This window comes from Bacillus sp. GW823-FHT06A11 (assembly GCF_058795355.1).
In genome coordinates this window covers 1411517-1467891 of sequence record NZ_JBXAHS010000001.1, presented here as the reverse complement: position 1 = coordinate 1467891, position 56375 = coordinate 1411517, and the positions used below count along the sequence as shown (strand labels likewise).

Annotated in this window: 63 protein-coding genes and 3 pseudogenes (2 of these 66 running past the window's edge); 42 read left to right on the top strand and 24 right to left on the bottom strand. The window is 33.9% G+C overall.

Annotation, left to right across the window (positions count from 1 at the left end; genetic code table 11):
• Together dnaB and AC1Q8L_RS07415 are read left to right on the top strand one after the other, a co-directional pair.
• On the top strand, positions 1–1045 hold the 3' portion of the coding sequence (gene dnaB / locus AC1Q8L_RS07420) for a replicative DNA helicase (protein WP_000027328.1). The gene continues 245 nt to the left of window position 1, outside the view; 1045 of the gene's 1290 nt are visible here — the last part of the coding sequence; its start codon lies off the left edge, out of view; the stop codon is at positions 1043–1045.
• Positions 1046–1158: 113 nt separating this feature from the next.
• Complete coding sequence (locus tag AC1Q8L_RS07415; protein WP_000908111.1) at positions 1159–2007, top strand: RpnC/YadD family protein; 849 nt, start codon at positions 1159–1161, stop codon at positions 2005–2007.
• Between the two features lie 139 nt (positions 2008–2146).
• Here AC1Q8L_RS07415 and AC1Q8L_RS07410 read toward each other — a convergent pair whose 3' ends face one another.
• Positions 2147–2932 carry a TrmB family transcriptional regulator gene (locus AC1Q8L_RS07410; protein WP_000384620.1) on the bottom strand — a complete coding sequence of 262 codons (786 nt, stop codon included), beginning with the start codon at positions 2930–2932 and terminating at the stop codon, positions 2147–2149.
• A gap of 248 nt (positions 2933–3180) precedes the next feature.
• Here AC1Q8L_RS07410 and AC1Q8L_RS07405 point away from each other — a divergent pair, with 248 nt between their 5' ends.
• The gene (locus AC1Q8L_RS07405; protein WP_000348454.1) at positions 3181–3948 is read left to right on the top strand and encodes a TSUP family transporter; all 768 of its coding nucleotides are present in this window, start codon (positions 3181–3183) and stop codon (positions 3946–3948) included.
• Between the two features lie 215 nt (positions 3949–4163).
• Here AC1Q8L_RS07405 and AC1Q8L_RS07400 read toward each other — a convergent pair whose 3' ends face one another.
• Both AC1Q8L_RS07400 and AC1Q8L_RS07395 read right to left on the bottom strand, forming a co-directional pair.
• Entirely contained in the window at positions 4164–5051 is an 888-nt protein-coding gene (locus tag AC1Q8L_RS07400) for a DMT family transporter (protein WP_000776056.1), read from the bottom strand.
• Between the two features lie 168 nt (positions 5052–5219).
• Positions 5220–7253, bottom strand: a complete 2034-nt coding sequence (locus AC1Q8L_RS07395) for a sigma 54-interacting transcriptional regulator (protein ID WP_001031775.1) — start codon at positions 7251–7253, stop codon at positions 5220–5222.
• 327 nt (positions 7254–7580) lie between these two features.
• Between AC1Q8L_RS07395 and AC1Q8L_RS07390 the strand changes: the two genes are divergently transcribed.
• The 3 genes from AC1Q8L_RS07390 (at position 7581) to AC1Q8L_RS07380 (ending at position 10303) form a co-directional block, all read left to right on the top strand.
• Positions 7581–8339 (top strand): gamma-glutamyl-gamma-aminobutyrate hydrolase family protein, encoded by a 759-nt coding sequence (locus AC1Q8L_RS07390; protein WP_000803239.1) that lies wholly within the window; start codon positions 7581–7583, stop codon positions 8337–8339.
• A 152-nt stretch (positions 8340–8491) separates the two neighbouring features.
• Positions 8492–9922 carry a YfcC family protein gene (locus AC1Q8L_RS07385; RefSeq protein ID WP_000084613.1) on the top strand — a complete coding sequence of 477 codons (1431 nt, stop codon included), beginning with the start codon at positions 8492–8494 and terminating at the stop codon, positions 9920–9922.
• Positions 9923–10147: 225 nt separating this feature from the next.
• Entirely contained in the window at positions 10148–10303 is a 156-nt protein-coding gene (locus tag AC1Q8L_RS07380) for a hypothetical protein (protein ID WP_000394753.1), read from the top strand.
• Between the two features lie 293 nt (positions 10304–10596).
• Here AC1Q8L_RS07380 and AC1Q8L_RS07375 read toward each other — a convergent pair whose 3' ends face one another.
• The gene (locus tag AC1Q8L_RS07375) at positions 10597–11172 is read right to left on the bottom strand and encodes a TetR/AcrR family transcriptional regulator (protein WP_098312147.1); all 576 of its coding nucleotides are present in this window, start codon (positions 11170–11172) and stop codon (positions 10597–10599) included.
• A 142-nt stretch (positions 11173–11314) separates the two neighbouring features.
• Between AC1Q8L_RS07375 and AC1Q8L_RS07370 the strand changes: the two genes are divergently transcribed.
• Entirely contained in the window at positions 11315–12790 is a 1476-nt protein-coding gene (locus tag AC1Q8L_RS07370) for an MDR family MFS transporter (RefSeq protein ID WP_098312146.1), read from the top strand.
• A 351-nt stretch (positions 12791–13141) separates the two neighbouring features.
• Complete coding sequence (locus AC1Q8L_RS07365) at positions 13142–13702, top strand: PRK06770 family protein (protein ID WP_000358714.1); 561 nt, start codon at positions 13142–13144, stop codon at positions 13700–13702.
• A 92-nt stretch (positions 13703–13794) separates the two neighbouring features.
• Here the strand turns inward: AC1Q8L_RS07365 and AC1Q8L_RS07360 are convergent, their stop codons facing one another.
• Positions 13795–13929, bottom strand: coding sequence for a hypothetical protein (locus tag AC1Q8L_RS07360; protein WP_001177693.1), 135 nt, complete (start codon positions 13927–13929; stop codon positions 13795–13797).
• Positions 13930–14143: 214 nt separating this feature from the next.
• Between AC1Q8L_RS07360 and AC1Q8L_RS07355 the strand changes: the two genes are divergently transcribed.
• From AC1Q8L_RS07355 to AC1Q8L_RS07330, 6 genes and pseudogenes are all read left to right on the top strand, one after another.
• Positions 14144–14251 carry a YjcZ family sporulation protein gene (locus tag AC1Q8L_RS07355; RefSeq protein WP_000540375.1) on the top strand — a complete coding sequence of 36 codons (108 nt, stop codon included), beginning with the start codon at positions 14144–14146 and terminating at the stop codon, positions 14249–14251.
• A 132-nt stretch (positions 14252–14383) separates the two neighbouring features.
• A complete protein-coding gene (locus AC1Q8L_RS07350; RefSeq protein WP_000779757.1) occupies positions 14384–14929 on the top strand; it encodes a GNAT family N-acetyltransferase in 546 nt (181 codons plus the stop codon).
• 1032 nt (positions 14930–15961) lie between these two features.
• Positions 15962–18763: an S-layer homology domain-containing protein gene (locus tag AC1Q8L_RS07345; RefSeq protein ID WP_098395079.1), complete on the top strand. Its 2802-nt coding sequence runs from the start codon at positions 15962–15964 to the stop codon at positions 18761–18763.
• A 49-nt stretch (positions 18764–18812) separates the two neighbouring features.
• A complete protein-coding gene (locus tag AC1Q8L_RS07340) occupies positions 18813–19136 on the top strand; it encodes a hypothetical protein (RefSeq protein WP_001025898.1) in 324 nt (107 codons plus the stop codon).
• Positions 19137–19484: 348 nt separating this feature from the next.
• A pseudogene (locus tag AC1Q8L_RS07335) lies at positions 19485–19664 on the top strand (GNAT family N-acetyltransferase); the annotation flags it as partial.
• Positions 19648–20034 (top strand): hypothetical protein, encoded by a 387-nt coding sequence (locus tag AC1Q8L_RS07330; RefSeq protein WP_000631589.1) that lies wholly within the window; start codon positions 19648–19650, stop codon positions 20032–20034. The pseudogene AC1Q8L_RS07335 and the gene AC1Q8L_RS07330, both read left to right, overlap by 17 nt.
• Positions 20035–20129: 95 nt before the next feature.
• On the opposite strand, the gene AC1Q8L_RS07325 is transcribed toward AC1Q8L_RS07330, so the two are convergent.
• Together AC1Q8L_RS07325 and AC1Q8L_RS07320 are read right to left on the bottom strand one after the other, a co-directional pair.
• On the bottom strand, positions 20130–21512 hold the full coding sequence (locus tag AC1Q8L_RS07325; protein WP_492339417.1) for an alpha/beta hydrolase: 1383 nt from the start codon (positions 21510–21512) through the stop codon (positions 20130–20132).
• An 810-nt stretch (positions 21513–22322) separates the two neighbouring features.
• Positions 22323–22448 (bottom strand): YjcZ family sporulation protein, encoded by a 126-nt coding sequence (locus tag AC1Q8L_RS07320; RefSeq protein ID WP_000540377.1) that lies wholly within the window; start codon positions 22446–22448, stop codon positions 22323–22325.
• A gap of 197 nt (positions 22449–22645) precedes the next feature.
• Between AC1Q8L_RS07320 and AC1Q8L_RS07315 the strand changes: the two genes are divergently transcribed.
• On the top strand, positions 22646–22903 hold the full coding sequence (locus AC1Q8L_RS07315; protein WP_000013692.1) for a hypothetical protein: 258 nt from the start codon (positions 22646–22648) through the stop codon (positions 22901–22903).
• 103 nt (positions 22904–23006) lie between these two features.
• Here the strand turns inward: AC1Q8L_RS07315 and AC1Q8L_RS07310 are convergent, their stop codons facing one another.
• Complete coding sequence (locus AC1Q8L_RS07310) at positions 23007–23546, bottom strand: DUF4352 domain-containing protein (RefSeq protein WP_001035582.1); 540 nt, start codon at positions 23544–23546, stop codon at positions 23007–23009.
• Positions 23547–23960: 414 nt separating this feature from the next.
• On the opposite strand from AC1Q8L_RS07310, the gene AC1Q8L_RS07305 reads away from it, so the two are divergent.
• Positions 23961–24545 carry a CGNR zinc finger domain-containing protein gene (locus tag AC1Q8L_RS07305; RefSeq protein ID WP_001158447.1) on the top strand — a complete coding sequence of 195 codons (585 nt, stop codon included), beginning with the start codon at positions 23961–23963 and terminating at the stop codon, positions 24543–24545.
• Between the two features lie 116 nt (positions 24546–24661).
• Positions 24662–25216, top strand: coding sequence for an HPP family protein (locus tag AC1Q8L_RS07300; RefSeq protein ID WP_000368844.1), 555 nt, complete (start codon positions 24662–24664; stop codon positions 25214–25216).
• 178 nt (positions 25217–25394) lie between these two features.
• Here AC1Q8L_RS07300 and AC1Q8L_RS07295 read toward each other — a convergent pair whose 3' ends face one another.
• Positions 25395–25661 carry a YmzC family protein gene (locus AC1Q8L_RS07295; protein WP_000400971.1) on the bottom strand — a complete coding sequence of 89 codons (267 nt, stop codon included), beginning with the start codon at positions 25659–25661 and terminating at the stop codon, positions 25395–25397.
• Between the two features lie 435 nt (positions 25662–26096).
• On the opposite strand from AC1Q8L_RS07295, the gene AC1Q8L_RS07290 reads away from it, so the two are divergent.
• Genes AC1Q8L_RS07290 through AC1Q8L_RS07280 form a run of 3 tightly spaced genes read left to right on the top strand, consistent with a single transcriptional unit; the run spans position 26097 to position 27543 of the window.
• Positions 26097–26555 carry a MarR family winged helix-turn-helix transcriptional regulator gene (locus AC1Q8L_RS07290; protein ID WP_000198941.1) on the top strand — a complete coding sequence of 153 codons (459 nt, stop codon included), beginning with the start codon at positions 26097–26099 and terminating at the stop codon, positions 26553–26555.
• The gene (gene pssA / locus AC1Q8L_RS07285) at positions 26548–27132 is read left to right on the top strand and encodes a CDP-diacylglycerol--serine O-phosphatidyltransferase (RefSeq protein WP_000042017.1); all 585 of its coding nucleotides are present in this window, start codon (positions 26548–26550) and stop codon (positions 27130–27132) included. The genes AC1Q8L_RS07290 and pssA overlap by 8 nt, the downstream gene beginning before the upstream one ends.
• Before the next feature lie 39 nt (positions 27133–27171).
• Positions 27172–27543 (top strand): ATP synthase subunit I, encoded by a 372-nt coding sequence (locus AC1Q8L_RS07280; protein WP_000620577.1) that lies wholly within the window; start codon positions 27172–27174, stop codon positions 27541–27543.
• Positions 27544–27602: 59 nt separating this feature from the next.
• Here AC1Q8L_RS07280 and AC1Q8L_RS07275 read toward each other — a convergent pair whose 3' ends face one another.
• The 4 genes and pseudogenes from AC1Q8L_RS07275 to AC1Q8L_RS07260 form a co-directional block, all read right to left on the bottom strand.
• Positions 27603–27713 (bottom strand): YjcZ family sporulation protein, encoded by a 111-nt coding sequence (locus AC1Q8L_RS07275; RefSeq protein WP_000505669.1) that lies wholly within the window; start codon positions 27711–27713, stop codon positions 27603–27605.
• Positions 27714–28344: 631 nt separating this feature from the next.
• Complete coding sequence (locus AC1Q8L_RS07270) at positions 28345–29520, bottom strand: MFS transporter (protein WP_000757909.1); 1176 nt, start codon at positions 29518–29520, stop codon at positions 28345–28347.
• Between the two features lie 280 nt (positions 29521–29800).
• Complete coding sequence (locus AC1Q8L_RS07265) at positions 29801–30112, bottom strand: ArsR/SmtB family transcription factor (RefSeq protein WP_000433732.1); 312 nt, start codon at positions 30110–30112, stop codon at positions 29801–29803.
• A 145-nt stretch (positions 30113–30257) separates the two neighbouring features.
• Positions 30258–30408: pseudogene (locus AC1Q8L_RS07260) on the bottom strand (IS3 family transposase); the annotation flags it as partial.
• Between the two features lie 244 nt (positions 30409–30652).
• Here AC1Q8L_RS07260 and AC1Q8L_RS07255 point away from each other — a divergent pair.
• On the top strand, positions 30653–31288 hold the full coding sequence (locus tag AC1Q8L_RS07255) for a VanZ family protein (RefSeq protein WP_492339416.1): 636 nt from the start codon (positions 30653–30655) through the stop codon (positions 31286–31288).
• A gap of 99 nt (positions 31289–31387) precedes the next feature.
• Here the strand turns inward: AC1Q8L_RS07255 and dhaQ are convergent, their stop codons facing one another.
• Together dhaQ and dhaS are read right to left on the bottom strand one after the other, a co-directional pair.
• Positions 31388–32386: a DhaKLM operon coactivator DhaQ gene (dhaQ, locus tag AC1Q8L_RS07250; RefSeq protein ID WP_000723359.1), complete on the bottom strand. Its 999-nt coding sequence runs from the start codon at positions 32384–32386 to the stop codon at positions 31388–31390.
• Between the two features lie 19 nt (positions 32387–32405).
• Positions 32406–32972, bottom strand: coding sequence for a dihydroxyacetone kinase transcriptional activator DhaS (gene dhaS / locus AC1Q8L_RS07245; RefSeq protein WP_000204213.1), 567 nt, complete (start codon positions 32970–32972; stop codon positions 32406–32408).
• Positions 32973–33150: 178 nt separating this feature from the next.
• Between dhaS and dhaK the strand changes: the two genes are divergently transcribed.
• A complete protein-coding gene (gene dhaK, locus AC1Q8L_RS07240; protein ID WP_000720726.1) occupies positions 33151–34902 on the top strand; it encodes a dihydroxyacetone kinase subunit DhaK in 1752 nt (583 codons plus the stop codon).
• Between the two features lie 74 nt (positions 34903–34976).
• Here dhaK and AC1Q8L_RS07235 read toward each other — a convergent pair whose 3' ends face one another.
• Complete coding sequence (locus AC1Q8L_RS07235) at positions 34977–35618, bottom strand: FMN-dependent NADH-azoreductase (protein WP_001044359.1); 642 nt, start codon at positions 35616–35618, stop codon at positions 34977–34979.
• Between the two features lie 209 nt (positions 35619–35827).
• On the opposite strand from AC1Q8L_RS07235, the gene AC1Q8L_RS07230 reads away from it, so the two are divergent.
• From AC1Q8L_RS07230 to AC1Q8L_RS07220, 3 genes and pseudogenes are all read left to right on the top strand, one after another.
• Positions 35828–36334, top strand: coding sequence for an RrF2 family transcriptional regulator (locus AC1Q8L_RS07230; RefSeq protein WP_001200331.1), 507 nt, complete (start codon positions 35828–35830; stop codon positions 36332–36334).
• Between the two features lie 209 nt (positions 36335–36543).
• Positions 36544–36642 (top strand): annotated as a pseudogene (locus AC1Q8L_RS07225) (DAK2 domain-containing protein); the annotation flags it as partial.
• Between the two features lie 229 nt (positions 36643–36871).
• Positions 36872–37222 (top strand): SH3 domain-containing protein, encoded by a 351-nt coding sequence (locus AC1Q8L_RS07220; RefSeq protein ID WP_000946192.1) that lies wholly within the window; start codon positions 36872–36874, stop codon positions 37220–37222.
• Between the two features lie 192 nt (positions 37223–37414).
• Here AC1Q8L_RS07220 and AC1Q8L_RS07215 read toward each other — a convergent pair whose 3' ends face one another.
• On the bottom strand, positions 37415–37966 hold the full coding sequence (locus AC1Q8L_RS07215; protein ID WP_001228903.1) for a DUF4352 domain-containing protein: 552 nt from the start codon (positions 37964–37966) through the stop codon (positions 37415–37417).
• 292 nt (positions 37967–38258) lie between these two features.
• Between AC1Q8L_RS07215 and AC1Q8L_RS07210 the strand changes: the two genes are divergently transcribed.
• Together AC1Q8L_RS07210 and AC1Q8L_RS07205 are read left to right on the top strand one after the other, a co-directional pair.
• The gene (locus AC1Q8L_RS07210; protein WP_000940659.1) at positions 38259–38648 is read left to right on the top strand and encodes a hypothetical protein; all 390 of its coding nucleotides are present in this window, start codon (positions 38259–38261) and stop codon (positions 38646–38648) included.
• Between the two features lie 75 nt (positions 38649–38723).
• Positions 38724–38843, top strand: a complete 120-nt coding sequence (locus tag AC1Q8L_RS07205) for a DAK2 domain-containing protein (RefSeq protein ID WP_071713771.1) — start codon at positions 38724–38726, stop codon at positions 38841–38843.
• A 427-nt stretch (positions 38844–39270) separates the two neighbouring features.
• On the opposite strand, the gene AC1Q8L_RS07200 is transcribed toward AC1Q8L_RS07205, so the two are convergent.
• Entirely contained in the window at positions 39271–40164 is an 894-nt protein-coding gene (locus AC1Q8L_RS07200) for a helix-turn-helix domain-containing protein (RefSeq protein ID WP_000395459.1), read from the bottom strand.
• A gap of 366 nt (positions 40165–40530) precedes the next feature.
• Between AC1Q8L_RS07200 and AC1Q8L_RS07195 the strand changes: the two genes are divergently transcribed.
• From AC1Q8L_RS07195 to AC1Q8L_RS07170, 6 genes are all read left to right on the top strand, one after another.
• Positions 40531–40812 carry an LCI fold-containing protein gene (locus AC1Q8L_RS07195; RefSeq protein WP_000488870.1) on the top strand — a complete coding sequence of 94 codons (282 nt, stop codon included), beginning with the start codon at positions 40531–40533 and terminating at the stop codon, positions 40810–40812.
• Positions 40813–41807: 995 nt separating this feature from the next.
• Positions 41808–42917 (top strand): response regulator aspartate phosphatase, encoded by a 1110-nt coding sequence (locus tag AC1Q8L_RS07190; RefSeq protein WP_000110731.1) that lies wholly within the window; start codon positions 41808–41810, stop codon positions 42915–42917.
• Positions 42914–43051, top strand: a complete 138-nt coding sequence (locus tag AC1Q8L_RS07185; protein WP_000821342.1) for a Phr family secreted Rap phosphatase inhibitor — start codon at positions 42914–42916, stop codon at positions 43049–43051. Before AC1Q8L_RS07190 ends, AC1Q8L_RS07185 begins: the two co-directional genes overlap by 4 nt.
• A 303-nt stretch (positions 43052–43354) precedes the next feature.
• The gene (locus tag AC1Q8L_RS07180; RefSeq protein ID WP_000288182.1) at positions 43355–45088 is read left to right on the top strand and encodes an S-layer homology domain-containing protein; all 1734 of its coding nucleotides are present in this window, start codon (positions 43355–43357) and stop codon (positions 45086–45088) included.
• A 152-nt stretch (positions 45089–45240) separates the two neighbouring features.
• Positions 45241–45858, top strand: a complete 618-nt coding sequence (locus AC1Q8L_RS07175) for a DUF6241 domain-containing protein (protein ID WP_025118699.1) — start codon at positions 45241–45243, stop codon at positions 45856–45858.
• Positions 45859–46365: 507 nt separating this feature from the next.
• On the top strand, positions 46366–47274 hold the full coding sequence (locus AC1Q8L_RS07170) for an alpha/beta fold hydrolase (RefSeq protein ID WP_000817351.1): 909 nt from the start codon (positions 46366–46368) through the stop codon (positions 47272–47274).
• A gap of 331 nt (positions 47275–47605) precedes the next feature.
• Here AC1Q8L_RS07170 and AC1Q8L_RS07165 read toward each other — a convergent pair whose 3' ends face one another.
• Positions 47606–47845 carry a DUF2798 domain-containing protein gene (locus AC1Q8L_RS07165; protein WP_000700210.1) on the bottom strand — a complete coding sequence of 80 codons (240 nt, stop codon included), beginning with the start codon at positions 47843–47845 and terminating at the stop codon, positions 47606–47608.
• Positions 47846–48144: 299 nt separating this feature from the next.
• Complete coding sequence (locus tag AC1Q8L_RS07160) at positions 48145–48252, bottom strand: YjcZ family sporulation protein (RefSeq protein WP_000505670.1); 108 nt, start codon at positions 48250–48252, stop codon at positions 48145–48147.
• Positions 48253–48577: 325 nt separating this feature from the next.
• Here AC1Q8L_RS07160 and AC1Q8L_RS07155 point away from each other — a divergent pair, with 325 nt between their 5' ends.
• Positions 48578–48991: a hypothetical protein gene (locus AC1Q8L_RS07155; RefSeq protein WP_000120208.1), complete on the top strand. Its 414-nt coding sequence runs from the start codon at positions 48578–48580 to the stop codon at positions 48989–48991.
• A gap of 82 nt (positions 48992–49073) precedes the next feature.
• Here the strand turns inward: AC1Q8L_RS07155 and AC1Q8L_RS07150 are convergent, their stop codons facing one another.
• Complete coding sequence (locus AC1Q8L_RS07150) at positions 49074–49529, bottom strand: hypothetical protein (protein WP_000720861.1); 456 nt, start codon at positions 49527–49529, stop codon at positions 49074–49076.
• Positions 49530–49742: 213 nt separating this feature from the next.
• On the opposite strand from AC1Q8L_RS07150, the gene AC1Q8L_RS07145 reads away from it, so the two are divergent.
• From AC1Q8L_RS07145 to AC1Q8L_RS07135, 3 genes are all read left to right on the top strand, one after another.
• Positions 49743–50132 carry a YflT domain-containing protein gene (locus AC1Q8L_RS07145; RefSeq protein WP_000448802.1) on the top strand — a complete coding sequence of 130 codons (390 nt, stop codon included), beginning with the start codon at positions 49743–49745 and terminating at the stop codon, positions 50130–50132.
• Positions 50133–50182: 50 nt separating this feature from the next.
• Positions 50183–50383, top strand: a complete 201-nt coding sequence (locus AC1Q8L_RS07140; protein ID WP_001293468.1) for a CsbD family protein — start codon at positions 50183–50185, stop codon at positions 50381–50383.
• Between the two features lie 75 nt (positions 50384–50458).
• Entirely contained in the window at positions 50459–50710 is a 252-nt protein-coding gene (locus AC1Q8L_RS07135; protein ID WP_000522903.1) for a GlsB/YeaQ/YmgE family stress response membrane protein, read from the top strand.
• A gap of 181 nt (positions 50711–50891) precedes the next feature.
• Here the strand turns inward: AC1Q8L_RS07135 and AC1Q8L_RS07130 are convergent, their stop codons facing one another.
• Positions 50892–51092 carry a methyltransferase gene (locus AC1Q8L_RS07130; RefSeq protein WP_086387944.1) on the bottom strand — a complete coding sequence of 67 codons (201 nt, stop codon included), beginning with the start codon at positions 51090–51092 and terminating at the stop codon, positions 50892–50894.
• A 196-nt stretch (positions 51093–51288) separates the two neighbouring features.
• Here AC1Q8L_RS07130 and rsbV point away from each other — a divergent pair, with 196 nt between their 5' ends.
• The 5 genes from rsbV (at position 51289) to AC1Q8L_RS07105 (ending at position 54680) form a co-directional block, all read left to right on the top strand.
• Positions 51289–51627 (top strand): anti sigma b factor antagonist RsbV, encoded by a 339-nt coding sequence (rsbV, locus tag AC1Q8L_RS07125; RefSeq protein WP_002106052.1) that lies wholly within the window; start codon positions 51289–51291, stop codon positions 51625–51627.
• A gap of 6 nt (positions 51628–51633) precedes the next feature.
• Positions 51634–52116, top strand: a complete 483-nt coding sequence (gene rsbW, locus AC1Q8L_RS07120; protein ID WP_000970583.1) for an anti-sigma B factor RsbW — start codon at positions 51634–51636, stop codon at positions 52114–52116.
• Positions 52079–52855: an RNA polymerase sigma factor SigB gene (gene sigB / locus AC1Q8L_RS07115; RefSeq protein ID WP_002153364.1), complete on the top strand. Its 777-nt coding sequence runs from the start codon at positions 52079–52081 to the stop codon at positions 52853–52855. The genes rsbW and sigB overlap by 38 nt, the downstream gene beginning before the upstream one ends.
• A 69-nt stretch (positions 52856–52924) precedes the next feature.
• A complete protein-coding gene (locus AC1Q8L_RS07110) occupies positions 52925–53365 on the top strand; it encodes a ferritin-like domain-containing protein (RefSeq protein WP_000017755.1) in 441 nt (146 codons plus the stop codon).
• Between the two features lie 172 nt (positions 53366–53537).
• Entirely contained in the window at positions 53538–54680 is a 1143-nt protein-coding gene (locus tag AC1Q8L_RS07105) for a fused response regulator/phosphatase (RefSeq protein ID WP_029442048.1), read from the top strand.
• Positions 54681–54719: 39 nt separating this feature from the next.
• Here AC1Q8L_RS07105 and AC1Q8L_RS07100 read toward each other — a convergent pair whose 3' ends face one another.
• Entirely contained in the window at positions 54720–55577 is an 858-nt protein-coding gene (locus tag AC1Q8L_RS07100) for a CheR family methyltransferase (protein WP_000429043.1), read from the bottom strand.
• Positions 55578–55593: 16 nt separating this feature from the next.
• Positions 55594–56375, bottom strand: the final stretch of a protein-coding gene (locus AC1Q8L_RS07095) for an ATP-binding protein (RefSeq protein ID WP_086387943.1). It continues 1909 nt past the right edge of the window; the window shows 782 of its 2691 coding nt (coding positions 1910–2691); its start codon lies off the right edge, out of view; its stop codon occupies positions 55594–55596.

Sequence of the window (56375 nt, the reverse complement as noted above, 5' to 3'; positions counted from 1 at the left end):
GGATGGTGTGCCTACAACTGCCAACTTCTCTTATTATGAGGGGCTTGTTCGAGGTGCCTGGAAAATGTATCAGGCTGGTGTTCTCGGGCACAAGATGGGGGAGCGTCTTATTGCGGAGAAGAGTGAGAAAGTTATCGGTGAGACGATTACGGCACTTTGTGAGTTAGAGGAGAAAGACTCTGTATGTGAGTTTGATTTGAAGGATGCGTTAGTTGATTTGTATGAGGAGCTTCATCAAGATGTAAAGGAGATTACTGGTATTGAGACTGGTTATACATCGTTAAATAAAATGACGTGCGGATTGCAGGAAGGTGATTTTGTCGTTCTTGGTGCGCGTCCTTCTATGGGGAAGACTGCGTTTGCGCTTAATGTTGGACTGCATGCGGCGAAGTCTGGAGCGGCGGTTGGATTGTTTTCGTTAGAGATGAGTAGTAAGCAATTGTTAAAAAGGATGGCTTCTTGCGTAGGCGAAGTGTCAGGAGGTAGGCTGAAAAATCCGAAGCATCGTTTTGCGATGGAAGATTGGGAGAAGGTAAGTAAGGCGTTTGCGGAGATTGGTGAGTTGCCATTTGAGATTTACGACAATGCAGGCGTTACGGTACAAGATATTTGGATGCAAACTCGTAAGTTAAAGAGGAAACACGGTGATAAAAAGCTTTTAGTCATTGTAGATTATTTGCAGCTTATTACAGGCGATTCGAAGCATAAGGGCAATCGATTTCAAGAGATTAGTGAGATTTCTCGTAAGCTTAAGGTATTAGCACGTGAGTTAAATGTTTGTGTAGTAGCGTTATCACAGTTATCTCGTTCTGTAGAGTCGCGGCAAGATAAGCGTCCGCTTTTATCTGATTTAAGAGAGACGGGGCAAATTGAGCAAGATGCGGATGTCATTATGCTTATGTATCGCGAAGATTATTACGATAAGGAAACGAAGCAGAAAGAGATGACGGAGATTCATGTGGCAAAGCACCGGAATGGGCCTGTGGGGAGTTTTAAGCTGAGGTTTTTGAAGGAGTTTGGGCGGTTTGTGGAGAGGGAGAAGTAGTGAGAGGAAGGTGTTTTGAAAATAGCATGTGCATGTGAACCAAAGTTGTAACGCTAATTTTATAAGTTATATAATAAAGAAAATGGTAACTAATAGTTAAGGGGGATTAGCTATTGGCAGGGAATGATATTTCTTATCATAATAAAGATATTCTGATGAAGTTTTTAAGTGAATGTTATAGGGATAAAGGGCTTGAAGCATATGGGTTAAAAGGTTATCCAAGAATAAAAGAATTGTTGCTAAATGAATTTTCGAGAGTTCGTGCAGATCAAAGGCGCTCAGATACTTTATTTGAAATGGAAGATGGTTCAATTTTAATGTTAGAGTATGAAAGTAATACCCGTTTCCTCGAAAACCATTTGAAGTATATGGATTATGCGAATCAAATTATGTATCGTTACTATAATAAGAGGAAAGAGTTACCGGATATTCGAATCGTAGTTATTTATACAAGTGAGGTAATGAATCCTATAGAAGAAATAGATGTATGTAGTATACGTTTAAATTCTAAAGCGGTTTTACTAAATGAATACAATGGTGATGCCATTCTTCAAAAGATTATTAGAAAAATGGAAGAAGGAAAATCTTTGACGGATGAAGAAACCATGAAATTAATACTTGTACCACTTATGCATAGTAGAGAGAAAAGACAAATTTTAATTGAAAAAACGATAGAAGTAGCAAAGTGTATCTCCAATGAGCAAGAACAAATTCAAGTTATTGCTGGGATTCTTGTAGCTACAGATAAATTTATTGATGAAGACTACGCGAAAAAGGTAAAGGAGTGGTTACGGATGACAAAAGTAGGTCGTTTATATGAGCAAGAGAAGCAAGAAGAAATTGATAAAGCACTTTCGGCAGCTGGAATGCTCTTTAAAGGAATGAGTGTAGAAGAAATAGCTAAAAAATTAGATGTAACAATTGAAAAGGTAAAAGAGTGGGAGAAGCGTTTATCTCATTAATCGCTGAGGTAATGGCAGCGTCTGTATAAATTTATACAAAAATAGCCGAATATTTATTATATAATAGTCGGCTATTTTTGTACGGAGAAGTTGTTAGGTTTAATACGCAAATCTTTTGATTTGCTCTTGAATATGTTCCTCATTTCCCCATAAAGAAAGATCTTCTCTCTGCAGTAATCCATTGCTGCAAGTCATCTTGGCTACGTCGGACAAGTCGATTTACTAAAACATCATGCCATACATAATCCTCTAATAAGTATATATGAACGGGGTCATCTGTATAAAAAGCAATATTACGCTCTTCAAGTGATGGTCCATAAATCATCTCTTTAGAATCTATCGATACAATAAACCAATGTTCTGTAGACAAGGTTTCTGTATAAGGTGTTATGCGATGGGCTTCTAGATTTTTAATTGGGTTTTCAACATGCAGGGTAATACCTTGTATTGTAACTTTATCAGCTACTTCAGATAGATCTTCTTTTAACGCTTCATACATCTCATCCCACATTGAAATGACAATACGTCGTTCTGCTTTTTTTATTAATGCCTGACAATAGCTAATGATTGTTTGATTGTCTTTTAAAGTAATCACTCGATTATCCGTTTTTTCCTCGGAAGTTTCTAGTTTTTTTAATGAATCACTTATTCCTTCGTAAGTAGACTGCCATTCTGTTTGCGCCTTCTGTAAAAAGATTTCAACAGGTAGAGGTGAATAGCGAGTGGTGTCATTTATTTCTTCCTTCATGACAATTCCTTTTTCTACAAGGTTACCTAAAATCTCATAAATTCGCGCTCTTGGGACACCCGAATCCTTACTCACTTGGTAGGCTGTGACAGGCCCTTGTTTAACAAGAGATACATAAGATTTAGCTTCATATTCATTGAAACCAATTTTTTTAAGCTGTTGCACTATGTAGTCCACTTTTTTCGTCCTCCGATGTTTGCTTTTATCCCGCTTTAACGGGCAGTAAGACTCCCACCTCAAAATTCAGCGGAAGCAAAGAAGTTAGGTGGGGGTCGGGCTGCCCGTAAAAGCCCGATTGGTTCAACTAATAATCAGTGGCCCCACTGATTAAAGTTTCACTTTATATTTTAACGTTACAATAACTGTTTACATTTAGCAAATTATTAGTTACTATTCGAATAGTGACTAAAGGGGAGGTTAATAGTATGGATTTTTATTTAGACCCATCTGTATTAATGATTTTGATTGTTTTTGGATTTGTAGCTGCATTTATTGATTCAGTTGTAGGTGGTGGTGGACTCATTGCTTTACCAGCTTTATTATTTACAGGACTGAATCCAGCAAGTGCAGTAGCTACGAATAAACTAGCGTCGACAATGGGAAGTGCAACTAGTAATATTGTGTTTTATCGTTCTGGTAATCTTGATTTGAAATCGGCGTTTAAATTAGTTCCGCTCACTTTCATAGGTTCCATAATAGGGGCATGGACCGTTCATTTAATGAATCCAGAAATACTGAAGCCATTGATGCTGATTATGCTTGGTGCGGTGGCTATTTATACGATATTCAAAAAGGATTGGGGTAGTATTTCCACTCATAAGAAATTGTCTGGTCGACACGTCATTATTTTTACTTTTTTTGTTTTTGCTATTGGTTTTTATGATGGATTTCTAGGGCCTGGCACAGGTTCGTTTTTAATGTTTTCTCTTTTATTTATTGGGTATGATTTTTTAAAAGCAGCAGGTAATGCGAAGCTTCTTAATTTAGGAAGTAATGTTGGTGCATTGTTGATGTTTATGTATGTAGGGCAAGTCAACTATGCATATGGTTTTATAATGGGGATTGCTCAAATTGCTGGAGGGATTGTTGGCTCCAAATTCGCTATAAAAAAAGGAAGCGGGTATGTTCGTGCTCTTTTCATTACAGTAACTTGTTTATTGTTGGCGAAAAATCTGTATGACTATATTCAGTAAGTAATTAAAGAGCGTAGAAAAGGTTAAATACGCAGATTACATAAAATATAAGAAGACACTAGGGAGAAAATTCCTTTTAACATTTTTTAGATGCTACCTTATTTGAAGATAGCATCTAAAAAAGTCTTATTAAAAAGGAAAATCTAAGTGAAGAGAATGAAAATAATATAAACTCATATTTTTCTGGGGTATGTTTATTGATCATAGTGAAATGTTTATTCTATATTCTTCTTATAATTAGGCCTCAACAAACTCTTAAAATCTAACTCAGCAATTAGCACACTCAACAATATAAGCGTAGCCCCTAAGTATCCTTTTCCTGTCAGCGTTTCACCTGTGAAAATGAAAGCAAAGCCTGCGGAAAAGACAGGTTCTAATGAGAAGATAAGTCCTGTATGTGTAGGCGTCGTGTATTGCTGGGCAATAACTTGCACGATGAATGCGACTGCGGTGCAAAATATGCTTAAGGCTAGAATGATGAGCCATGAGTTGGTTGTGCTAGGCAGTTTTGGCGTTTCGATAATGAATGAAAAAATAAGACTAAATAGGCCGACGAAGCCGAGTTGTATAACTCCAAGTGCAATGGAATTCACATGTTTCGTTACACTTCCAGTAATGATGACGTGGATCGCATAAAACAGGGCAGACAGTATGCAAAATATATCGCCGTTACCGATTTTGAATTCGCTCGTTAATGTTAATAAGCCGATTCCTATTATCGTTAAAATGATCCCTACTATCACTTTCTTTTCCGGAATGTGTTTTAAAAATATAGCTGATAATATTGGAATGAAAATGACTGTGAGACATAGTAGGAAACCAGCATTAGAAACACTCGTATACTTTGTACCGAAAGTCGCGAAAATGTAAACGATAAATAAGACAGAAGCGAGTATAAATGCATATTTTACAGTTTTAAAATCGATCTTAAATAAATGTTTGTAAAATATTAAACCTGATAAAAGAAAAGCGATAATAAATCGTAATGCGATTAAATTATATTCTTCTATGCCATCAAGTCCAAGTTTTGTAAGTAGGATGGATGCACCCCAAAAAAATGTAACTAGTAGTAACATTAAATCCGCTTTTAATTGTAGTTTCATTTCTATTCCCTCGTTATGTATAAATTTTATAAGCCCATACCCCTATCCCTATTGTTTATTTTAATATTAATTCTGAATATTTGTAACTTAAATTTATCGACGTTTTATTCCATAAAAAAGAGGCTGTTTATAAAACAGCCTCTATGTATCTGAAAATCCGAACCTTGATTAAAGACTACGTAGAATCTCCAACCCTTTTCTTGTTAAATGAATCCCTGCTCTACCTTTTTTTATTTCCACATAACCTTTCATCTTCAGGAAGTTCAATCGGTGTCTAACCTGTGCCTCAGTTAATTTCATTTCGACTTCTTGGCTCTTTTCAGAAATAATTCTTCGTCCGATTGCCTTTCCTTTTTCTTCATAATTCATGATAAGGGTAAGGATGAAAAGTGATTCTTGATCAAGAGCGTTTGAACTTGAAGAAAAGGGTTTAATATTTTCTGCCTGATCGCTATTTGTTTTCTTATGTGGAGGCTTTTGAAAATAATGTTGATTAGGCAAATCATTTTTTGTTATTTGGTTTCCGGTACGGACAGCAAGCATATAATCTATCGTATTTTTAAATTCTCGTACATTTCCGTACCATGGATATCCTTGAAGTTCTTCAATTAGTTCTTGTTCAATTTTGACTTTAGGGTCCGATAGTGCGACAAAATGTTTAGCTAATAATTCAATGTCATTTCGGCGTGCCCTTAATTCGGGAAGGTGTATAAAGAGTACTTTAAGCCTATGGTATAAATCTTCTCTAAACATATTTTCTTGAATCATTTTCAGTAGATCCTTATTGGTTGCTGCAATAATCCGGACGTCTATCGGGATAATTTGGCTTCCGCCAACGCGCATAATCTCTTTTTCCTGCAATACTCGAAGTAGTCGTGCTTGAAGTTTCAGGCTAATATCTCCAATCTCATCTAAAAAAATAGTGCCACCATTTGCTTGTTCAAATAGTCCCATTTTCCCGCCCTTTTTTGCTCCGGTAAACGCTCCGTCTTCATAACCAAATAATTCACTCTCGACTAAATCATCCGATAAAGCACTGAAGTTAACGGCAAGAAAAGGGCCGCTATTTCGCTGGGAAGCATTATGAATAGCACTTGCAAACAACTCTTTTCCAGTACCACTTTCACCTTCAATTAATACAGTTAAATCAGTCTTAGCTAACCTTTTGGCAATTTGTTTCGTGTCTTGGATCGTAGAGCTAATCCCAACGATGTTATGAAAATTGTATTTTGCTACATAACCTTTTTTGACAAATTCTTTTCTCAATTTCCGTTCAAATCCGATGGTCTTAAGGGCATTTCTAAAAGTAACAATAATCGATTGATCATTTATATGTAGACGTTCCACTATTACATCCAAGCCGTTTACAACAAATATTCCGCTTTCTTGTTGCTTATTTGAAAGGATGAAGTTCACTAAATCGATATTATCAATAATGGCATCAATCGGATGACCAATAGCATTTTTACTTTTTATTTTCAGCATGCTTTCCAGAAATTCATTAAAGACAACAATTCTTCCTTCATAATCAATAGCTAGTATGCCATCACCAACACCATCAATAACTTGATGAAGTTGTCGATGAGCTTTAGCTAAATTCTTTGTTAAATCTACTATTTTTCGATAGTATCTCTCAGAAACGTGGTTACCTGATTCCTCCATTAAATGAAATCGATCTAGAATGGACATGATTGTAGTAATATCTATTAATCTATGACCAATATTAATTACTTTTTCTACAAAATCAGGGATAATTTCAAGTTCGCCAGGTGTGATTGCGAGCTTGATCATTTGTATATTCGTTTTTCCAGGATAGTATGGGACATATTCAATATGGTTCAGCCCCAATTGACGCATCGTTTCAATTGATTCGTATACTGTTTTATGATTATCATTCACATATAGGGCTTGTGTTCCTTCTGGTAAAAATAAAAGCTGGTCTACGTTTTCATAATTTAATGTTCGTTTTGCTATTATTACTTCGCAGTTTTCCCCAATAAAGTCTTTCACCGTTTCTATCGTAAATGTATTCGGTAATACAATTAATGTAGAATGAAATACTTTTGGAATACTTTCTTCTACAGAAAAACTTTCGATATCTATGAGATCACCTACCATCTCCGTTAGTTGTTGATGTAGGGCTTTTCGTGTTTCTTTTAAAACGGTGATCAATACAATGTGGTTGGTTTCAAATTTGTTCATAGAGCACCTCTTTAGTTGAATGGAATTGGTCTAAAGTTGGTTATTAATTGGTCATTATGTAACCAATTAATAACCAATTATAATACATTTCAGCATAGTAAACACCGATAAAACGACAAAATATTTAAAAATATGTAAATAATCACTTTAATTTCAATGTTGGCACGATATTTGCTTATATCAATGGTGTGTAAAGAAATAATGAAATGAGTAGAGTCATAATTTACATATTTAATTCTTTACCACTTGCTAGAAAAGGGAGGTTAAGAGTATACAATTTCAGCAGAGAAAGACAACGAAACCATTTAAATTATGAGGTGAGAGAAAATGAAACCACTAATTGGTGTTACGGGGTATTATATTGATCATAGTGAAATAGGGAAGGAGGGCTTACGAGGGCTACCAGGTCAAGATATGGCTATCTTTTCTTACGACTACATCCGTTCACTTCAACGAGCAGGTGCAACGGTTGTTCTACTTCCAATTGAGGAAGTTAATCAAATTGAGTCCACACTTAATCAATTAGATGGATTGTTATTGGCTGGTGGCGCGGACATCAATCCAGTTTATTATGGTGATATTCCAAAATCATATATAGGTACTGTAGAGGAAGAACGAGATAATTTTGAATTAAATTTGGCAAAGCAGGCTTTAGAAAAAGATATTCCTATTCTAGGAATTTGCCGAGGATTACAGGTATTAAATGTTGCAGCTGGTGGATCTCTTTATCAAGACTTAGAGCACGAGATGGGGCCAGAATATTTCCATGTTCGAGAACAGTTCCGTAAATGGCAAGGCTCTCATTCCGTAGATCTTCTGGAAGAGGGGAAAATTTATGAGGCTATTGGCCAAAAATCTTTAATGGTTAATTCTTTTCACCATCAAGCAGTGAAAACATTAGGGAAAGATTTTGAGGCAAGCGCATGGTCCTTTGATGGTGTAATAGAGGCTATTGAATCCAAAGCTCATCGTTATGTAGCGGCGGTTCAATGGCATCCAGAAATGATGTCGGAAAAGGATGCTCTACAGCAACGTTTATTTAATCAATTTGTAAATGAAATTAGTAAAACGGTAGTTAAATCCTAGCGTGTTATAAATAAAAGAATTGATGGAGAGCTTGGTACGTCATGGTAGTGGGGAAACCAGACTGCCGGCTGTCCGTAAAAGTAATAATCATTGGGGGATGAACGAAACCCCCAATGATTAAAGTTTCACTTTATTGCAAAGGGGATTGGTATATGAGTCAAGTATCAGAAAAGGCAGTTTCATTCGAGCCAGAAGAAAAAAAGGAAAAAAAAGAATGGAAAATAAACGTATTTGCAATGTTACTTGTCTTGTTAGTTATTGCGGCTGTTATTACACATATATTGCCAGCAGGAAAATATGAACAGATTGAAAAAAATGGGTATACAACAGTAGATCCAAATTCATTTAAATGGATTGAATCAACGCCACTTGGATTTTTTGATACGGTAAAATCTATTCCTACAGGGATGGTAGAAGCTGCTAATATTATCTTTTTTATTCTTATTATTGGAGGTTTTTTTGGTGTATTAAAGGCATCCGGTACGGTTGAGGCTCTTGTTTCAACGATGGCAAAAAAACTTGCTAACCGTGAAAAGTTAATGATTCCTATTATTATGCTGTTCTTTGCGCTTGGCGGATCATTAATGGGAATGGCGGAGGAAGCTTTAGTGTATGTACCTCTATTTATTCCGCTAGCTCTTGCGGTTGGATTTGATACGATAACAGGAACTGCGATGGTACTAGTAGGAGCGTCTGTTGGATTTACAACGGCAATTATGAATCCGTTTACAGTTGGGCTTGCACAAGGGATAGCGGGTCTTCCTATGTATTCGGGGATGGGGTTCCGCCTCGTTTTATTCGTAGTCATATATGTAATTGCTGTTACATTCGTCTATCGTCATGCTATGAAAGTAAAGAGGGATCCTGCAAACGGAATTTACGGAAAATTCGATACAAATAAGCAAGACAGCTTACTAACAGCGAAAGTAGAGTTAACAAAAAGACATAAATGGATATTAACGGCCTTTTTAATCAATTATATTATTCTTGTATTTGGTGTTATTAAGTACGAGTGGTATATAAAAGAAATTGCAGCCTTATTTATTATTTTAACTATAATCATTGCAATTCTTGGCAAGATATCTCTTGATGATACAGTAGAATCTTTTACACAAGGATCGGCATCTTTAATCGGGGGAGCTTTAATCATTGGTGTATCACGCGCTATTTTAGTCGTATTGAATCAAGGGCATATTATAGACCCACTACTGTATCAAGTGTCGGAAGAAATGAAACATGTATCTCCTTTTTTAAGTGTTGTTGGAATGTACAACTTCCAAGTAGCGATTCATTTTATTTTAGCATCAGGTAGTGGTCATGCGATGTTGACAATGCCTATTATGGCGCCACTTGCAGATTTATTGGACATTACACGCCAAACAGCCGTATTATCCTTTTCATTCGCCGATGGTATTGGAAATATTATTTTTCCAACAGGTGGTACGCTAATGGCTGGATTAGCAATCGCAGGGATTTCATGGACAAGGTGGGCAAGGTGGATTCTTCCTTTAATTCTCATTGAATACTCAATCGGTTTAATAGCAGTTATAATTGCTCATCTTATTGGTTATGGTCCATCTTAATAAAAGGTGGACTGCTTTCAATTATAGAAAGTTCGGATTTGAAGAAGATCGCTAAATAATGGTGATAGAAAAGCCCGGTTTAGAAGGGCTTTTTTTCTATGTGAAATTTCATTTGTTTTGTTTACATAATATCTTTACAATCATTTGATAAAATAAAGTCAACTGCATATTGTGAGGGTGGATGGTTATCCCTTCTTTCTATTCGGAAGGAAAGGAGGTGATAATATGGAGTTTTTGTTTGACCTTGTAAAAGAGTTTGTCAAAGCGACTGTGCGCGAAGTTTCAGCGTATTTTTTGCGGAAGCAACTTCTGGATAAGGACAACAAAAAACCCACTCCGCGCCGTCACAAGCAAAAGGGTGGGTTCCGCAAAAAGAAATAGCTTATAATAACCACCACCCTAATCGGTAGCAGTTATGGAAGAGATGTTAGCGCATCTCTTCTTTTTATTATATGCCATTTTATTTGATGTCATACTTATATAGTATTCTACGGAAAATATATCATATTCCTATTTTGTGGTCAATTTGATCCCGCTTTAACGGGCAGTAAGACCCCCACCTCAAAATTCAGTGGAAGCAAAGAAGTTAGGTGGGGGTCGGGCTGTCCGTAAAAGTCCGATTGGTGAGGGCTGATTAAAGTTTCACTTTATTGCATGATTGAAAAGTTGTAGTCTTATTCCTCTTCAAACTGAAAAATATCCCGATTAATAAGTTGGTGGAGATACCTATCCATTTCAGCAGCAGAAACTTTTCTTTCACTTTTAAACCACCATGCGCTTAATGAGGTGATTGCCCCTGAATAAAATTCAATGATTAAATCATTGGGCATCGTATGATTTTTGTGCAGTTGATTTAACGCTTCTATTTCTTGTTTTCTCGTTTCGTGACTTAAATGCTGTGTTCGGTTAATAAATTGTTCATCAGACATTTGCGTTTCTAATATTTTACCGATTTCTTCATGGTGTAGAAATTGTTCCATTACTTGAAATGGTTTACTTAATCGATCTGAAACCGGTATTTCAGCAATCATCTTGCTGTATCGTTTAAATCCAAATGCTAATAAAGCATCTTTATCTTCGAAGTGTTTATAAAAGGTTGTTCGGTGTACCATTGCGCGGTCACATATTTGGTTAATTGTGATCGTACTATATTTCTGTTTTGATTGCGTCATTAATTCAAATAAGGAATCCCACAGTAATTTATGTGTACGTCTAATACGTAAATCAAGTTGTTTTTCACTATCGTTCATCTACAATTCTCCTTTTTTGTAGATTAAATATACAGTGGCTGAAAATTGATTCTCCCTTTTTAATCTACATATGTATATTATATTACATGTGTTCCGGTGTATTTAAAGTTTTTTAAGTAAGAAACAGGAGGAGAATCTGTAAATGAATATGACAACTAAGAGCCCAGCAAGTGGCAAAGTTGATACTTCTAATTTGAAACATACCCCCATTTTAATTGCATTACTTTTAGGTGCAATGGTTGCATTATTAAATGAAACATTACTTGGAAATGCGTTAACGGTATTAATGAAAGAATTTGACGTAACGGCTTCAACGATTCAATGGCTTTCTACAGCATACATGTTAGTAGTTGGGGTTTTAGTTCCAATTACAGCATTACTTCAGCAATGGCTCACAACGAGACAAATGTTTTTGATCGCTATGGTAACGTTTTTAGTCGGTACATTAATTGCGGGATTCGCACCGACATTTTCCGTTTTATTAATTGGCCGTATCGTCCAAGCTGTAGCGACGGGGTTAATTACACCGTTATTAATGAATACGATTTTAATCATTTGTCCACCTGAAAAACGTGGTGCGACAATGGGATTAATCGCACTCGTGATGATGGCAGCTCCGGCAATTGGCCCTACATTATCTGGAGTAATTGTGGATTCATTAAATTGGCGCTGGTTATTCTATATTGTTATTCCTATCGTGATCATTTCCATTATGATTGGGATGAAGTACATTCAAAATGTTTCAGAGTTAACAAGGCCAAAAGTAGATTCCCCATCTCTCCTTTTATCGACATTAGGATTTGGCGGGCTTGTGTATAGCTTTAGTGCATCGGGTGATTTAGGATGGTCCGATGCAAAAGTGTATGGCACTTTAATTGTTGGGCTTATCTCATTATGTATTTTTGCCGTTCGACAATTGAAAATTGAGAATCCAATTTTAGAATTACGAGCATTTAAAGTTCCGATGTTTACATTATCAGTTGGATTAATTGTCATTGTGATGATGTCGCTATTTTCAACGATGACTTTATTACCGATGTTCCTGCAAACCGTTTTACTCGTTACAGCTTTTAAATCAGGAATTATCATGCTTCCGGGAAGTGTTATTAGCGCCATAATGGGACCAATCGCAGGTAAACTATTTGATAAATTTAGTCCGAAAGTTATTATCGTTCCCGGCATTGTCTTAGTAGGAATTGCAATGTTCTTATTTAAAGGCATTACTCCTGATACATCAATGGTACAAATTATTGTCATGCATAGCGTATTAATGGTTGGACTCATGTTTGTCATGACAGCACAAACATACGGTTTAAATCAATTAACACCAGATTTATATCCGCACGGAACAGCACTATTTAGTACGTTGCAACAAGTAGCTGGTGCAATTGGTACAGCTATCTTTATTTCGAAAATGTCTTCAGGAACAACTAGCTATATGGAGAGCTCCGCAAATCCACTGGATCCAGTAGAGAAGTTAAACGGTTTAACTTCAGGGTTCCAAGGTGCATTTGCACTTGGGTTAATCTTTATTATTGTTGCATTTATCGTATCGTTATTCTTAAAAGAAGAGAAAGAAGGAGTAAAGGCAGCGAGGGTTTTACAGAACGAACATTAAGGTTTATATAAAAAAGACATCTTTCCCTAGAAAAGATGTCTTTTTTATAATTTTTTCGTAACACTTGTTTTGGGTGTCTTTATACATAAGAATTGGTATGTACAATAATTATCCTTGTTGAGAATAACGATGCAAAGCCGTACTAATAACTAATAGTTCACCAGATGATTTAGTGACATCGTATATAGATCCTGTTATGAGAATAGGCATAGTCATGATTATGAAGTTATTATATTTTTATTAAACGATTTACACGTTTTTTATAGTAACAATTAGAGACTCTTCAATAAAAAGGAATTTAATATGGTATTCTTTAGTTAATATATTTAAACGAAGATAGGGGAAATGAAGATGGACAAGAAGCTAACGTATTGGCTAGCATCTATTATAGGTGTAGTAGTACTTGCAACTGGTATGACTTATGGAATGTTACAGTTTGCTGAAGTCCCGCTTGAGAGTGAGGACCATGTTTTTGCAGAGGTTAATAAAGAAGACATACTATCGAATGAAGCAGAAGTGAAAGGTTCAAATGCACAACTTCACATTACAGTAACTTCTACTGAAGAAGAAGTTATTTCAGCTATGCATAGTATGACTCATCAAAAAGTAAAAGCGTGTGAAGGAAAGGGTGCAACCCCTATGTCCAAAAAGAATGCAGAGAAAGTAAGAAACATTCTAAACGGAAACAATTTCAAGAATAAAGAAGAGCTATTAGAAATTACTGAAAGATGGGCAAATAGAGATTTTAGTAAAATTTTAGAAGAACATAACTATTTTATTAAACTTCAAGGTGGCAAGATAGGTGAAGCTACAGTAATGGATAAGATAGACGAGAAAGTATTCTGTTCCAATACTTTCGGTGATGATGTAACGGCCGCATTAGTTAAATCAGGAGATCTTCAAGCGCTGTAAGGTGTTTTTTCTTTAATATAAAGAAAGCCTCAAGTATTCATATACTTGAGGCTTTTCCAATGGAAAGATAGGAATGATCCGAATTCCTTACATTAAGAACAAAGTGGAATTACTCCTAAACCAATTAATAAAGCTGCAGCAACTGCTGGAATTGGTACAGGAATTTGAATACCTTCTACAAATAAGAAATACTGACCACTTACTATTTTAAAACAAACTAATTGCATGGCTATTCCTCCCTTCTTTTAGAATTAATACATTATATTAATTTATCTATTTATTGTTATAGTTAAATTATTCATTTTTAAAAATATAGTTAATATGTAAATAGTTTTCGAAAGGACCTGCTCAATCAATACGAAAAAACATAAGATGAAACGAATCCATTAAAATACATGAGTGAACCTTAGTTTTCCCCTCTTATCTAAAGGAGGAACTATTATGGGCTATGGTGGTAGTTGTGGCGGTTGTGGCTTTTCTGGAGGCTTTGCTTTATTAGTTGTGTTATTCATTTTATTAATCATCGTTGGAGCTTCTTGCTTCTGCTAAAAACTATTGGAAAAGACACTCATATAGAGTGTCTTTTCTTTCGTGCAAAATGATTCCTGATAATATCCAACTGTATATAGTATACGGTATATTTTTTCCTCATTAGACATATAAAAATGTTGGAGGGATGTTATGAAACTAGTAGGGAAGCACATTTATATTCGGTTTTATAAAACTGCTGATGCTAACGAGTTAGCTAACTTACATATTAGAAATCGCGAATTTTTTCAACGAGTTTGCCCGTTGCTCCCAGAAGTTTTTTATACAGAAGAACATCAAAAAATACGTCTTGAACAAGCTCTAAAAAAGACAGCTGAAGGGCAAGTATACCCTTTCGGAATCTTTTTAAGAGAAAATGATAAACTGATTGGAGACATTTCATTAACTCAAATTGTTAGGGGAGACCTCCAAAGCTGTTATACGGGATTTACTTTAGATAAGGAGCATAATGCAAAGGGCTATACAACAGAGGCTCTTCAACTTGTTGTAGATTTTGCTTTTAGGGAATTAAAGCTACATAGAATTGAAGCAGGAGCGATGCTTGATAATTTAGCATCTATTCGTGTATTAGAAAAAGTGGGATTTAAAAAAGAAGGTATAGCGAAAGAAAATATAAGGATTAATGGCAAATGGACAGATCATCAAATAGTAGCTATCATCAACAGCTTGGATGTGTAAGCTTATTTTGATTCCAATAACGATAATTATTGTAAAGGGTTGTCTATATCGACAGCTTATTATATTTTTTGCTTAGCGTGATTTTTTCGGAATGCTGGCGGCACCTCATGCCCATCAACCTAACAGAACAGGTTGCCCCAAAACTAAAATTTCATCTTTTCATAGGTGTCCATGGGAATTTAGTTCATTTTTTTCGTTTTGGGGAACAATTAATTTCTTAAGTTGATAGCGATGGGGTACGGCCAGAATTTTGGAAAAAAACACGCTAAGAGCATGCAGGATTTTATACAGTTTTTCGGCTAATTCAGTAAAAAACGGAAACTCTGCAACCCACGCCAGGATAGGAATGTATAAAAAAATGAATAGCATTATAGGGGTACGGAAACGATTATGGGTTTCAAGGGCCACTCTGAAATTAAATACCACGCTTCGATTTTGATAAGTGTATTTGAGAAACTCTAAATCCTTTAAAATCAATAACTTGTAAGCTTCTCAATAGAGCACACTCTATTGAGAAGGTAAATATGTAATTATGCATATTTATATTTTTTTATTTTAATAGTAATTAAACCTAATATATAATTAAAAAGTTTTTTACGAATTGATAAGGAGATGCGAGTATGAAGAAAACCATAGGACTTATATTATCATTATTTTAATTACTTTCTACCTATGCACCAATGTTTACAGAGGAAGTCGAAGTTTTAAATCAAATAGGCCGCGTCAAAGAGAAAGGAGATTAGTATTATTATGGATCTCTTCAACATAATGCGAATTTTAGACTAAGGGATTTTCAAATTAAAAAACTTGGTTTTACTGTTTATTAAGAAGGTTCCATAAACGGGCTACTACATTTAAAACATGAAACATCTTATGAACTAATTATTGTTTAGACAGAATGACTTAGGTTGTCCTTATGCGAAATATTAGTATGAATAGAAATTTGATAATTATATAAAACGCCGTAAATGAAGGATAAAATAAGTGCTGATTTTGCAATTATATTTTTAAAAATTGAATAGGAGATCTATTATGAATACAATTAAGAAATTATTTTTAAGTTCTGTGATATGTATTTTATTATTCAGTACAGTAGGAACAGCGTATGCAGAACAAAATGGTCAAGTGAATTCATCATCTTTTATTGACGTTCCTAAAACCCACTGGGCATATAAAGAAATGATGTATATGGCTGAAAATAAGATTATAACAGGATACGGAAATGGATATTTCGGTGCTACGGATCCTATTATTCGCGAACATCTTGCTGCATTCTTGTATCGATATTTAAAACCGCAAGATAGTACCAATAATCCATTTGTTGATATTGGTGATAGCAATTTTAAAAAGGAAATTTTGGCACTTACTGCACGGGGCATATTTAGCGTAAATGTAGAGAAACAATTCAATCCGAAAAATAATATGACGCGTGCTGAAATGGCTGCAGTACTTGTCAGAACATTCGATTTAAAACCGAAAGGGAATTTTGACTTTACGGATATGAAAGGTCATTGGGCTAACGAATATGTCAAAATATTAGCTGGGAATAAAATCACAAATGGTACTGGTGATGGCAATTTTAATCCAAATGGACTTGTCACAAGAGAGCAATTTTCTGTGTTCTTATATAGGACAATCATGGCAACATCAAGTATAAAAAACAATGAATCGGTTGGCTGGGTTGTAGATGGAGAAAAGAAATACTATTATGACAAACCAGGCGTGAAACATACTGGATTATTACGTTCAGGGGATGATACCTATCTCTTCGATAAAAATGGTAATCTAGCTTCAGGATGGAATACCGTAGACGGAAAGGACTACTATTTTGATACGGTAAGTGGAGCTGCACAAAAAGGATGGTTCTCTCAAACTACCCATTGGTATTATGCAGACGATAACGGTGTGATTCAAAAAGGCGATGTAACCTACAAAGGAAAACAATTCCAATTTGATAGAACAGGTAAAATGGTAAAAGGGTGGATAACAATCCAATCCCTCGACCAAAATATCTACAAATCCAGAACAGTTGTAAGGGGATTTGACCCAATAAAAGTTAGAAAGGATGAAATTCTTGAAGTAGTAGGGGAAGACGGTCCTCTATGGTTTAAGGTGAACTACAATGGTCAAACATACGTTGTGCAAAAATTATTTGCAGTCGTGTTTGATCAATCTCTATCTAATAAAATAGATACAATTCGTCAAGATATTGATGATTTAAAAAAGAGTACTGAGTTAGTAAAAAAATATTCAGAACGCTATAAAAAAGCAAAAGAAACTAAAAATGATGATGCGGCTTTAGTTGAATCTAGTGAACTTGCACAAAGTGTCTCTCAATTACTAACCACACTAAAAAAATCTGAATTGAAGAACACTGTAGATAAAATTTATGAAAAAGAAGCTGATCCAGCTGTAAGAGAAAAATACAATTCTACTATCGCAACTTTAGAGATGATGAATCAGGATTTTGGGAAAATCCATAAATTAATGCTACTAAAAGATAGTATTATGGTTATCGATAAAGCGAATCAGGATTCAGGTAATATTATTCAACAAATACAAAATGGTAAAAATTTAGCACAACAAGATAAGATCAAGCTTCAAAATTATGCTAACGATATGACGGCGTATAAAAAGCAAATGGTAGAATGGTATGCAGATGCTTTAACTGCTGTAACTGAACTCACGATAGCGCTGGTTGACCAAACGAATTTATACTGGCTTACAATCAATGATACATTTGTTGAACCAGCAGAAAAATGGGTTGGCACCTTACCAAAAGGTGAAATTAGTAAATTAGCAGATGGTGTTCGGGACTACGGACAGCAAGTTACAGCTATGCATGAAGGGTTTAAAAGCAGATTACCTGAATATAAACAAATGGCTTCTGATTTACGTGTTGTAAATCAAAGTTTCCTTAAATTTGGTGATTCTGTACAGAAGGCTGGGGCATCACTTCATAAACAAGCCGTAATGGCTGATGGACTAATTAATAGTGTTTCAACGCATGTTGCAGAAGCTCAACAAGCATTTCCAACAATACATACAGACATTATGTCTGGTTTAGATGCTGCTAATAACATGATGGATTCTGCTAATAAGATTTCAGGCTACAAAATAGATACGTCTAATGTTGTTAAAAATGTTGGTAATATGGATGGGTTAACAACCCGCCTTAAAGATTTTGGTGTACCACCTGAAAAAATGAAAGAATATCTGGAAGAACAAAAGCGAACGAATGAATTAGGATCTATGGCGCTTGATTTTATTCCAGTTGTTGGACAAATTAAACAAGGTTTACAAATTTATAATGGAAGAGAATTTTTCACAGACAGAAAATATGAGCCGAATGATTATGTATGGGGAACTGTTTCTACAGTTGTAGGTGGCACTCCTAAAGTTATTGGTCGAGTATTTGGTAAATATGGAGAGTTAGAGCAAAAAGCGAAGGATTTAGGAAAAGTATCAAAGGTAACTGAAGAGATTGGATGGAGTATGCCAAGAGGTGGCGGCGTCATTGATGGGCGTAAGTATACTGAACATGCGCTTGAAAGAATGGCGCCTGATACAATTCAGGTTCGAGCAGAACTTACAAAGCGTGCACGTGAAAGAGCTGAAAGGAATGGTTACACATTCGGATCAAAAGAATACATGGAGGAATTAAAAAAAGTTGATCCACGTGGTGTAACACCAAGTGTAGTAGAAGAAACAATTAAGCATGCTACTAAAAAACCTGGAAATAAACCTGGTCTATGGCAATACGATGGGAAAGATGTTAGAGTCGTATTGAATGATAATGGCGATGTTGTATCCGTTGTACCTAATAAATCGTGAATATTATAAATAAAGTGGATTGAGCCCATTCACGTAAGGAGTTGTTAAATTGAATATACAATATGATGAATATGAATTATTAGAAATATTCGAGAGTGAACCAGAAGATTATTTTATTCCAGGTGCAGGTGCATATAGATATAATAAAATAGATAAATTAGGCTTTGAATTAGTAATGATTATGTGTTATTACGAGGAAACTGTTGAATTAAATTTGTATTATAAAAATAAACGCATCTTTGAAACCAAGATGCATTCGGCGAAACGAATCTATACCCGTAATGACTCATTATATGTCCAAGGTGGCGTAGAAAACAAAACAATCGAAGTAAAATTCAAACCACATTTTACAGTTACAATAAATGAGTTTTAAAAACTCGAAATTAATGATCGTAAATATTCTGCGCATGCTTTAGAAAGAATGGCTCCGGATACAATACAAGTTCGAGCTGAATTAGAGGCACATGCCAAAAGTAGAGGGCTTGTACGTAGTACACAGAAATTTAAAGAATTTGTTAATCTTAGAGGTATCACAATTTCTGTAGTAGATTTTCTGTGCCTTTCCATCGGAAAATCAAGACTGATATAAAAAATGAGTAGAAAAAACAAGGCTTTTACTTCGTGGATACCACTACAAAGTAAGAGCCTTGTTTCATTATATTTGTTCATACAGTTTTCCTTGTAGTCTTCTGTTTTCATCCTTCAATCGCTTATTCTTTATCAATTTTTCGAACAGGTTGCTCCCAGAAGTTTTTATACAGAATAACATCAAAAAATACGTCTTGAACAAGCGTTAAAAAAGAAAGCTGAAGGGCAAGTATACCCTTTTGGAATCTTTTTAAGAGAAAATGATAAAATGAAGATAATATTAGGGAATTGTGAGGATGATTACGTTGCTTACTTTGATAAAATTTGTAGTTAGTTATGCTGCAAGTCTATTTGCTTTTATTTTTGGATGGTTCTTAATTTCATATATTTTTAATCCTAGCTTTATTCACCCAGACGTTTTACAGGGGTTCATAAAAACTATCGTCACTTATGGTAGTATACCAGCTCTTATAGCTTGTCTAATTGGGGAAGTCTTATATAGGAAAATTAAACGATGTCGAGAGTTTCAATTTGGAATTCCTTTATTTATAGGACTAGCAGTTATCTATACACTTATACCATTTCTTTTTCTTTTTAATTTTTCTTTTTCATATTTCTTTGACTTCGTTGCACCTGTTATTATGGGTTCCTTAGCGTTTTATTTAGTACGTAGAAAAATATAATTTTCGTTTTGATCCATTATAATAGCTATCTCTGAATCACTAGTTTCAAAAAGCCTTCACGCAATGATGATTGCATGAAGGCTTTTGATGTTTTCTTATTTTTTTGTCTCGTTAACCCATGTAATAATGTCTTGGATGACATACTCGGGAACATTAGCAGGAATTTCGTATTCACTAGGAAGACTTAATTCCCCGTCACCCTCCGTGAAGAAATGATTCAATTTCGGGTATTTTTTGAACTGAACATTCCCGCGGTTTGAAAGTCCTTTCTGCCATTTTGTATATTCATCTTTTACTGTTACTTGATAATCGCGTGCTCCTTGCAAAATGAGTAAAGGCTCTTTTCGTGATTGTGCTTCTTCAACTGGACGCCACCTAGAAACATCATACATAAAATGAGGTGACCCAAAATTGTAGCCAGCTGGAGGATGGTCAGGATTGAAAGCAGGATCCTGGATAAAAGCGACCTGTCTTTTTAATTCATCGATTACTTCCTTTGACTCCCCAAGGTATTGATACTGATCAATGGCAATGTCAGTCAAAGGGCGTGCAGGTGGTGCGAGTAAGATACTTCCTCGGACAAGTGAGGAAGGCGCTTTGCTCAGTATACGCGGCATTGTGCCGGCTCCTAGACTATGTCCAAGAATGAAAATATTATTTGGATCAATGCCTTCCTGCTGCGCTGCTGATTTTGCTGCATAGATAGCATCATCTGTAGTATCACGATCTAACGTAACAGGTTCTGCACTCATCTTTAATGCATGTTCTAAGGTACGTTTTTCATAGCGCAACACTGCAATTCCGTTGGATGAAAGGCCCACCGCAAGGTCGCGTAAGATTTTAGTTCCCATATATGTGCTATCGCGATCATGGATGCCAGCACCATGAACAAGAACAACTACGGGCAGCTTTTCACCACGCTTATGTTTCGGAACTGTTAATGTCGCTGGTAACGGATAGGTAGAATTTCCAATGACGATTTCACGTTCTTGATAGGAGTCAGGTTGATCATAGCTAGGATGGGGGATGGTAAAATATTCCTCGTGTGGCCTTTCTCCAATTTCATCTACTTTCCCGCCAGGTGTGAACTTAAGGAGTAGCGGTATGGTAGTTCCTTCGGTAGCTGCTGGAATTTCCACCGTCTGATGGACCGAGTTTCGTTCTTTTATCACGGGGGTTCCCATGCTTTTTATCCCGCTCCAGCCACTTTGTGTCCACCAGTTTTGTAATGTGGTTGCTGTAAATTTGGATTGAAAAGCAGTAGACGTCAACTGTAGTGCCTCTGCATACTTACCTTGCTGGAGATATTCAAAAAATAATGATGTACGCTCCGTTAAAGAGATTAATTTCTTTTCAGCAGATTGTTTCTCACGTGTATCTGCGTGAATAGTTGTTGTAAGCGGGAAAGATGAAACGCCTAAAGAAAAGAGTAGGGTAAAGGTAAGTGCTGATCTTTGTATTTTCTTTTTTTTATTCATGTTTTAACCTCCAATATGTGATGGTAAAAAACAGGTAGGGTAATTAGGGTTCTGGTGCGAAAACTTAAAAATATTTGCAAGCAATCTCCAAAACTTGGACATACTCATATTATTATTCTAAAAAAACGTAGATTTCTTCTCTTATCACATGCATATTAATCCCAGAAATAATCTTTCTTCCTTCACTTTATATTTTGATTATAAGAAACAAAGCTCTCGTTTTTCTTACTTGATACTTACAAATTCCTTAAGTAGGGGATATTTTAAAATCTTAGCTTGATGAATATGTAGAAGTACTCCTATGTTAAGAGATAGCTTAAGGACCAAGGATTATATTGTTTTTATTAAGAGTTGATGTTATGTTTGTTTTGTAACATATGGTGTTTTATGTATGTAGGAGGATTTATTGAAGAAATTATTAATATTGTTTTTATTAGCTACATTTTGTCTACAGATTACAGGATGTTCTAATAATATGGGTACACTAAGGGAGAAGTCTAAAACTTCAAAACCTGTGAAGTCTAAACGCATCAATAAAGGGTGGTACAAACATATGTAATAGTTTGTACCACCCTTTATTGATGTTAGAAGTCATAAAGAAAAGACACCCTAAGGTGCCTTCCTTCGACTTGAACCATCTTAATTTTAATAATATATTGGACTCCCATCCAAATATTATTTTACCATGTTAAGTTGTTTTATTCATTGAGAAATATGCTTTAAAACTATATTTTTAAAAATTATATAGATTTGAACAATATGTATACGAGCCACATATCAAAAAAAAGACACTCTCAAGAGTGCCTCTCCTTAGCAGCCGAATCCGCCGCCCCAACAGCTAGCGCCAACGATGATTAATAAGATGAAGAGCACAACAAGTAAGGCAAATCCGCCGCCGAAACCACAGCCTCCACCACAACTACCTCCATAGCCCATATTAACTCCTCCTTCCATAAAGACCATTTATTAATGGATTTAATTTAATTTATGTTTTTAAGGGTGAATGGAGCAGGTCCTTAAAAAAATAAAAGGATTTTGGAAGTTAAAAAGAGTTGACGAACTTATTTTTGTCACCGGTATTTCGTCTGCTACATATTGTATTTTATTCTGTGTATTGGGGGAAGGAGGATCTTATGGCTAATTCTGAGATGATTTTACGTTTACTTACGGATTTAAAGATTGAACAACAATTGTTGAAAGAACAGTTAGAGAAAATGCAAACAGCTGTGACTATTCTTGAAGAAAAATCAGTGACGCTTAAAGAAAAACCAGCGACTCTTAAAGAAAAAACAATGACTCCTGAAGAAAAACCATCTGTTACAAAGCAAAGAGCTTTTTCTGGACGCCCAACATCTTTTCGTGATTGGAGAGCAGCTAGTCAAAAAAATTAGGGAATGTTATGTGAAATGATAAATAAAAAAGTACAGTCTGCTGTAGAAAAGACTGTACTTTTTTATGTCGGTAGAGAATGTTAAGGGAGACGCATTTATTGGCCTATTCCACTTTTAATTGGAGTTCTTTATCTAACTTATCATTATTAATTTTTAAAGTTAATCCTTGCGTGTTTTTCGGTACATCAAATACAATGTTTCCTTCCGAACTTTCATTAGGATTAACAATATTAAATTTGAATGTGGAGATATTCGCAGCTTTAAGTACTGACTGATATTCATTGGAAATGTGATATTCTCTTCCAAATCCATCAATTAATTTAAAGTTGTTAATATCTAGTGTAATGGGTTCTTCTTTACGATTATAAACGGCGATGTCTAATACTTTAAAGACACCTTGTGCTTTAACTTCTCCAGTCCCTAGAACATCTAATGACTCGGCAGATCCCATTGACATGTATACATCAGAGGAATCTACATTGGTAGGAAGTTCTTTTTGCGGATCCTTGCTGCTAAGTTTGTTATTCTCTGTTTTTTTAGAAGTAGCCTGCTCATTTTTCTCGGGCGCATCATGTGAACTGCAAGCTGATACTCCAAACAAGAATGTGCTACATAATAATGATGCTAATAACTTTTTGTTCATCGTTTGTTTCTTCCTTCCAAAATAGAAGCACTTTTAATGAGTGCTATATATATTTGTATATGTATTACATTTTATATCTTATTATATTAATTTTGGAAGGAAAAGGGAAAAATTGAGCATTTCTCTGATTCGAATTATTTATCTGTCTAAAAGTTGAAATTAAAATGAGCCCCATAAATGATAAACCATTCCACTTACAAAAAATGCTAATCCTAAAAATAAAACAATTAAAGCAAGAATTCCATTTTTATTATGTTCCATAAAAGTAGCTCCTTTTTCATTTACTTACATACAAAAAGCCTTTAGTCGTAATTATGGCTAAAGGCTTTAATCTTCATACTTTGTAGTTTATAAAAAAGTTGCACTTCTGTATTAATCTGGAATATGATTGTTTAAAGAGAAGGTGATGAGTACATGCAGGAAACAAAACAATTCCCGCTTATATCTGGAAATCCCTCATTAGATTTAGTAAATACAGAGTTAGTTAGGCGTGGACAACGTTATGATTTATTAATAACAGATGAAGATGTATTAGAATGGCTACATGTAATAAAGGTTAATCTTCCTTTTTGGAATGAAAAAACACTTATAGGAATTCAGAAGCGAATGGATCAAGTTACATCTAGCATATTAGAGGTAAGAGAAGTATTGAGAAAACAGTTTGAGGCAATTGCTGATCAGCAAGAAATTTCTAATGATTTTATTACGTATTTAGAAAAACAAATTGAGAAGGCACCATTTACATATAAAATCATTGAACAGCAGCTAGTATCTATCCCAGTTGGAGAAATCGAGGATGTACTCGCATCGTTAATTGCATTTGACGCTTTAACGTTAATAGCAGAAAATAAGCTTATTTCCCTTAAAAGGTGTTCAAATCCTGACTGTGTTTTATTATTTATAGATAAGAGTGGAAAACGAAAATGGTGTTCTATGAAAATATGTGGGAACCGGAAAAAGGTAGCAAAATTTCAGGATCGAAAATTTGAAGAAGTTTAGAGAATCAACTTATAACAGTTGATTCTTTTTTTGTACTTTATAACTAACCCCTTAAATTAATATTTACAGGTTAGTTATGTCGAGTTATAATTGTTGGTAAATAAAGGAGGAGAACGATGGATAATATAACAGCAACTAAGCAGAAAGATCCTCAACCAATAAGTGTACGATATTTTACAAAAATGAAAGGGAAAGGAAGAAGCCCATTACAAGTAAATGTAAAGGACTCTTTAACGGGACTACTAGGGGGATTTTTAACAATTCTTACCTTAACATATTTAACGAGCATAACCTCTACAGAATTATTAATGGCTCCATTTGGTGCGAGTTGTGTATTAGCGTTTGGAGTTTGGAATGCGCCATTATCTCAGCCGCGTAATATTATTGGAGGACATTTGATTTCAACTTTCATTGGTCTATCAATATATCATTTGTTTGGGAATGAATATTGGACAATTGCTTTAGCGGTGGGGATGGCAATAGCCGTTATGATGTTAACGAGAACGACGCATCCTCCGGCAGGCGCCGATCCGATTATCGTTATTTTAGGGGCAAATAGTTGGAGTTATTTAGTAACACCAGTTTTAATTGGCTCCGTTGTTATTGTAGTTATTGCTTTATTCATTAATAATATGAGTAGTAAAAGAAGCTATCCAACTTTTTGGATGTAGTTTGTAAAGTGAAAAATAATTTAAGTGAGTATTCTATTCTTACTATGTTTTATTTTTTATATAGTAAAAGCCTTAGTCGTAATTGCAGCTAATGACTTGGGTCCTCATACTTTGTAGTTCATAAAGAAAAGACACTTTAAAGTGCTTTCTACAGATTTGAATTATTTAATTCATGTAATTAATATTCGTTAGCATAAAACTCTTTTATTAATTTTATTTCATTTGTATCTGGATTAAACTTAAATATTTTAATTTGATTCGATTCATCTTTGTATGCAAATGTATTCTCACCAACTTGGGTCATATTGCTGGTGTTTAAAATAGGATCGCTACCGTGATCAGTAATTTCCACAGTTTTCTCCCGGTTCCAGAATGCAATGACAATAATCAAAATGATAAGACATACCCGTATAAAACGTAATTCTCTTGCAACAGGATGTTCCATCTGTTTGTCTCCTTTACTGTTTGATAGAGTGTGTTTATAAAAGAGATAATTCCTAGGAATATAAATAAAAAAGACACCGTAAAGTGTCTTTTTTATTTTAGTTATGCGCATTACTTAATAAGACGCTAGTTCCTCAGTCTGGCTATGAGTAACTATGTAGGGTGATTCCATTATAACATTTTAACCAGTAATGGGTCTATATGGAATTTAATTGTTTTTCTTTTTGATTATTCAGAATGACTTACCGAGTATTTGGATGAGGAAAGCAGTGAGACAGAAGCGACTAAACTTGTTTTAGAAGAGTGTCTTCTTTTTTGTATCATTGTGAGTAAAGTGTAGAGCGATATTTCCCTTTACACGAACATAACGGTATACTATAGTTAAGTTAAGTGAACTTAACTATTAAGCGAAATAAAAGCATGGAGGAATAACGCTATGACTAGAACGTATAAAGAAGTAATTAATGAAATGAACCGAGCTTATAATGAATTCTACATTTTACTATTCCAGGAGTTAAAAGATGAGTTCGGTCTTACAGGACAGCAAGAGAGCATGCTATTTCATATTAATTTAAATGAAAACACGACGGCAAATCACATTGCGACTACTTTTAATGTATCAAAAAGTGCCGTTAGCCAAGTTTTATCGAAATTGGAGAAACAGAAGATGATTTCAAAACAAGTAAACCCTAATAATAAACGGGAGTATTTTCTTACACTTGGTCCAAACGGTAGTAAGTATATAGAGCGGTTGTCTGAGTTAGATGATGTATTAATTGAGAAATATTTTTCTAAAATCGATATAAACGCCCTAGAGCAAATGACAGATACGTTAACGAAAATAAATAAAGTGATATTGGAAGAAAAGCAGAAGGATCTTGATTGTAATGAGTAAGAACTTAGATGAAGCAATTAGTAGAAAGGAGGAGAAGTGCATTATGAGTTTCATACCAAATATGATTACGATAGCAAATTTTATATGTGGGCTTTTGGCTATTCATGCTGTTTTCGTTGACGAGATGTACGGTGCAGTTATGTTCATTATTACAGGTATGGTCCTTGATCTGTTTGATGGCATGGTCGCTCGGAAACTTGATTCTGTTTCGGAAATAGGCGGAGAGCTAGACTCATTTGCGGATTTAGTGACCTTCGGTGTGGCACCATCTATTCTTGCATATAGTACTTCGTTAAAAGATTTGCAGTCTATCGGGATGATATGTGCGCTTGCTTATAGTATTTGCGGAATGCTTCGGCTTGCAAGATTTAACACACAGCAAAGCAAACTCCCGACCTTTATCGGCATGCCGATTCCATTTGCGGCAATGTGTCTCCTCATTTTATGTTTTTTAAAGAATCCAGTTTCCGTGGCGTTTGGTACATGCGCACTCGCTTATTTAATGGTGAGCAAAATCAAATTCCCTCATTTTAAAAAAGATATAGCTGAAAGCTTGAAGCCTGGAAGATTGGACTGATGATACGGAATTACAATGAGAAAGATAAAGGAGAATAACATGATTCGTATGGCACTAAAATCGTTTAACATACAAATGTATTGTTTGCTAGGCGTAATGTTATTGGGCTGGCTCGTGACACCTTTTTCAGCCCAGTTTGTAGGGATAAGCATTGGCCTTTTGGTGAGTATGTACTGCGCCTGGATTTTAGGAAGGCGTATTGAAAAGTTCGGAGATAGCATTGTAAAAAAAGAAAAAGCACCGATGCTCGGAATGATAAATCGGTTTGCAGCCGCAATACTAGGTGCGATTATTATGTATGAAATTGAACACCATGAATTCATGTGGACATTCGCTGCCGGAATTATGGGTGGGTATTTCTTGGTTATTATTAATTTGGGGTATTACAGTATGAGGGATGCGGAGGAATAAAGTTTCACTTTATTATAAAGAAAAGACACCCATATAAGAGTGTCTTTTCTGATAGTTTTTTAGCAGAAGCAAGAAGCTCCAACGATGATTAATAAAATAAACAGTACAACTAATAAAGCAAATCCTCCAGCAAAACCGCAGCCTTCGCCGCAACTACCACCAAAACCCATAATAGTTCCTCCTTTTAATAAGAGGGGAAAACAAGGGTACACTCATGTATTTTAACGGATTCAAATTACTTTATGTTTTTTACGCAATAATTGAGCAGGTCCTTTGGAAAATAAAAAAAGACATCAATTAAGATGTCTTTTTTCTTTGTAAATTGGTGTTAAGAAGGTAACTTATTGCTTTTAACCTATGAATAATATAACAATCATCGAGTAAGTTTATTATAGCAGTGATAAATAGGATTTTTATATGCAATATTACATATATATAGATTTATTTATGTTTTATTTGTATATTTTAATTGTCTGTTCCTTGTTTTAATTCGTTTAGTTATATTATTTTTTGAGTGCTCCAGCAATGGAGCCTTTTTTTAGTATTCTATTTTGATGATGTTCCATAAAATTAGCACCTTTTAAAGCTGTTTTTATATAAAAAGTCTTTAACTTGTATTTATAGCTAAAGGCTCTGAGTGTCATACTTTATGGTTTATAAAATCTTATAAGAAGAATAACCAGTATTTTATATAGAATTTATCCCACTATTTGCCGGGCTGCCCATAAACGCCCGATTGGTGAGAGCTGATTAAAGTTTCACTGTATAATGTTTTTTATCCAGTTTGGAACTGAAAATGTACTAGCTTGATAATGAAGCTAGGTTATTAGAAGTGAAAAATTTTAGTTTTATTATAATTAATAGAAATGAAAGTAGTGTAAATATAAATCCACTCCAAATAAGTTGATGAATACCTAAGTTTGAAATGAACCAGCCTCCAATAGTTGTTCCTAGAGTAATTCCAAGATTTGAGAATGAAACGAATAGGCTATTACCAAATTCGGGTGCTTCTCTTGCTTCACTTATTAACCATGTTTGACCAACAATTAATCCACCAGCATGCACGATTCCCCAAATGAATACCATAAAAATCATTGGAACAAGATAAGGACCTAAATAATAAACCAATATGTAAACAATAGAATAGAAAATAGGGAACGATATTACTGTATTTACGATGCTTCTTTGCAGAAGACTACCAAATAAATGATTGCCTAAAATCATAACTATACCAAATATGAATAGCATGATACTGATGAGCGATCCATTCATGGAAGTTACTTTCGCAAGGTATTCGGCGAAGTAGCTGTATACGGAAAACATGGCTGCAAAAAGGAATGTGACAGTTAAAATATTTAACCATAATCCTGGTTTGCCGAGTATACGAATTTGTTTGCCGAAAGACATTTTTTCTTTAACGGGCATAGAAGGAAGTGAGATTAGTATTCCAATGAATGCAAGGGCGTTAATAAGCGCTCCGAATAAGAAAGCAATTTCTAATGAAAATTGATCTGCAAGGTAAGAGGTTAATGGTACACCTAGTGCAAAGCCAACCGTAATTCCCATGAAAACTTTTGTAACCGCTTGACCACTCTTTTCAGGAGGGACAAGTTTAGCAACAGTTACAAGAGCGATTGAAAAGAAGAGTGGGTGAAGTGCTGCAGGTAAAATACGAAAAATAAGCATGATTTCAAATTGTGTTGTATAAGCGTAAATTATATTTGAAATAACAAAAACAAAGATTGCTATTAATAAAATTATTTTACGATTAATACTAGAGACGAGCAGAATTAAAAACGGACCAAAAATAGCAACGACTAGTGCGAATATACTTACTAAAAACCCTGCTTGTGCAGTTGAAATGCCAAATTTCTGAGTGATTTGTGGTAATACACCGACAATACCCATCTCGGTAGTAATAATTCCAAACACCCCTATTGCTAGTGTAAGAATAAGTAAAGGACTTACTTTTTTCATTTGTAAAACTCTCCATTCTTCTTATTATTTTGAAAGTGAAATCGATTTATTAACAAGGAAATGAGCATGATTGGATGTCAATAGTATTAGAATTATGTAATGTTAAACACAAACACAGATATCTAAATAACTAGATATGATATGTTAAAAAAGATGCTCCTTTCTATGTTTCTTTCTTTTATAGGTAGCGAAGTTTTAAAAAGAATGTATTGGGCAGCTATATAAAAGCAGAATGTGTGAAAGCAAATAATCAATGGTAGGTTGATTATTTGCTTTTACTTTATAATTCATTTTGAACGTATTCAGAAAACGCTTGTATTGTTTTTTCATTTCGACGATAATATGTCCATTTTCCAATTCGGTCAGAGTCTAGTAGTCCTGCCTTTTTCATAGTTAATAAATAACTAGAAATAACCGATTGGGCTAAGCCAGTTTTAAGCTGAATATCTCCTACACACACTCCAATCTGAAAATTAATCCCTTGTTCTAAATAAGGTTTTTCGTCGAAATGGTTTTCTGGATTTTTTAACCATGATAGAATTTGACATCTTGTTTCATTTGACAATGCTTTATAAATTAATGAAGGTTCCATAAGGATATTATATCTACTTTTATAGATTTGTAAATGGATTTGTGTGATTTTAAGGGAAGAAGGTATAGTTGATCCCCTCGAATAGGAATAAGGTGCTCTTGATCTGTACCCTTTGTAAAGGACATTTTAAAAAAAGTTAGGCAACCTAAAAAAGATGATTTCTGTATGCAAACAGAAGTCATCTTCTTTAAATTCCATTGATAGCAAGAGTGATTATAGTACGTCATATATTTATTAATTTCATGTTTTAACTGAACAAACGAATCACATGATTTTATATATGCTTTATCGGTTAAAGTACTACGAGGATTACGTGCAAAAATGATAGTATTGTTAGGTTTAAGCATGTTGTTGCCTAGCTATCAATGGCGGATGCCTAAGAAGAGTAATAATAAAACCCAACTGAAGATTTAAGAAAAATTTTATGTTTACCCCACTCTTTATTTTAAAAGTTTTTCCTATCCTATAAATGAGTTACATCATGAAGGAGACTAAAAAAGACAAAGTCATAGATGAAAATGTAAAGTTAGGGGATTCTACATGGATACAGGAGTTTTGATTAGTTATTTGTATACGTATTTTTTTACGATTATTTTTTGTAATGTGTTTCAAATTGGATTTTATTTTAAAGCGAAAAGAAACATATCTATTCGGCATTTTCTATGGGTATATGTTTTTCTATTCTACCTTTCGTTAGTGTATAGGGTGACGCAGATCGCGACTGTATGGGATATAAGTAGATATGAAACGTGGATTCGTGTAAGTCAAATCAATTTGACTCTATTTGATACGGCAGGTAGTACTACGTATCTTTTGAACATCGTACTGTTTATGCCGTTAGGTTTTTTATTACCGATGATTTGGCCGCATTTTAGAAAAATGAAAAACACCGTATGTGCAGGATTCTTTTTTTCATTGGCAATTGAGTTAAATCAATTACTAAATAATAGAATTACAGATATTGATGATTTATTTACGAACACTCTCGGGGCGATTATTGGATATTTATTATATAGAGCTTTTAAAATGATATTAAGAAGAGAGGGGAAAAAGCTTGATACCAACTCTTCTCTAGTTATAAAATACGAGGCTGTTTTTTGTTTAGTGTGTTCATTTGTAGGGGCGATGTTAATTTATCATCCAGCTTTATTTGGAAGACCTGTCATCATTCAGTGAGGTGATTACGAATTTCTTTTGAACGCTCGTGCGATATTTCAATTTGTAAAAAGCCTTTAACTTGTTATAGTTAAAGGCTTTTATCATCATGATTTTTACTTACCAATTACCCACTCTAACATCCGCCTTCAACCACTTCATCCAATCCAAATCCGCTACCTTAAGCAAACTGAGCGAAACACCTTTCATATCTAAAGAAGTCAACAGCGTACCAACCTTTACGAATGTCACTTGCAATCCTTCAAGTTCAGACAAACGGCGAATGTCGTTTGCGAAAATGTATTGTTCCATTAATGGAGTTGCGCCGAGTCCATTAATAAGGATAGCGAAGTTGTCTCCTTTTCTCCAGCGGTAAATACTTTTTAGTTTGTTCATCAGTTCGATCGCTAATATTTCAGAAGAGGATAGTGCTTCTTTACGATAACCTTTTTCTCCGTGAATGCCGACGCCATAAAACACTTCATCTTCGTTTAATGTGAATGAAGCTTTTCCTTTTACTGGATCGTTGGCAGGGGAAAGGGCAACTCCTAATGTGTGTAAGTTTTCAGTGATAGAATGGCCGAGTGCTGTTAGTTCTTCTAAAGAGTGACCTTCAAGAGCGGCCGCACCTAATATTTTTTGAACGAAAACAGTGCCAGCTACGCCGCGTCTTCTTTTATTAAAGGAAGCATCATCTTCAATTGAAACATCGTCATTTACGATGATATGGTCAACTTTTCTTCCTTCTTCTTGAGCAATTTGCTTTGCTGCTAGAAAGTTTTCTACGTCATCTTTAAAGTTTTTGATGATGAATAGTATACTTTTATCTTTTGGTATGAGGCGGGTTGCCGCTACAATTTGTTCCACTGTAGGCGGAGTGAAAATATTGCCGTTTACTGCCGCTGTAAGCATACCTTTTCCTACATAACCAATATCAGCAGGTTCATGTCCGCTACCACCGCCGCTTATAATAGCGACGTCTTGCTTCATTTTTTCGATATCTTTTACATAAATGATGTTATTTGTTTCATCGTAATTTACTTTGTCGTTATGTTCAAAATAAAAGCCATGCAGCATATCTTGAACGATATTTTGTACATCATTCATAATCTTTTTCATTGCTTTTGCCACCCTTTAATTACTTTGCTGATTGCTCAAGTAATAGTAGTAATTGATTGTTTATCATATTTTTCATAAGAGAAGACATAACGGATGGATCTACTTCGCACTTGCTTTCAATCCAATCTTTTATCGTTCCAACGAAGCCGTGACTATAAAAGGAGGCAATCGTATTTTTGGTCTCATCAGAAAGGCTGAATCCACAGCTCACAGATAATTCATCAATAATCTTCATATATAAGTTTTTCGTATGCTCAAATAAATAGTGATTAAACGAGTTTTGCTCAATGACTTTAAAAGCATTTCGGTAAAATTTTTGATTTTCATAAAAGTAATCAAATAATAAATCGAAAATGTTTTCCCATTTTTCATAATCGAGAAAGTCTATAATATTTTCTTTCGTTTCTTCTCTATAAATCCAGCTTAATAGTTCAAATTTATCTTTAAAATGATAATAAAAAGTTTGCCTACGCATTTGACAGTGTAACATAATATCGCTCACTGATATTTTATGAAACGACTCTGTTTCCATTAAATACTTCAATGAGTTCGCGATTATCTTTTTAGAAATTATAGAAGAGGTCATCTAAATCATCCCTAGAATGTTATTAATATAAAAATCCTACCCATAAATGAGAGCGGTGTCTTTAGACAGATTGTCCATTTTGTCCGTTTACTATAAAACGCTTTCATTTTAACATGAGTAGTAAGAAGAAGATTTCAAATATATCACAATATATTAAAGGAATTGAGGGAGAACTACAATGAAAAAGATTATAAACAAACCAGAAACATTAGTAATGGAAATGTGCAACGGAATGGTTATGGCTCACCCAGAGCTTGAGCTTTTGAAAAAATATAAAGTCATTAAGAAGAAAGAAATGAACGAAAATAAAGTAACATTAATTAGCGGCGGCGGTAGTGGCCATGAGCCGGCACATGCAGGATTAGTCGGAAAAGGAATGTTAGATGCGGCAGTGTGCGGAGATGTGTTTGCTTCTCCTTCGCAAATTCAAGTTTACCAAGCGATTAAAGAGACAGCTAGTAAAAAAGGTACGTTATTAATTATTAAAAATTATAGCGGCGATATTATGAATTTCAAAAACGGTGCGCATTTAGCGACGGAAGATGGAATTGAAGTCGACTACGTAAAAGTGGACGATGATATTGCGGTAGAAGATAGCCTATATACAGTAGGACGCCGCGGCGTTGCGGGAGTTATTTTAGTTCATAAAATTGCCGGCGCAGCAGCGGAAGCAGGTATGGATTTAGGAGCGGTGAAAGCTGTAGCAGAAAAAGCAGCGGCTAACGTGCGCACAATCGGTTTAGCGTTAACGTCTTGTACAGTTCCAGCGAGCGGATCACCTACTTTCACACTTGCGGAAGATGAAATGGAATACGGCGTAGGTATTCACGGCGAACCAGGAATTAAGCGTGAAAAAATGCTGTCGGCTGATGAATTAGCTAACCGTATGACAAATGATTTAATGAAAGATTTAGGAGTAAAAGATGGCGAGGAAATCGCACTTCTAGTTAACGGTTTTGGCGGAACACCACTGCAAGAACTTTACTTATTTAACAACGCCGTTACGAGAGAACTAGCTGCAAGAAACATTAAAATTAATAGAGTATTCGTCGGTAACTATATGACAAGTATTGATATGGCTGGTATGTCTTTAACGGTAATGAAGTTAGATGACGAGCTAAAAACATTACTATCAAAAGAATGTAATACACCAGCGTTTAAAGTAGATGGACCAGTTGAAAGTGTAGAGTACGTGAATGTACTTGAAGAAACAGAAGAGAAGGAAGTTTCCTTTGAACTAGAAACAGCGGAAGAGCACGCTGTGATTAAAAATAATGTCATCACATTAAACAACATAATTTATCTCGTTGATAAAATGAGCGATATTATTATTAAAAATGAAGTACCGTTTTGTGAGTTAGATACACATGCAGGTGACGGCGACTTCGGAATGAGTGTTGCAAAAGGATTTAAGCAATTAAAACGTGAGTGGCATTCGATTGTAGAACAAGAAAATGTAACGATTGGATCATTCCTTGACGGTTGTTCGATGATTATTATGGAACATTGCGGCGGCGCTTCTGGTCCAATTTGGGGCGGAGCATTCCGCGCAGCTAGTAAAGCAGCAGGCGAGAAGCGTGAGTTAACAGTGAAAGAATTCGCTGAAATGTTGCAAGCAGCACTGCAAGGCATACAATCTATCGGTGAAAGATCATTCGGCAGAGGAGCGGTAGTTGGTGATAAAACACTTGTTGACGCACTTGCTCCATGTGTAGACTCTTGGTTAGCTAGCGCTTCAAACGAAGAAGACATGAAAACTGCCTTCGAAAAAGGAGCCGAAGCAGCGGTTAAAGGAGCAGAGTATACGAAAGAAATCGTAGCTCGCATGGGCCGCGCCGGTACAGTTGGTGAAAGAAGCTTAGGCTATCCAGATGCAGGTGCACATGCACTTGGAGTTATCTTTACGGAGATTGCGGGTAGTTTGAAATAGGAATGAGAAGATCCCCTCTGCCTTGTGGTGGAGGGGTTCTTTATTTATAACTATCATTCTTCCAGTGAAAAAATTTATTTGTTAGCCAATCTAGAAGCAGCTTCTTCAACTTCTTTATATGCATTTTGTAATACTTCATTTGGATCTAGTACTGCTGTTCCTTGTGCACGAACAATTTGATAATCTTCAATACCAAGGAAATTAAACATTGCTTTTAAATATTTATGAGAGTATTCCACTTCTGTATACCAATCATCATTTGTATAGATTCCTCCACTTGCTTGTATAACAAGCATTCTTCTTCCATCTTTAAGTAATCCCACTGATCCGGTTTCAATATATTTAAATGTTTCACGTGCAATCATGATATTGTCCATGTAATCTTTTAACTTTGATGGAATATTAAAGTTGTGCAAAGGTAATACGATTACATACGTATTTGCACTTTTGAATTGTTGTAAAATTTCGGACATACGCTCTGTTACTTTTTGTTCTTCATCAGTTAACTGCTGTCCATTTCCTTGCTTTTCCCATGCGCTTAAAACAGTTTTATCTATCATTGGTACTACATCATCGTATAAATTAATCTGTTCAATCGTTTCATTATTAGGAATTAATTCTTTATAAGATACTAAAAAGTGGTTAAGAACTTTAATGCTGACCGATGATGTATCATCCACTTTTGGATGTGCGTTTATGATAAGTGTTTTGTTCATTTGTATTTCCCCTTTTTAAAAGTTTTTATGTTTTAATCGTCGACAACATTAATCGACGATTAATGTTGTCTTTAATATAAACTCCGAAATTATTTTTGTCAATGAAATACATACTATTCTAAAAGAGCCTTTTTTTATTTGACTAAAATTCTAAATGGTCCTAAGATACAATTTGATAACCCTTAAAATAAAAAGCAGGTGATTTGTATATGCAATATAGTGTTGGGGTTGAATATGCCTTGCATTGCCTAGTTTATTTAATCAATGCTCCTTCCAAGGAAAGTGTTGGAATAAAGGATTTGGCAGAGTTTCAAGGACTTTCTGAAACATTCCTTTCAAAAGTTTTCGGTAAATTATCTAAAGCTGACATTGTGAATTCTGTCCCAGGTGTAAAGGGAGGATATAGGTTAGCTAAGTCTCCAGAAGATATTTCTTTTTGGGATGTAATAGAAGCTGTCGAAGGCCCAAAACCTATTTTTCAATGTAAAAATATTGTACAGAATGGTGTACTATATCGAGATGAGGTTTGTAATTCTTGTGAACCTAGCAATTCTTCTTGTACAATTAACTTAGTAATGCTTGAAGCGGAAGAACACATGCGTGAGTTTCTTCGTAAAAAGACTCTTGCATGGTTAGATAAAGAACTTGATATTGTTTTACCTGAAAAGATAAGGGTAGATACTCGTGAATACTTCAAACAGAAAAACTCTAACTAAATCGCCATGACGAATTAGTTAGAGTTTTTTTGTTTTTTAACAATATCAATCAACTTTTATTTGTCTAGTCTAAAGCCTATTTCCATGGCCAATTTGATTTCTTCACATATGTACCACATATCAGTAATTTGTTCAGTATCATTAAATTTAAAAATACCAACTTCATCCCACACTAAAAAAACCTTTTCGCCAGTAGCTGCTTAAAGGATCGCGCTGGTACAGTTGGCGAAAGAAGTTTAGGATACCCTGATGCAGGTGCACATGCGCTTGGAGTTATCTTTACGGAGATTGCGGGTAGTTTGAAATAGGAATTAGCAAGTCCCTCTGCCTTAAGGTGGAGGGACTTTTATATAGTTGATATGTAGAAGGCTTCTTTCGGTGCTCTCCCTGTAAAATATGAGTTTGTTACTATTTTTGATAAAATCTTATTTCAAAAATACAACTAATATTTCTCAACATTAATATATTGAAAATAGTTAGAATATTTAAGATAATCATTTGTGAAGAAGTAAATTATAAAAAAAGGGGGAATTTATTTTGTTACGTCGTTTATCTATTTGTACAGTACTAACAGCTTTTATATTTACTTTATTTACATTTAACGGCTCTGCTTTCGCGGCTACGAATGCTACTGAAAATGAAACAGTAGTAGCAGCTTGTGCAAAGGGAGGTACGGTAGGTGTATATGGTGCAAAGATGCGCAGTGGTTATACTGTCAATTCACCTGTCTTACATACATTTAATGATGGTACGAAAATTACTGGAACATGGGTAACTGGTGAATATGTTCAAGGTCATTACAGTAATTCTAAACAGTGGTTAAAAGTTACATATAAAGGGATGACAGGTTATGTATCCCATACAACATTATATAACGTTTGCTCATAAAACTATGTACCATAATAGCTTTGGATATATTGAGCTAATCTCTTCTAGAGATTAGTTCTTTTTTATCTCTTAGTTTTTAATGGGGCATTTTTTGAAAAAGACCAACGATTCATTAAATCGATGGTCTTACGTTTATATAGTATTCATTTGTATCTATATCAAATTTTTCATTGCTTTTTGCTTATTTTAGACTTAGTTTGTTTGTGATTGTAGCTTATCAATTTTCCAGTATGTTTGTAGAGGGTCTAAAGAGCTTTCAATATAAAACATATATTCATCTACGGTATGTGGTACTTCAAAAGCTATTTTCAATTCTACCGTTTCATTTGGTTTAACTTGTATATCAGAAGGGTTTTGATCAAGCACCTTTCCTTTATAGATCTTTCCGTCTTTTTCATCTTTTAAGTTATATTTTAATTCTGATAGTCCAATCGTTTGACCTCGTACATTTTTTACAGAGACATTAACAATGACGGAATCGTTGCTAGCATTTAAATATGCACTTTGAACAGCGGCCAAGTAATAGCCTCCCTTAACACTCTCGCCAACTAATAAAATGCCTTGTTCCAAGCGGCTCATCTCTTCTTTTTCTTCAAAATTTATTAATTCTTCATTTTCATTTTTTGCGGTTGGTTCTTCTATTGGACCATTTTCAACGGCACTATCTGTTTTATCTTGTGTGCAAGCAGCCGTAACACTGACTAATACTAGAATGAAAGTAAGTAATATAGATAATTTTCTCATAAAATTTATCTGTCTCCTTAAGTTTCTCAATTTTGTGCAGCTATACATATAAGATTAACATAATGTCTCATTATTGGCTCAAAATAGGGGGTCTTTTAGACAACTTATTCTTTTTACTTTTAATATACATTCGATTGGTTCTCGCGATATTTGTTAATCTTTTAAAACATTGGCTTAGTAATACCGAGGGTTATTATAGATATATTAATCATGTAATTTGTCCATATCAAAATGAACGTTTTTTGCATCTAATATATTGTAAATATATTTTATTTTGAAAGGATGTGATTATATGGCCCATAAATCTACTGGAGTGTTCCGAGTTCCAGTCTCTGAAAATGGGATTATTCCAACTGCTCTCAACATTATGCTAAACAATGATTCGCGTTGCCATACTAGTAATGTGACGGTAACTGTTAAGAGAAGTCGAAACACTTTTTTCCCAACTCAAAATGAATTAGTTGAAATCTCTCGTACTTTTGTTTCTTTAGAACCAAACAGAACAACTAAGATTGTGTTATTTACTCCAGAATTCCAAATAGAAGATTTTCTTGATGTCATCATTAGTGGAAATAAAGAGGATGTTAAGGATGTTCTTGTATATTCTTTCTTAGCAGATTCAGTAGGTCATAATCTGCCATCTACTGTTTTCAGAAATGCAGAATACACTTTTGCTTGCTGACACCGTGATGATGTATTCTTTACTGTCGTATATCTGAATTGAATGTTGCAAGTAGCACTTCAAGGCATATAATCTATCGTTGAAAGATCATTCGGCAGAGGAGCGGTAGTTGGTGAAAGAAGTTTAGGATATCCAGATGCAGGTGCACATACGCTTGGGGTTATCTTTACGGAAATTTTAGGTAGTTTGAAATAGAAATTAAAAGATCCCTTCTACCTTAAGGTGGAGGGGGTTTCTTAATATTGTTTTTTGATATATATTGCTAAATATGTTCCAATAATTCATTCTATTGTATTGAGAATAATGTCATCTACATCAAAAAAACGGCTTATAAAAGGAACTAGTATTTGAAGGAGTTCCACCTCAAACATACTCCTATGCATATAGGTATGTTTGAGGTGGATTTATTAACGAATTTTATATATAGCATGAATGAAAATGGGATAAATAAAACAATGTTTCCTATTATGTTTTTAAGAATTAATTGAGCAGGTCCTTGTAAAAATAAAGAAAAGACACCAAAAGGTGCCTTCTGCCGACTTAAATTATTTTAATATTATCGTTCTAAGTTTAAAAGCTATAGGGATTTTTTCTGTGGGATTTGTAAGTAGTTTTTACGAAATTATGAGTGTTTTTTATTTTGTAATTCAATAAGTTCATCTGGTAGCATTTTTGTATAATATTCTTTTTCTGTTAGTTCAAATATAAATAATGCTTTTTTCCAGTTATAAATAACATCTTCTACATTATGTTGTTTAATTTTTAATAACAACTGACCTTTTAAATAGAATAGTTCACCTAATAGGTATAACGTATTTAGATTAATTGCTAATTTGATGCCCTTATCAATGTATTTTATTGCCTCTTCATGTTGATATGTGAAGTCCAAAGATTTTGCTAAATTTAACATGATTTTCAACTTAATTTCTTTATCTCTAGGAAAATCTAACTTATTAAAATTACTTAAACATCTTTTTAATATATTAATACTTTTTTCATATTCTTTATTTTCCGCATAAAATATAGCCATTGTTTGCATAATATCTATTTCTCTTTCTGATAAAAAATCAGAATTAGTTAAAGTCAGTTTTAATGCATTATTTAAAAAATCTAAAGCAGTTTTTAATGATTTATCCACCATAAATATAGCAATTGCTTCATGCCATATTAGAAATTGTTTCTCTTCTTTTGTTTGAAAATTATTTAAGTTTTTCTCTTTTTTTACTATTTCATAAAGTTCTTTATATTGTTTTTGTTTTAAGCAATCTTTTATTACAAATTTTACATTTTCTATATATTTTAATTTTTTGTTTTGAGTTAGTGCAAATATATTATTTGGATTAATACCAAGTCTTTCTGATAATTGATATAACAATATGCTAGATGGATAAATCACACCTTTTTCGATCTTACTAATTTGACTTTGTGAACATATTCCGTGACATAAGTCGGATTGTGATATATTTTTTTTAATTCTAAGTTCTTTAATGGTAATACCCAAATCGTTAAATTCCATTTTCCCCACCTACTATTTAACACTTTATTAGTATGATATTCTCTAACCTTAATGTAATGTAAAATTAATATAGTTGCAATTATTGTTTTAAAGGGCTTATCGTTTCTATAAGATGGTGAGATTTTTTTATGTACAAAAAAAGACACCAAAAGTTCCTTTCGCCGACTTGAACCACATTCATTTAATATAAACTTATCTGTATTTTTACATGCTTTTCTAATCCCTCTATTATCCATTTGATAAAATAAAATCCTAATATTACCAATAATTAAATAAATATTTCTACATATTCAAGATATTTACATAAATTACAAAAGTGATACATTTAAGTTGTAAGCTATAAAAACTATTAAAGGGGGATTTATTATGTTCAGGAAATTAGTAGTAGGAGCAGTAGCAACAGGTATTGCATTAACAGGGGGAATTGGTGCAGCTTCAGCTGATACGCAAAAAGCTGTGAGCTCTCCGAAGCAAGCAACATGCTCAATTCCTTATGAGTATTCTAATGGTAAATTCAAAAGAACTCTTTATTACTCAAATGGAGTATATGCTAATAGCTTTAATGAAAATGTTTGTGGCGGGACGATTACGTGGTACTTAAAACATGTTCAAAATGGAGTTGCTTTTTACGAAGGTAATTTAAAATAGTAGATTTTTTGAACCTCATTTATTGAGGTTCTTTTATTTTTAGTTTTTAAACTGATTCTCTATAAAAAAGACACCCTAAGGTGCCTTTTTGCGATTTGATCCATTGTAATATGGTATTGAATGCCAGTCCGATTATTATTTTACCATGTTAAGTAGTTTCGGTTATTGAGAAAAAATACAACTCATTGTTTGAATGCAAAAAAGCCCTAGGGGGACTAGGACTTTTTGCTAGAATGAATAAGATTTAAAAAAGGACTTATATAACGTAACATATGAATGTTTCGTAAATGTATCAAAAAAGTGAACAAAAGCGTTAATTTTAATAAAAAAAGCTCCGCGATAAAAGCTGCGGAGCTTCATAAGGTCGAGTTATGTCGTACTCACAAGGGATTTTAACATGAATGTTGTGGTAAAAATACTGGTAAATTTATCCCATAAAACTCCCGCTGATTAGAGTTTCACTTCATTCGAAGGAATTTATGTTTTATAAATTAGATTATAATAGTTGATATTCTCCATATTGACCAGAAAAGAACTAAAAATTCTAGTGAAATTCCAAGTGTTCGTTTCCTAGTTTTTTGAAATTCTTTTATTAAATAGCCAACAGCACTAATTGCTATAAGAATGAAAAGAATAAGTTCGAGTGTAACTGGCATTTTATCTACCCCTAATACATTAATTTGTTATATAGAGATTATAAGATATTTTTACGGCTAGTGGTGAAAAATTTTATAAAACTATCTCTAATGGAGTTTTGTTTGAACTTCTAAAATTATTTGTGAAAACCATTGTACGTAAAATTTCTGCGTATGTTTTTAGGAAACAAATTTTAGAAAAAGATAACAAAAACCCCACTCCTCGTCGCCGGCGGAAGCAAAAGGGTGGGATTGTATTGAGAAATTTTTTTGAAACAACAATATTCAGAAAATTAAAAGTTTTACTGGAAGATTTTTGTTATTATGTTAGTAATCTATAGACAAAGGAGAAGGGGCTATATGAGTGTACATGTAATAAAAAAGGAAGAAATCAATTTACTTTTACATGAGTGGTATAGAGAAATTCGTTCACAGAATTTCTCTAAGGCAAAGGAATTAAAACAAAGTATTGATACAAAAGTTAATAGTATGGAAGAAGATCGAAAGAATACAGAGTTTTATTCACTTGTAGATTTTAGATTTAAAATGTTAAGTGCAGAGTTTTATCCCCATCAATCTGACATATCTAAGAATGATCTAAGAAAAATGAAGTTAGATGAAGCTCCATCAGATGAATCTTTATTATATTATTACCATTTCTTTAAGGCTTCTCATGCTACAGTAAACGGTGATTTTAAAGTGGCTGAAAAGCATTATGGAATAGCAGAATCTTTGTTGGGAAATATTCAGGATCCAATTGAAAAAGCAGAATTTAACTTTAAGCTATCAAGCTATTATTATCACGTTTGCCAGCCTATTTTAGTAATTCAATATGCAACTAGAGCAAGGAATACATTTGAAGGGCTGTACGGGTATAGCAGGAAGGTGGCAGCATGTGACAATGTTCTGGGTTTAGCATGTGTAAAGCTAAATGAATTTGAACAAGCAGAAGTTTATTTCATGTCGTCTCTGGATATTTTGAAAAAGCAGAATGAAGAGGAGCTAATGTTACGAGTTCGACATAGTTTAGGGGTTATGTATGCAGAGCAAAACCTATCTGATTTAGCACTTCGTTACTTATCAGAAGTATCACAAAAAATTCCGAATCACTTTAGAGCGATTTTTTTGGAAGCTAGAGAGAATTTAAAGTTAGGAAAGACAAAGCTTGCAGCGTCCTTAATTGAAAAAGGATTAATAATTTGTAATGAACTGGAACAAAAAGAATATGAACATCATTTTACAATTCTAAAAGAAATGAATGAGAATGTTTCTGCTGAAGAATTAGAGTTAGCCATTTCTAAAGGAATTTATTTCTTTAATGAAGTAGGTTTATGGCAATATGTCCAGGAATATGCTGAAAAATTAGCGGTTAAATATCATGAAGAAGGAAATTCAATAAAATCTAGTGAATACTTCTATTTAGGATATAAAGAAAAAGAAAAAGGTTTTCAGAAAGGGGCTTTAAAATGAAAAGGATCATCAGCAGTTCAATTGGATTAATAATTACGGTCATACTATTAAATGGAGTAAATGTTTCAACGGACCAATCAGAGGTCAATACAACAAGTGTTATACAATATACGCATGGAGAGCCGTGGGGTTGAAGAAATATTGAAGTATAAAGAGTTGTTATATCAAAGGATTATTACCGAAGAAGAGTTCTAAGTGAAGAAAAAGTAATTATCAGGTATATAGATGAAACGCTCAAATGAGCGTTTTTTTATTTGTATATTCGCAAGTAAAATAACATAATATTACTATGAATCCTTATAACAATATGAATTTTTGCATATTTTAAAATTCAATATATCCATCAAAAACTTTTAATTGTATAATATATTTTGTCATATTTTTAGATTTTTCGACATAAACCAACAAAAATAGAGAATGTATTGGGAGAAGACATTATGTATACAAAACTATTAAAATCAATTACATCATTATCACTTATTGGTGGTGCGTTGTTATATACAAATGGTAGCGATGTAAAAGCTGCTGAAGTGGGTGTTTTTTCTGATGTGCCGACATCACATTGGTCATATCCTGCGATTAAAGATTTAGCGAGTAAAAATATTATTTCCGGTTATGGAAATGGGATATTTGGTTTTGGAGATGTTGCGACAAGGGAGCAAGTTGCGGCTTTAATTTATCGAGTGTTAGTACCGAATAAACAAGGCGGTTCGTTTAGTAATGATGGAACTCGTTACGTATTAAAGGATGGGTCTACGTTTAAAAATCCTTACGGTGATATTAATCAAAGTTCTACAATGTTTCCAGAAGAGGTATTAACTTTAACGAATTTAGGAGTTTTTAAAGGTGATGAAAATGGCCAATTTAGACCGAAAGCTTCTGTGAGTCGTGCGGAAATGGCACAAATTCTTACAAATGCTTTCGATCTTGCGGCAAAACAAAAACATACCTTTAAGGATGTTCCAAATCCATTTTGGGCAGAAAACGCAATTAGTGCAGTGCAGTCAAATGGAATCGCAGATGGCACAGGGAACGGGAATTTTGAACCGTATGGCACAGTAACACGTGAACAGTATGCGCAGTTTTTATATAAAACTTTGAAGTATAAAAATGCTGATGTGAAAGACACAGGAGATGCGGCATTATTAACAGCGTTTAAAGGGGAAGTACAAAAGCGTATTAATACATACGAGACAAATATTACACTTCCATATAAAACGAAAAACAATAATACAAACGAAGTGATGAATACACTTTTTAACGCATATAAAGAAGTTGCAAGTAAAAATGAGTATACAAATAATAATAGATCGAATGTTTCATATGGACTTTCTGGATCACCTGGAAATTATACATTTACGCTTAAGATTACATATCGTGAAACGAAAGAACAGACGGAATATGTCATGAAACAAGCGAAAGCAATCGTTTCTTCTATTACTCAAGTTGGAATGGATGATCACGAAAAAGTGAAGGCGATTCATGATTACGTAGTAAAACATGTTTCTTATGATACGTCTTATAAAGCTTACACAGCATATGAAGCACTTGTAAATCGTTCTGCGGTTTGCCAAGGTTACGCACTATTAACTTATCAATTATTAAAAGAAGCAGGAATTGAAAATCATTTCGTGACAGGAACTGGGGACGGACAACCTCATGCTTGGAATTTAGTGAAAATCGAAAACAAATGGTATCACCTGGATACAACATTCGATGATCCGGTTCCAGATGAACAGGGCCGCGTAACGTATTCGTATTTCAATTTATCAGATGAACAAATCGCAAGAAATCATGAGTGGAATCGCGGAGACTATCCGCAAGCTACAACAAATTATTATAGTACACTGACAAACAAAATTGCGGCAGGTAGTACGAAAACGCCTGCATATCAGCAAATATTAAAAGATACAAAGTTAAACTATTTAGGAAATGAATATATCGTAAACAACTATACTGAATTAAAAAATAAAATGCAGCAGCGCTATAGTGCGAAACCAGAGAAAATTGAAGTGCTGTACAAGCAATCAATGAATGGTGCACTGCAAGATGTGAAAAAGGCAATTGGCGAAATCGATTATCCGCAAGGGGCAAATCGAGTTTCTTATAAAGCGGAGCCTTACAATGCGAAAGAAGGGTATTCTTTAGTGACGATTACGTTTACGTATTAAAAGCAACCTAGATCCTATGGGATCTAGGTTGTTTTTTTATTATTCTTCGACAAAACATGACAATATATAGATAAATTCTTTGCTACTATGAGATGAGAAATCTTACATTAAAAAAACTGTTTAAAATAACTAATGCAGATAGGCGGAAAAAAATGAACCGAAAGTTACTAATGGCATTAACATGCGGTACATTGCTTATGGGAATGGCTGCTTGTAGCTCAAATGAGAAGACTACAACTGAATCAAAACCTAAACAAGAAGAAAAGGTGCAGGAAAAACCGAAAGTTCAAACCATTCAAAAGCAGCAAAAAGATAGTTATGTAGTAAGTGAAGATGAACTCTCTAAAGCGGCACAGTCGATTGGTGAAATCCAAAACGAGCAAACTATAAATGATATGATGATACATATGTCTTTACAAAAACTCACATTCAATGGGAATAATCTTCATGTTTCCGGTACCCGTGATGTAGGGCGATTTCAAATGACGAAAGAAAACATTCAATACTTAAAAAACAACTTAAATGTTATTAATAATGATGAAAGACCAAAATATGAATCTATTCTGAACAAATGGTATGATGGAGAGTTCGAATCTGTAGTTAAAGACTTTGAAGAAATTCATTATTTACGTTCAGGAAAAAAGAAAAGTATGGAGGGATCTAAACTAGCTAAAAAACCTGATAGTGATGAAAAAGAATTTATTCTCCATTTCTTTGGTCAAGAAGGATTGGATATCCATAATAAAGAGTGGAAACAGGGCGAGTTATAGAAGTAAAACTGAATTTCTCTTCACTAGGAAGTACAATGTTTTACGGAACAAAAAAATGAAGAAATTCCCTTAAATATAGTCCCATTGGGAGGTTGTCTATACTGAGATTCAATAGATACACAGTAATGCTTATCTTTCTAGCCATTGGCACAAATGCTGCATTATCTATGTGGATTAAGCAGGGAATTTTAGGTGTCATCAATGCTATTATCTTCTTGTTAACCGCTGCACGGACTACAAAATGAACTAATACAGAAGATTAGCGTAAATAAAACATTGTATTTCTTAATAAACAAAACAACTTAACGTGGTAAAATAATAGTTGGACTGGAGTCCAATACATATTATTAAAATTAAGATGGTTCAAGTCGGAGGAAGGCACCTTAGGGTGTCTATTCTTTTTTCTAAATAAGAGTCTTGCCTTAAAGAAGATGAAAAGTTAATGGATGATTACGATGAATATATAGATAAAGTTCATCCATATATTTGTAGAAAGGAGGAATTCAAATGAAGAGAGATGATAATAAGATTGGTCACTTTATATCGGAAAAAGGGAAGGAAGATTTTCAAATTGCTTACGATGAATCAATGGCACTCCTTCCAAAACCTAACGATACGAAAGATATAAAAACGAAATATGGCACAATTCGTGCTTATTATTTTACTAAAGAGGAAAACAAACATAAGGAACCAATACTCTTACTCCCTGGACGTGGTGCATCTACTCCAATGTGGGTACCTAATTTAGAAGGTCTAAGAGAAAAAAGGCCTGTTTACACGATAGATTTACTAGGTGAACCTGGAATGAGTGTGCAAACGAAGGTGATTGAAAACCAAAAACAACAAGCAGAATGGTTAAATGAAGTAATTGAAGGATTAGGTTTAGAAAGAGTGCATATCGTAGGTGTCTCCATTGGAGGTTGGACAACAATGAACTTGGCCAGATATAATCCTGAGCATATTGCTACGGCTAGTTTATTAGATCCAGTCTTTGTATTTGCGCAAATATCCATAAAAATGATTCTGGCATCTATTCCAGCTTCCGTTCCTATTGTACCTAAGTTTTTAAGAGAAAAGATGTTAAGCTATGTTTCTGGAGGAGCAGAAGCAAGTGACGATGAGCCTATCGCTAAGTTAATCGAGTCGGGTATGCGTAACTATAAACTGAAAACACCAGCGCCTGATTTATTTAGTAAAGAAGACTTAAAAAGTATTGATATTCCAGTGCTTGCACTTATGGCTGAAAAAAGTACAATGCACAATTCGGTAAAAGCAGTTGAAACTGGAAAAAAATACGTTAAAGATATTGATATAGTTAATTGGAAAAATGCATCTCATGCAATCAATGGTGAGTTCTCTAACGAGGTTAATGCTAGGATCCTTGATTTTGTAGAAAAGCATTCTAAGGATAACTAAGTTGAAGGTGGAAAATATGTTGTCATAACAACTTCATCTCTATATAGCTATTTAGGGGATTTAGCTCATTTTTTATTTTGGCATATTTTAATTCTTCTATTTTCATGAATATGTATAATTACATAAAATTTCAGTGAAAAAGAGAGTATACTTTCGTATTGTGTAATAAAGATAAAGCCCGTCTACGGAAATAGGTGGGCTTTTTTTACTTATAAAGAAAAGACAACCTGTAAGGTGTCTTCCTTCGATTTGAAACATTTTACTAGGTTAAGTATTTGTGATAATAAACTCTTTTAATTGGAATGAACCGGAGTAGTACATCACTTTATTCTTAAGCATCATTCTCAACAAAAGTGAAGATTTTCATTATTTTTTTAACTACAAAGGGTAATAATTTAGAAGCTAAAAATGCAAGTACGAAAGCAATTCCCCATGTTTTCATCCATGATTTGAGAAATAAAGCTGTATATCCAACATTCATTGAAACCATGACGAAAGAGATAATACTAGATATACCTAAAATCATAAAGATATTAAAAATTATTGGTTCGAATTTTTTATTGATTTTCAAAATTAACACCTATTTTCTATATATGCTTTGCTGCCCTATTTCACCAACATTTAATCTTACAGTTTGAAATCTAGGTTGTCCAGTTTGTTTTACTTTTCTGCAATAGCAATATTATATGGAATAGAGTTTCACCATATTGCTATTAAACTAAAATTTTAAGATTGCACCTAAACGAAATTTATAGTATCGAAGTTCATTTTGGAGAGGGATGTAATACTACATCTTACACTTAAACTGCACATTGCGTATTTTTTATGAAGAAAAGACACTCATATAAAAGTGTCTTTTCCGATAGTTTTTTAGCAGAAGCAAGCAGCTCCAACGATGATTAATAAAATGAACAATACAACTAATAAAGCAAATCCTCCAGCGAAGCCACAGCCACCACAACTACCACCAAAGCCCATAACAGTTCCTCCTTTTAATAGGAAGGGAAAACCAAGGGGTCACTCATGTGTTTTAACGGATTCCATTTACTTTATGCTTTTACGAATGAATGGAGCAGGTCCTTTTCAAAATAGATTTATCCCGCTATTTGTCGGGGAGTAAGACCTCTATTGGCGAGGGCTGATTTAAAGTTTCACTTTATTCTTTAAGAGCGAATAAATAAAAAACAAAATATCCAAAAATATAGATAGAAATCCGCTTTTATACCTTTCAATAAAAGAATACTAGCATTATATATTATAAGGAATACTTGTCCTTAATTGTAAATGAAAGGGGGGAATTGGTATGAGTTATGGCTATGGTCACCCTCCAAAAAAATGCTGTGAACATCATAATGAAACTTTATCAACGGGTATATTACGTAGACATTCCGCTACGTTATTTCTTACTGTGGATGCTATGAATGTTGATCCCGACGATACTCGTAGAGTAACTGTTGAAATGTTTGATTGGTCATCTGGTTCTCCGGTATTGTTACCATTAATAGACCCTTCAACGCAAACATTGCCACCTAATCGATATGTTACTTTTCGTTCAGCAGCTCTTCCTCCAGCACTTTTTGCTTATGAAGTAAGAATCATTCGTCCGAAAGATAGAGATGTTGTTACGAATGTTTTTGGTCTTAGTGCAATCGTATTTAACCCACAAGAAGGAAATAATGTTTTACAACATGATTTAGCAAAATTAGACCTTAAATAGATTTTATAAAGGTCTATTTATTGAGCATGATTAAAAAAAGAGTAGGATGTAATCCTACTTTTTTTTAACGTTAATTAGAATTTTAAAAGAAATCCTTCATTATTTTAGCATCTTTAATATTCACTATCACACCTTCTACCTTATCTTTCTTCTCATCTTTAGCAATCGTAATTTGCTCCTTATTATCAGCCCACACAAGAAATTCTTCTTTTGAGTCATCTTTATATGTAACAGTAATAGTAGAATGTGCAGATTCTCTCTTTTTTTGATCTAGTGTGATTTGTTTAGGAGTGCCTTTTTGGACTGCTGAAACGATAGATTGTATCATTTTTTCGTTGTCTGTTTGAGATTTGGAAGTAGTATGATTTGTTGTTTTCAGTATTTCAATGTCTGTAATATTAGCGGAATTTAATTGAAAGGTATTTTGTGTATGTTCTTGCTTAACTTGTGAAGCTTTATCTGTAGCCGAGGTGCTTGTACAACCTATTAAAGTGAAAGATAGAGCGGTTAGTGCGCATATAGATATGATTTTTTTCATAGTATCCCTCCTCAAGCTTAATTATAGCAATTTTCTGTTAATTTAGGTGGTTATTGTAAGGAGAAGATGTTTTAAAGTGGTAAATGATGATGTTCATTCTCTATTAAAATCAAAATTCACATAACTTTTTTCATATTTTATGTTTAACATTTCGAAAATGGGTGTACTACATATAATATAACAAATAATTCATTTTAAAGGAGGAAGTTAAAGATGGAAACGAAGTATAGTAAACCTTTTGTATATGAATTTATTACGGAGAAAGAGGTCATGAATGCGGCGAATGATCTCGTGAAAAAAGGAATAGACCAAAAAGATATTTACGTATTAACGCATGAGAAAGATAGGACAGATAGAATTGCGGACAATGCAGACGTGAATACAATTGGGATAAAAGAGGAGGGACTTGGGACAAGCATTATTAACGTCTTTCAAAAAACAGGAGATCAGTTAAGAAATAAAATGCAAGAGTTAGGGCTTAATGAGGAAGAAGCGAACTTTTATGAAGAAAAACTGGATGAAGGGAAAATCTTGTTATTCGTTAAGGATTTAGAAAGAGTCGGTGAATGGTTACAAGAAAGAAGATGCATGTATTCTATTTAAATTTGTATCCTTTAAATCTATAAATCTATTACGAAAAGGAGATTGTAAATATGAGTGAGAACGGACTAAAAGAACAAGTTAAAGGTAAAGTTGAAAAGAAAAAAGGACAAGTAAAAGAAGGAATTGGTGAAGTTACAGAAGATAGAGAGTTGAAAAATGAAGGTAAGTGGGAAAAAACGAAGGGAACGATAAAAGAAAAAGTCGGAAAAGTGAAACAAAAGATAAGTGATGAATTGGATAATAAAGAATAATATATGTTCATCAAGCTTTAGTTACATACTAAAGCTTGATGAATTCAATATAAAACGAATATAGGAGGTTTAATTGTGGGACTTATTATTACGTGTATTGTAGGTGGACTTATTGGTGCGTTAGCTGGAATGATTACAGGAAAAGACTTTCCGTTAGGTATAGTTGGTAACGTGATTGCCGGATTAATCGGATCTTGGGTAGGTAGTGCGTTATTTGGTCATTGGGGTCCTGAATGGGGAGGCATTTTTGTTCTTCCAGCGTTATTAGGTGCAATCGTCTTTATTTTAATCGTTACATTCTTCTCTAGAATGCTGCGGAAAGCGTAAGTATGATAATAAATAGTAATCTTAAGTTTATTATATATAGTTATAAAGTTAATGAACTGATAAAAATACATAAAAAAGCATCCAATTAAACTAATTTGGATGCTTTTTTATGTATTTTACATAGGAATGAGTGGAGGATGAAGAACCCCCCACTCATTAACATTACACTTTCTATTATGTATTAAGCCATCGTTACCTTTTTACAATTATTTATTCTTACGACCTGCCTCGGTTCTATATGAGATAAGTCCTCGCTATTACCTATATCAACTACAATTGTATTTGTTAGTATGTTAATAATGGAACCAACTAACGTTGTAGCATGATCGTGTCGATAAGAAAATTGAACAAAATCTCCCTTTTTAAAGTTGTGCTCTTCCATAGATAGATCCCCCTAAAAATAATGTTTATACATTATACATACACAAATTTATAAGGTTTAAACATTCGGTAGTATTTTTTAAGTGTTAAGCCGAGAAAGGTGTAGAAAATTTATTTATAATGAAAATAAAAAAATATGTTTAAAACTAATTTTTATGGGTAATTAAATAGTAAAAGTTTGAGATAAGGGGGCGGAAATGATGAATTTGGAAATAAATATTTTGCAAAATGATGTAGGTTATACGGTACAACTTAATGGTGAGATTGATGCGTATACGGCATCAGATTTAAAAAATAAGGTAATGCCTATTACAAGCGAAAAAGAGGTTCATATTGTAGTAGATTTTCATAACGTAGATTATATGGATAGTACTGGTTTAGGTGTTTTTATAGCGCTATTAAAAGCAGTTAAGAAAAATGATGGAAAACTAGAGTTTATCGGTGTATCTAAAAGATTAAAAAGATTATTCGATATTACAGGGTTAACAGAAATATTAAATTTGAATTCCGATTTTGAAAAAGTAGAAAGAAGGTGACTAGGGATGATGGAGAGATTTGAAAAGATAGAAATGAAAATTCCTGCAAAGGCAGAATATGTGGCTATTATTCGTTTAACAATGGCTGGTGTTGCGAATCGAATGGGCTTTGCTTATGACGATATAGAAGATATGAAAATTGCTATTAGTGAAGCATGTACAAACATTGTACAACATGCATACAAAGAAGACGTTGGAGAAATTACAATTGTCTTTGGCTTATATGAAGATCGATTAGAAATTATGGTTGCGGATAATGGGGTTAGCTTTGATTTTAATAGCTTAAAAAGGAAAGTTGGTCCGTATGATATTAGTAAACCAGTAGAACATTTGCCGGAAAATGGTTTAGGTTTATATTTAATCAATACGTTAATGGATGATATACAAATTATGCATGATGAGGGAATGACAGTTTTAATGACAAAATATATACAAAGAGAGCAGGTGGAGAATGATGGAAATCCAATCTCAACCTACAACTCTTACTAAAGAAGACGTTATTAAGCTAATTGCAGAATTCCAACAAAACCAATGTAATGAAGCGCAGGAAAGGTTAGTTGATCATTATAAAAATCTCGTATATTCCATTGCATATCGTTATTCAAAAGGCGGGCCGATGCATGAGGATATTATACAAGTAGGTATGTTAGGGCTCTTAGGTGCAATAAGAAGGTATGATTATTCGATAGGAAATGCTTTTGAGCCTTTTGCAATACCTACGATAGTAGGGGAAATAAAGAAGTATTTACGCGATAAAACTTGGGGCATTCACGTTCCAAGACGAATTAAAGATTTGGGCGGGAAAATTAAACTTGCGATAGAGGAGTTAACAGATCACCTGCAACGTTCGCCGAAGATTATAGAAATCGCAAATCATTTAGGACTATCGGAAGAGGAAGTTCTAGAGATTATGGATGCTAAAAATAATTATCGAGTATCTTCCTTAGATGATGTAGTTGAAAATGCATCTGATGGTAGTTCGGTAGCGAGAATTGAATCTGTAGGTGAAGTAGAGCAAGGATATGAAGAGACAGAAAGGCGTCTCGTTTTAAAGGATATTTTCAACGTATTAAATGACACAGAAAAGAGTGTTATTCATTATATATTTGGAGAAAATTTAAATCAAAAAGATACAGGGGAACGGTTAGGTATTTCACAAATGCACGTTTCTCGTATTAAAAGACAAGCGATAAGTAAATTGAAGCAAGCAGCATTTTTAGATACATAAAAATTTAAAATCATTATGTTTAAAACATGAGAAAAGGGGTAGTTATTAAGTATAGGAGGAGATATAAAAATGTCACACGATGTGAAAGAACTAATCGAAGGATTGAATGAAGATTTAGCAGGAGAATACTCAGCAATTATTATGTATAACCATAATGCAGCTACAGTTTCTGGTATATATAGACAAGTGTTAAAACCTTTCTTTGAATCTGAAATTAGTGATGAACAAGGACATGCCCTATATTTAGCGGAGAAAATTAAGACGCTAGGTGGTACACCTACTACGATCCCTTTACCAGTGAAACAAGTAGAAGATGTTAGAGAAATGTTAGAATCCGCTAGACAATCAGAATATGAAACAATTAAGCGTTATGAAACGAGAAAAGAACAGGCAGCGAAATTAAATATGACAGAGTTAGTTGTAAAACTAGAAGATATGATTGCAGATGAAACTAATCATATGGAAGAATTAGATCGTCTTTTAAATGATAAAGCAATGGTGTTAAATTAAAAGTAGAAATTTATAGAGTGAAAGAACAAATTCCTATTTCTAGGGGTTTGTTCTTTTGTTGTATAAATATGTTTGAGTAAGAAATTTTCATTTTGTAACTGAGTATGTAATACTAGAAAAATAGAAAATGATAATAGATTTACATTTTAAATAAGAAAAGGGGAAATAACTTGTGTCCATTTTAATTGTTGATGATAATCCGGTTAACATATTTGTAATTGAGAAGATTTTAAAACAAGCCGGATATCATGATCTTGTATCGCTCAATTCTGCACAAGAGCTCTTCGAATACATACAGTTTGGAAAAGATTCTTCCAGGCATAATGAAATTGATTTAATACTATTAGATATTATGATGCCTGAAATTGATGGACTTGAAGTTTGTAGGCGATTACAAAAAGAGGAGAAGTTTAAAGATATCCCTATTATTTTTGTTACAGCTTTAGAGGATGCAAATAAATTGGCCGAAGCTCTTGATATGGGGGCAATGGATTATATTACGAAACCTATAAATAAAGTTGAACTATTAGCACGTATGCGTGTAGCGTTACGCTTGAAATCAGAATTAAATTGGCATAAAGAACAAGAAGAAAATCTTCGGAATGAACTAGATTTAGCTACGCAAGTACAAAGAAACTTATTAAGTAGCCCATTAAGAGAAGATCATATAAAAATTGAAGCAAGTTACTTACCTTCATTTAAACTAGCTGGAGATATGTATTATTGGTATAAAATCGATGAAAATCGCTACGGTATTATATTATTAGATGTGATGGGACATGGTGTATCTGCTTCATTAGTTTGTATGTTTATTTCGTCTGTATTACGTGAAACAATTAAATGTTTAATTGATCCAGAACTCGTTATTAAAGAATTAAATAAATATATGACCCTTTTACATAATGAAAATGATAATATTCCTTATTATTTTACGGCGATATACTTAGTTGTTAATACAGAAGATAGAACAGTTGAATATGTAAATGCAGGGCATCCTTCTGGATATGTTTTAGTTGATGAAACAAATGTAGTTGAACTAGATCGCGGGAGTTGTGCCGTAGGATTTTTTGATGAAATAAAAGTTAAAAAGACAGTTATACCTTTTGAGAAGAACGCTCAAATATTATTGTTTACAGATGGTGTTCTTGAAGCAATTGCAAATGATGAATTTGAGTCTGAAGAGAAATTACGTACTTTTACAGAAAGAAAATGGGGAGATTTAGAAGGCGAGATAGAAGGGTTTTACAAGGAAGAACAAAAGAAAGCGCAATCAGATGATATGTGTCTAATTATGATACAAACGAATGCGAAATAAAAAGCGTATGAAATCCAAACAGAGGATTTCATACGCTTTTTATTGTATTTTTTGATAAATTTGTTCACTAGGATTAAATTGGGTATAATGCGGCATTATATTTGAAAAACGAAGAGTTTCTTTATTTCCTAAACATAGAAATCCATTGTGACTTAAGCTTTCATAAAATAGTTGCTGCACTTGATTTTGAAGTTTACTTGTAAAGTAAATTAAAACGTTACGACAAAGTATAATATGAAACTCGTTAAAAGATTGATCGGTTACTAAATTATGCTGTGCAAAAATAATGTTTTGTAACAGTGAAGGATTAAAATAAGCAAAACGATTATCTGTTGAATAATAGTTAGAAAATGCTTGTGTACCGCCAGCTTGTAAATAGTTTTTCGTATAAGTTTGCATTTTATTTAACGGGAGGATAGCTTGTTTTGCTTTTTCTAACACATTTGTATTCATATCTGTTGCGTAAATAACCGACTTTTCACTTAATCCTTCTTCGTGAAGTAAGATGGACATCGATAATACTTCTTCACCAGTTGCGCATCCAGCATGCCAAATTCTAATTTCAGGTTGCTTTTTCAATTCAGGAATAACATGCTCTCTTAGCGCTTTAAAAAAGGCAGGGTTACGGAACATCTCAGTTACATTAATCGAGAAATCATTTAATAACTGTTCTAAAACCCCTTCCTCGTGAATTACTTTTTCAATTAATTTTGAAATGGTTGGGATATTAGAGAGCTGCATTCGATTACAAATCCTTCTATAAATAGATGTGCGAGCATATTGGCGAAAATCAAATCCTGATAGTTTAAATACCGCTTCCAATAGTAATTCAATTTCTAAGTTCGTGCGCTCATCCGTATCTACTGATGGATCAAAATTATAATACTTATTTTCCACTCCAACTAAACCTCACTTATTTTATTAACCATACACTCATTACCGAATAGAGTTGATGTAGGTTTAATGGTTTACTTATATAATCTGAAGCGCCAGCAGATAAACATTTTTCCTTATCATTTGGCATTGCTTTAGCAGTTAATGCGATAATAGGTATTTCATGTAACCCTAAGTTCATTCGGATATTTTCCATCGTTTCATAACCGTCCATATTAGGCATCATAATATCCATTAAAATAAGGTCAATATTTGTATTGCTTTTTAGTATTTCTAAACACTCTATGCCGTTTTGGGCAGTAATAATGTTGGCATTTTGTTTTTTTAATGCATTTTGTAACGCAAATATATTTCGATGATCATCATCGACAATTAAAATGTTTTTCTCTTGGAAGACGTTATTTGTTTCGGTAGTAACGATAGTTTCTTCAACAACTTCAGCAGGAATAACATCTTCTATCGTTGCTGCGACTTCTAAATTGGATAACTGTATATCATGTAATCCATTTGGAAGGTTAGGAATATATACTGTGAAAGTACTACCTTCTCCTACATTACTCTCTAACGTAATCCAACCACCTAACAATCTAGCAAACTCTTTACAAATAGATAAACCTAGTCCTGTGCCACCATACTTTCGAATCGTTGCTCCATCTGCCTGTTGAAAGGCTTCGAAAATAAGTTGATGCTGTTCTTTAGCGATACCAATACCAGTATCTTTTACTGAAATTGTAATCCAATCTTTACTTATAGACTGCATATCATGACTTAAATTACTTGTTTCTATCGAATCGAAATGTA

Bases quoted from the DNA above. Each gene is read 5' to 3' on its own strand.
- AC1Q8L_RS07310 (WP_001035582.1), bottom strand. From the start codon at position 23,546: ATGAACAAAAAGTTATTAGCATCATTATTATGTAGCACATTCTTGTTT.
- AC1Q8L_RS07355 (WP_000540375.1), top strand. From the start codon at position 14,144: ATGGGCTATGGTGGTAGTTGTGGCGGTTGTGGCTTTTCTGGAGGCTTT.
- AC1Q8L_RS07185 (WP_000821342.1), top strand. From the start codon at position 42,914: ATGAAAAGGATCATCAGCAGTTCAATTGGATTAATAATTACGGTCATA.
- AC1Q8L_RS07180 (WP_000288182.1), top strand. From the start codon at position 43,355: ATGTATACAAAACTATTAAAATCAATTACATCATTATCACTTATTGGT.
- rsbV (WP_002106052.1), top strand. From the start codon at position 51,289: ATGATGAATTTGGAAATAAATATTTTGCAAAATGATGTAGGTTATACG.
- AC1Q8L_RS07130 (WP_086387944.1), bottom strand. From the start codon at position 51,092: ATGGAAGAGCACAACTTTAAAAAGGGAGATTTTGTTCAATTTTCTTAT.
- AC1Q8L_RS07270 (WP_000757909.1), bottom strand. From the start codon at position 29,520: ATGAAAAAAGTAAGTCCTTTACTTATTCTTACACTAGCAATAGGGGTG.
- AC1Q8L_RS07235 (WP_001044359.1), bottom strand. From the start codon at position 35,618: ATGAACAAAACACTTATCATAAACGCACATCCAAAAGTGGATGATACA.
- AC1Q8L_RS07200 (WP_000395459.1), bottom strand. From the start codon at position 40,164: ATGGAATTTAACGATTTGGGTATTACCATTAAAGAACTTAGAATTAAA.
- dhaQ (WP_000723359.1), bottom strand. From the start codon at position 32,386: ATGAAAAAGATTATGAATGATGTACAAAATATCGTTCAAGATATGCTG.
- AC1Q8L_RS07145 (WP_000448802.1), top strand. From the start codon at position 49,743: ATGGAAACGAAGTATAGTAAACCTTTTGTATATGAATTTATTACGGAG.
- AC1Q8L_RS07405 (WP_000348454.1), top strand. From the start codon at position 3,181: ATGGATTTTTATTTAGACCCATCTGTATTAATGATTTTGATTGTTTTT.
- AC1Q8L_RS07385 (WP_000084613.1), top strand. From the start codon at position 8,492: ATGAGTCAAGTATCAGAAAAGGCAGTTTCATTCGAGCCAGAAGAAAAA.
- AC1Q8L_RS07305 (WP_001158447.1), top strand. From the start codon at position 23,961: ATGCAGGAAACAAAACAATTCCCGCTTATATCTGGAAATCCCTCATTA.
- AC1Q8L_RS07380 (WP_000394753.1), top strand. From the start codon at position 10,148: ATGGAGTTTTTGTTTGACCTTGTAAAAGAGTTTGTCAAAGCGACTGTG.
- AC1Q8L_RS07400 (WP_000776056.1), bottom strand. From the start codon at position 5,051: ATGAAACTACAATTAAAAGCGGATTTAATGTTACTACTAGTTACATTT.
- sigB (WP_002153364.1), top strand. From the start codon at position 52,079: ATGATGGAAATCCAATCTCAACCTACAACTCTTACTAAAGAAGACGTT.
- pssA (WP_000042017.1), top strand. From the start codon at position 26,548: ATGAGTAAGAACTTAGATGAAGCAATTAGTAGAAAGGAGGAGAAGTGC.
- AC1Q8L_RS07230 (WP_001200331.1), top strand. From the start codon at position 35,828: ATGCAATATAGTGTTGGGGTTGAATATGCCTTGCATTGCCTAGTTTAT.
- AC1Q8L_RS07345 (WP_098395079.1), top strand. From the start codon at position 15,962: ATGAATACAATTAAGAAATTATTTTTAAGTTCTGTGATATGTATTTTA.
- AC1Q8L_RS07280 (WP_000620577.1), top strand. From the start codon at position 27,172: ATGATTCGTATGGCACTAAAATCGTTTAACATACAAATGTATTGTTTG.
- dhaK (WP_000720726.1), top strand. From the start codon at position 33,151: ATGAAAAAGATTATAAACAAACCAGAAACATTAGTAATGGAAATGTGC.
- AC1Q8L_RS07175 (WP_025118699.1), top strand. From the start codon at position 45,241: ATGAACCGAAAGTTACTAATGGCATTAACATGCGGTACATTGCTTATG.
- AC1Q8L_RS07190 (WP_000110731.1), top strand. From the start codon at position 41,808: ATGAGTGTACATGTAATAAAAAAGGAAGAAATCAATTTACTTTTACAT.
- AC1Q8L_RS07395 (WP_001031775.1), bottom strand. From the start codon at position 7,253: ATGAACAAATTTGAAACCAACCACATTGTATTGATCACCGTTTTAAAA.
- AC1Q8L_RS07255 (WP_492339416.1), top strand. From the start codon at position 30,653: ATGGATACAGGAGTTTTGATTAGTTATTTGTATACGTATTTTTTTACG.
- AC1Q8L_RS07315 (WP_000013692.1), top strand. From the start codon at position 22,646: ATGGCTAATTCTGAGATGATTTTACGTTTACTTACGGATTTAAAGATT.
- AC1Q8L_RS07265 (WP_000433732.1), bottom strand. From the start codon at position 30,112: ATGGAACCTTCATTAATTTATAAAGCATTGTCAAATGAAACAAGATGT.
- AC1Q8L_RS07170 (WP_000817351.1), top strand. From the start codon at position 46,366: ATGAAGAGAGATGATAATAAGATTGGTCACTTTATATCGGAAAAAGGG.
- AC1Q8L_RS07150 (WP_000720861.1), bottom strand. From the start codon at position 49,529: ATGAAAAAAATCATATCTATATGCGCACTAACCGCTCTATCTTTCACT.
- AC1Q8L_RS07110 (WP_000017755.1), top strand. From the start codon at position 52,925: ATGTCACACGATGTGAAAGAACTAATCGAAGGATTGAATGAAGATTTA.
- AC1Q8L_RS07210 (WP_000940659.1), top strand. From the start codon at position 38,259: ATGGCCCATAAATCTACTGGAGTGTTCCGAGTTCCAGTCTCTGAAAAT.
- AC1Q8L_RS07390 (WP_000803239.1), top strand. From the start codon at position 7,581: ATGAAACCACTAATTGGTGTTACGGGGTATTATATTGATCATAGTGAA.
- AC1Q8L_RS07320 (WP_000540377.1), bottom strand. From the start codon at position 22,448: ATGGGCTATGGAGGTAGTTGTGGTGGAGGCTGTGGTTTCGGCGGCGGA.
- AC1Q8L_RS07360 (WP_001177693.1), bottom strand. From the start codon at position 13,929: ATGCAATTAGTTTGTTTTAAAATAGTAAGTGGTCAGTATTTCTTATTT.
- AC1Q8L_RS07295 (WP_000400971.1), bottom strand. From the start codon at position 25,661: ATGGAACATCCTGTTGCAAGAGAATTACGTTTTATACGGGTATGTCTT.
- AC1Q8L_RS07365 (WP_000358714.1), top strand. From the start codon at position 13,142: ATGGACAAGAAGCTAACGTATTGGCTAGCATCTATTATAGGTGTAGTA.
- AC1Q8L_RS07350 (WP_000779757.1), top strand. From the start codon at position 14,384: ATGAAACTAGTAGGGAAGCACATTTATATTCGGTTTTATAAAACTGCT.
- AC1Q8L_RS07140 (WP_001293468.1), top strand. From the start codon at position 50,183: ATGAGTGAGAACGGACTAAAAGAACAAGTTAAAGGTAAAGTTGAAAAG.
- dhaS (WP_000204213.1), bottom strand. From the start codon at position 32,972: ATGACCTCTTCTATAATTTCTAAAAAGATAATCGCGAACTCATTGAAG.
- AC1Q8L_RS07290 (WP_000198941.1), top strand. From the start codon at position 26,097: ATGACTAGAACGTATAAAGAAGTAATTAATGAAATGAACCGAGCTTAT.
- AC1Q8L_RS07325 (WP_492339417.1), bottom strand. From the start codon at position 21,512: ATGAATAAAAAAAAGAAAATACAAAGATCAGCACTTACCTTTACCCTA.
- AC1Q8L_RS07275 (WP_000505669.1), bottom strand. From the start codon at position 27,713: ATGGGTTTTGGTGGTAGTTGCGGCGAAGGCTGCGGTTTTGCTGGAGGA.
- AC1Q8L_RS07195 (WP_000488870.1), top strand. From the start codon at position 40,531: ATGTTCAGGAAATTAGTAGTAGGAGCAGTAGCAACAGGTATTGCATTA.
- AC1Q8L_RS07215 (WP_001228903.1), bottom strand. From the start codon at position 37,966: ATGAGAAAATTATCTATATTACTTACTTTCATTCTAGTATTAGTCAGT.
- AC1Q8L_RS07160 (WP_000505670.1), bottom strand. From the start codon at position 48,252: ATGGGCTTTGGTGGTAGTTGTGGTGGCTGTGGCTTCGCTGGAGGATTT.
- AC1Q8L_RS07370 (WP_098312146.1), top strand. From the start codon at position 11,315: ATGAATATGACAACTAAGAGCCCAGCAAGTGGCAAAGTTGATACTTCT.
- AC1Q8L_RS07330 (WP_000631589.1), top strand. From the start codon at position 19,648: ATGATTACGTTGCTTACTTTGATAAAATTTGTAGTTAGTTATGCTGCA.
- rsbW (WP_000970583.1), top strand. From the start codon at position 51,634: ATGATGGAGAGATTTGAAAAGATAGAAATGAAAATTCCTGCAAAGGCA.
- AC1Q8L_RS07300 (WP_000368844.1), top strand. From the start codon at position 24,662: ATGGATAATATAACAGCAACTAAGCAGAAAGATCCTCAACCAATAAGT.
- AC1Q8L_RS07375 (WP_098312147.1), bottom strand. From the start codon at position 11,172: ATGAACGATAGTGAAAAACAACTTGATTTACGTATTAGACGTACACAT.
- AC1Q8L_RS07155 (WP_000120208.1), top strand. From the start codon at position 48,578: ATGAGTTATGGCTATGGTCACCCTCCAAAAAAATGCTGTGAACATCAT.